The following is a 56,596-nucleotide window of genomic DNA, read 5'->3' on the forward strand; positions in this document are numbered from 1 at the left end:
AGCCCGGTCGAGATCGTGCTGAAGGAGATGCCGCCATTCGCCATCTGGTCAAAGAGCCCTACGACGCTGATCGCCGAGAGAAACTGCATCGCGCCCGGTGTCTCGATCATCCGACCATTGGTGATCTCCAGCGTGCCGTCATAGATCGGGCTGCCCGGGCGCGCCTCAAGCCGCAGGTCGAGCGCCCCGCCCTGCAGCGTGCGCAGCACGCCCGCATCGCGCAGGGCGGCCCCCGCATCGGCGCTGGTGACCTGGACCAGCTGGGTGTTGCGCGCCCCGCGGGTCAGGGTGACCTCCACCGGCGCGCCGCCATTGGCCCGCCCGGTCAGGCGCCCTCCGATCACATCCTCGGTCAGGATCCCGCCGCGCACCGATTGCAGACGCAGGGTGTCGGAGACGATGACGCTGTCGAGCTGGATCGGGATCTCGCTCGGGCGCGCGGCTCCTCCGCTGCCCGGACGGTTGGCCCCCTTGGGCAAGCCCCGCAGGTCCAGAACACCACCGGTCAGCGCCACAGCGGGCGGGACATCCGGCCCACGCCCGGTCAGCACGCCCTGGGCATCGAGCCACCCCCCGATCCGCACGCGATCGAGCGCGACCTGATCCACGCCCGCCCCGCCCGGGCGCAGGCTGATTGCGCCCTCGGCGAGAAAGCCCGGTGCGGCAAGCCGGAAGGCCTCCACTTTCGGCTCCGGTCCAAGTTGCAGGTCGACGCTCAGCGCGCCCTCCACAGCGGGCCGTTTCTGCCATCCGAGGGCATCGATGCGCACCCCCAGCCCCTGCATATCGGTCTCTAGCGCGAGGCGCGGGGCGCGCCCCGGGGCAAGGCTGAGCCGGTATTGCGCCTCGGTCTGCCCGGACAAGGTCCCGGGCGGCAGCCGCACGCCCAAGGCGCGCAGCCCCGCATCCGTGACCATCGCTGTGCCCGTGATCTCGGTCCCCTCCGCCCCCGGTGTGGCCAGTTGCCGAACGAGGCCAATATCGATCGGCACATCCTCCAACGCGCCCGCCCCGTTCAGGGTCACCGCGCCATCGGCGATGCGCACGACCACCTCGGACCCAGCAAAATCGCGATCCGGGGCGACCTCGTCGAAGACCACATCCGAGAGCCGCGCGGTCAGCGCCAGCGAGTTGAGATCCACCTTTTGCCCCTTGCGCAGGGGCACGCGCAGACGCCCCTCGGCCCGGGCCATCCCGCTCAGCTGGGCTGCGGGCAGGCGCACCTTGTCGAGCAACGAGATCGGGTGCCGGTCGAGCACATCGAAAGCGGCCGGAATACTGCCCGAGGCGCGCAGATGCAGATCCGCCGGCCCCCCGCGGATCCGTGTATCCGGGATCTGGAAGGTCGTGCCCGCCAGATCCACCGCGCCCTCGGCCTCCGTCTCCATCCGGCCGCCGCTGGCGGTGATGGTGAGCTGATGGTCGAAGATCACCCCATGGCCGCGCCCGGCCGTGACCGCCGGAAGATCCGGCAGGACCTGCACCTCGGCCCCCTCAAAGTCAAAGCTCGCCGCCAGTTTGGGCCGTTCGCTCTGGGTGAGACGCAGATGGGCGGTGATCGCCTCCAGCTGCCCAGCGGAGAGGTTCTTTCGCAGCCAGTTGCCCACCCGCACTGGCCGCCCCGTGGCGGGCCAGAACTCGAGCACCCGCTCCACCGGCAGCGCCGCACTGGCAAAGGCGAACTCGGCGGTGAACGGCGCCTCTGCAGGGAAGCGCGCCGCGCCATGGCCCGTCACCCGGGTGGCGCCGCCATTGTCGGAGACGAGGATCTGGCCCAGATCGACCTCCCGCGTCGCCCCCTGCCACCAGCCCGAGGTCAACAGGCGCTCAACCGCGACAGGCTCGGCCAGAAACGGATCCAGATCGCTCCAAAGATCGGTCAGATCGAGCGCGAAGACCGCGTTCGCGGGCCCTGCCTCCGCGGTCGGTCGCACCTCCAGATACCCGGCGCCGCGCGCGCGCAACCGGTCCGACACGAGCGACAGGTCGTCGAGCTGCACCCGCTCCTGCCCCGGCAGGTAGGTCCAGCGCGCCTCCACCCGCTCAAGCGTGGCCACCCCAAGCCGTTCGCCCAAATCGACCCGACCCGGCCCAAGCGCGAGATGCCCGGACAAAGCGCCCAGCTGGCCTTCGGGGCTCAGCTCCCCATCGAACCAGGCCGAGACCGCTCCGCCATAGGCCGCCAGCGCCGCGAGGTCGGGCAGTTGTTCCGCCAGAAGCGGCGCCGGCAAGGTGCGAACCACCAGGTCGAACCTGATCTCGGGCTGCGCGGCCCGGCTCTGCAGGGAAAGGCGCGCGCTGGCCCCCGCTTCGGGCAGATCAAAGGCTGCGGCGAGGTCAAGACCGCCCGCGCCAACCTCCAGCCGCGCGGTGCCATCGCTGAGGGTGATGGGCGCGCCAACCCCGGCGGCGGTGATATCGAGGGTCAGGCCCGACAGCGCCACCTCCCGCAGGGCACCGAGCGACGGCGATTGGAACACCTCCGAGATCTGCGCAACAAGGGATGGTAGCGAGATCGCCCGCGCCTCTGCCCCCTGAGCGGGCAAGGCGAGGCTCAGCAATCCGGTCTCATCCCGATTGAGACGGAGGCGCGCGCCCTCCAGCCAGATGCGTTCGGGCTGGATCTCGGCGCGCATGAGCGCGCGGCGGGCAAATGACATCTCAAGCTGCGGGAAGCTCACGGTCTCGCCGCTTTGCACCGCGCGCAGCGTGACGTCGCGCAGATGGATCCGAGGACGCCCGGCCTCGCTCAGCGAAAGCTCGATCGCGCCGAGATCCGCCTCGGCCACGCCCGACAGCAGGGCGTCGATCCGCGTCTCGACCTGCGCCACGAGTGCGGCGGGCACGGCCACACTGCCCCGTAGCGCCAAGGCCGCCAACCCGCCGAGCCCCGCCAGCAACACCGCCGCCGCCAGCAGCACCACAAGGCCCGAGCGGGCACGCCCCCGGCGGGGTCCCGTGCCCCGTCCCGGTTCGGGCGGGCTTGCTGCATCGCTTGGCTCTGTGCTCACCAGCGTGTCGTCCTCCGCGGTGTTCTTGGCTCGGGGCCTTTCTTTCCGGTCGTCGGCGGCTACCCTTGGGCGGAGTGTACAGCGAGGATACCATGATCGAAACAGGCCAAACCGCCCCTGACTTCACCCTGCCGCGAGATGGCGGCGAAACGCTCACCCTGTCGGCCCAAAAGCCGCAAAAAGTGGTGCTCTATTTCTACCCCAAGGATGACACGCCCGGCTGCACGAAGGAGGCGATCGGCTTTTCCGAACAGCTCGATGCCTTCACCGCTGCCGGGGCCACGGTGATCGGCGTGTCCAAAGATAGCGTGAAGAAGCACGACAAATTCCGCGACAAGCACAGCCTCACCGTGGCGCTGGTCAGCGATGAGGAGGGCACGGTCTGCGAGGATTGGGGCACCTGGGTCGAGAAGAAGATGTACGGCAAGACCTATATGGGGATCGAGCGCGCGACCTTCGTGATCGATGGGGAGGGCGTCGTGCGCAATATCTGGCGCAAGGTGAAGGTGCCCGGCCACGTGGAAGAGGTGCTTGAGGCCGTCAAGGCCCTGTGATCCAAGGGGCGGGTCCCCTCGCAACGGAGCGCTGCCAGATGACCCGCCCTGACCCACTGCCGCAAACCCTGGCCGCCTGCGCGGAGGCTGTTCTGTGCACCGCTGACGGGCGCGCCAAGACAGCCCTGAGCCGGGCCTGTGCCGAGGCCTGGTTCACCGCGCGCAGCAGCGACGCGCCCATGGATGTGGGCGAGGCGCAACCTCCGCTTCGCCCCGCAAGACCCGAAAAACCGGAACTTTTATCGCCACGCGATGTGCCTCGCCGCAAACCCGGCACGCTGGAAGGCCGGCAAGCGATCCTGCACGCGGTGGCGCATATCGAGCTGAATGCGGTGGATTTGCATTGGGACATCATCGCCCGGTTCACGGACACACCCATGCCGATCGGCTTCTATGATGACTGGGTCAAGGCGGCAGACGAGGAATCCAAGCATTTCAACCTGGTATCCGACTGCCTTGAAGCGACCGGCAGCTTTTACGGCGCCCTCGCGGCCCATGCGGGCATGTGGCGCGCCGCCGAGGACACGGCGGAGGATTTCATGGGGCGGCTTGCGGTGGTGCCCATGGTGCTCGAGGCGCGCGGTCTCGACGTCACGCCGGGCATGATCGAGATCTTCCGCAAGGCCAAGGATGATCAGGCGGTCGCGGCCCTGGAAGTGATCTATGGCGAGGAGGTCGGGCATGTGGCCTATGGCGCGAAATGGTTCCACTTCCTCTGCGGGCGCCACGATCTCGATCCCAAGGACGCCTTTCACCGCCTCGTACGCACCTATTTCCACGGCCCGCTCAAGCCGCCCTTCAACGAGGAAAAGCGCGCCGAGGCCGGTTTGCCGCCGGATTTCTACTGGCCCCTGACAGAGCCCGCCGAACAGCTTTCACAAAAAGATGAAAAATAGGGCGGAAATATCGGCGGAAATCTGCTCAAATCCAGCAAAACAAGGCGTTTGCGCGCCTAGCTGCCCGACTTCCTTGCATCTGCGACAATAGATGGCCTACCAGTACGTAAGCGCTGTTGCCCTATAGGGCGTTAACAAAGCGCACCAAGGTTGGGGAACTGGGGCATTGGCAGGACACACGCGTTTCTCGAAGCGTCTGGAGGGGATTTTCCCCGAAAAACGTCTCTTTCTGAAATCTGATGATGCGACGCGCTTCGTGCGCCTGTCCAGCGGCACGCAGGCGGCGATGGCCGTGGGCGGGGCTGCCCTTCTGACCTGGACGGCCTTTGCCTCGGCGATGGTGCTGATCACCAGCCTTGGTGCGGGCGAAGCCCGGGATCAGGCGGCGCGCGATCAACAGATGTACGCTGAGCGCCTGAACGCCCTGTCGCTGGAGCGGGATGCCCGCGCCGAGGAAGCTCGCGCCGCGCAGGAACGCTTCACCCTCGCCCTTGATCAGGTCAGCCGCATGCAGTCGCAGCTTCTGGCCTCCGAAGAGCGTCGGAGCGAGCTGGAAACCGGGGTGGCCGTTGTGCAATCCACCCTGCGCACCGCCATGGAAGAACGCGACGCGGCCCGGGCTGCCGAAGCCGAGGCAACCCGCGAGCTTGCCGCGCTGACCGGCACGGGCACAACCGAGGCCGCGCAGATGCGCGATCTGGAACAGACACTGGCCTTCCTGACCGATGCGCTGACCGGCACCGCCGCCGAGCGGGACGGACTGCAAGGCGCGCACGGCGCCGCGACTGCCGAGATCGAAGAGCTGCTTCTGTCGCAACAGCTGACGGCCGAGCGCAACAACCGAGTGTTTGAGCTCCTCGAGGATGCCGTCACCGTCTCGGTCGCGCCGCTCGAGCGGATGTTCGAAGAGGCTGGCGTCCCCGCGGACCGGATCCTTGAAGAGATCCGCCGCAACAGTTCGGGTCAGGGCGGTCCGCTCGTCCCCATGAGCTTCTCGACCCGCAGCCTGCCCCAGGATGAGCTGAGCTACCGCACGGAACAGATCCTCGCCGGACTCGACCGTCTGAACCTGCACCGCATGGCCGTGGACCAGCTGCCCTTCGCCATGCCGGTCAAATCCGCCTTCCGTTTCACCAGCCCCTTCGGCTATCGCCGGGACCCCAAGGGCGGCGGCACGCGAATGCACAAGGGCACGGATTTCGCGGCCTCTCTCGGCACGCCGATTTATTCGACCGCCGAGGGCGTCGTGGTCAAGGCGGGCTGGAACCGCGGCTTTGGCCGGATGGTGAAGATCCGCCATGCCTTCGGGTATGAAACAGTCTATGCGCACATGTCGAAACTGCGTGTAAAAGAAGGTCAACGGGTCTCGCGTGGTGAGCGGATCGGTGATATGGGAAGCACGGGCCGGTCTACCGGTGTGCACCTCCACTACGAGGTGCATCAGTCCGGCAAACCCGTTAATCCGATGAGCTTTATCAAGGCAGGCAAGAATGTTCTCTAAATCCCGAATCAACGAGCCCGGACCGAAGGCGGGGGACGCCGAAGGCGCAGACGCCGCCGCGGCCCCTGCCGCGCCGCGCGCCGCCATGTCCGACAGCAAGCCCGTTGCTTCGGCCAAGCCGAAACCGGCGCCGTCCATCCTGTCCTCGGACCTCAAGGTCGTGGGCAATCTGCGCACCTCTGGTGACATCCAGATCGAGGGCCAGGTCGAAGGTGACATCCACGCCCATTTGCTGACCGTGGGCGAAGGCGCCACCGTGAATGGCGAAGTTGTGGCCGATGATGTGATCGTGAATGGCCGCGTGATCGGTCGCGTGCGCGGCCTGAAGGTCCGTCTGACCTCCACCGCGCGGGTGGAAGGCGACATCATTCACAAGACCATCGCCATCGAGAGCGGCGCGCATTTCGAGGGCTCCGTGCAGCGGCAGGACGACCCGCTCGGCGGCGGCGGCAAGCAGAAAGCGCCCAAGCAGCCTCCGGCACAGAACGGCTAAGCGCCAAGCTGGGGCCGCAACGCCCTCAGTTCAGAATTCGGAGCCGCCGAAAGCATCGCTTTCGGCGGTTTCCTTTTGCCCCCTACCCGCACGGGCCGAGGGCGGTGTCATCCACGTTCTCTAAAAGTAGTGGTCCCGGAGACTGCCATCGAACCGGCCGCCCTTGAGGCAGCAGCGCTTGAAGCGCTTGCCCGAGCCGCAGGGACAGAGATCATTGCGCCCGAGCTTCTCCAGCAGTTCCACATCGCCCACGCAGCGTGCGCGTGCCGGTCTTGACCCGTGTTTCGGACGGGAAGGATTTACGCCGCTTGGACATCACCTCGAAAGGAGGGGTGATCTTCGGGGGTCATGCGTTTTGCCATGGGAGCCTCCATCATCTGCGGTTTGCGAGAGCGCGCGGGTATGCTGTTTTCCCCAGATTGTAAAGCCACGCTCGGGGGGTCAGCTTTCCGCCACCACATGGAGGCCGGTATCCACGAGCTCACCGATATAGGTGCGCGCCTCGACCGGATCGACGGTGACAATCGTGGGGCGGCAGGCGAGGGTCACGAGCCCGTGGACCGAGGCCCAAAGCTGCAAGAAGACCTGCCGGTGCCGGTTCGAGGTCACATCCCCCTCCCCCGCGCGGATCAGCATCTCAAGCAGCCCGGCCTGAAAGTCCTGCATCTTCTGATCGGGCTCCGCATGTGAACGATACTCAAAGAGCAGCCACCAGCGCTGTGGCTCGGTCAGGGCGAAGTCGAAATAGGCCTCTCCCAGGGCCACAAGCCGGGCCCGCTTGTCATCCGGGGCCGTGGCCACCGCCGTCTCAAGCTCTTGCGACAGGATCCCGGCCGCGTTTGAGATCACCGTGCGGAGCACCGCCTCCAGATCCCCGACTGCATTATAGAGCGAGCCGACCGACACCCCGATCTCTGCTGCAAGCCCCCGCGCGCTGAGCGCATCGCGCCCCTGTTCGAGGACGATGCGCTCGGCAATTTCGGTGGCCTTCTCGCGGATCTGGGCGAGGTTCTGGTCCCGTTTCGACATGGTGCGCTGCTCAGCCATGCCCGGGTAGTTGGGACAATCCCCCGCCCATGTCAAATCCTAGAACCGTGCCACACGATCCGGGGTCACGCGATAGACCGTCATCGCGAGATCGTGCCCCTCCATGAAGCGGGCCAGGGACCCGAAGGTGGTGGTCGCCACGCGGCTGCCATGGTCCTCGGTTGTCAGCGCGCCGGAGGCGATCGGCGCCATCGCCCGTTTGAGACCGCCGAGCGCGATCGGCTGCGGCTGGAAATAGGCGGAGATATTGGCCTTGATCTGCCCGATATCGCTGGTGTCATAGAGACTCGCCATCAGCACATCCAGCGTGTGCTCGGTGCAGTTCTGGAACTGGGTCGAGCGCGGATTGGCCAGCACGGCGTAGTCCGGATTATGGAGCCGCGCATAGGTCGGGCTGGTGATCGTGCCCAGCAGTTTCCGCTGCAATTCCGGCTCGGGGATGATCACCCCGGCATCGAGCCGATGGGCCCCGGCAAAGAAATCCGCCGGGCTGTCCTGGATCAGCTGGCTGCGCGTCGGATCATCGCCGAGCTGGTAGAGATTATAGACCCGGTAGCCGAGCCCCGTCGTGCCATCCGGCTCGGTGATCCGGGAGTAGACCCAGAACCCCACATGGGTGTAGCGCACCCCATCGGGCAGCGAGGACGGATCCCGTCCCATTCGCGCCACGATGGCCACATGGGCTCCGCGCGCCGCCAGATCCTGTTGCACCTCGTTGGAGAAGGCCGCGACTTGTGCCGCCGGCAGGCGCGGCGTCCCCGCCGCACTGCTGCCATCCGCGCCCGCGAGCGCGAGGGTCGGAAAGGCCGCGGCCAGCGCGAGCCAGAGCATCATAAAGAAACGTCCCATCTGGTCTCTCCCCTCTTTCAATTCAATCGAGGCTCGGCGGGCCGTTCGGCGCCGGGATCACCACGGGTTCGGCATAGGTGTCGAGCGTGCTGAGCTCGCTGCCGAGATCCAGCGCACTCTCCCCCACTTCCTCCAGGGCGGAGCCGGTCACGGCGATGGCACTGCCCACGGCGATGATCGGCACGGCGGTGACGCTGGCTGCTCCGCTGGCGACCGCGGCAGACCCGTGGCTGACCGCGTGGCCGCTATGGGCTGAGGCTTCGGCGGAGTGGCGTTCGCTGGCACCGGCATAGGCGGGCGCAACCGCAAGGGATGTGAGGGCGGCAAGGATCATGGCTTTGGTTCGCATCGTGTTTCTCCTCTTTCGTGAACACTGTTCACAAGAGATGCGTGTGACGCCCTTAGCCTTCAAGGCCCTTCGTGAACAATGTTCATGAAATCGATGCGGAAATCGAGGATCATCGCCCTAAGCCGCTGATTTTATGATATTTTACAGTCTTTGATGACCTCACGTCAGCTGAGACGACGTTGGTAACAAGCGTCAAGCGCCAGTGATCAGACGCTGGTAAAGATGCCAAGTGGCGTGACCCAGCAAGGGCAGCACGATCAGCAACCCGAAAAAGGCCGGGATCATCCCGATCACCAGCAGCGCCGCCACAAGTACCCCCCAGACCAGCATCACCTGCAGGTTCTCGGTCACGGCTGAGAAGGACGTGATCATTGCGGTGACGAAATCCACCTCCTTGTCCAGCAAGAGCGGCAGGCTCACCACCGTGATCGCATATAGGACAAAAGCCAGAACGCCGCCGACCGCCGAGCCTACGAGCAGCATCAGGAGGCCATTGGGCGTCAGAAACACCGCGAAGGAGGAGGTGATGTTCGTCATCACCGCGAGCCCCAAGAACAGGGCGAAGATCATATGGGCGAGGAAGTTCCAGAACAGAAAGAAGATCAGGATCACCGCCGCGATGGACGGCATCTGCCGGTTCTTTTCCGCGACCACGACACCCAGTACCGCGCCCCAATCCAGCGGCTCGCCGGTCTGCAGCCGCCGGCTCACCTCATAGAGCCCCACCGCCGCAAAGGGTCCGATCAGTGGAAAGCCCACGATGATCGGCAGCGTCGCCCAGCTCTTGCCCGTGGCGAGCAGGATATAGACCATGGCGATCCCGCCCAGCACATAGACCGCACTGAAAAAGAGGCCAAAGGCAGGCGCTTTCCTGAAATCCGCCCAACCAAGCGCGAGGCTCGCGCGCAGGTCGTCGCGCGTGATGGTCTGGACTTGGGGACGAAAGGCCGCCGGGGCATCGGCGCTTGTGTCTGACATGAAGGGTCCTCCTTCCCGAAAGCCTAGCAAGGGCCATTGCACGGGAAAAGAAGGCTTGCGCCAACCGCTCAGTTTTGCCGCGCATGGGCGCGCGGCAGCGGCCTTAGCCCTGGGCCTCGCTGCGGCTCTTGCCAGCGACCTGCAGCGCCAGGGTGGCGGCCATCAGCCCGTCCAGATCCCCATCGAGCACGCCCTGGGTATCCGAGGTCTCAAACCCCGTGCGCAGATCCTTCACCATCTGGTAGGGCTGCAGCACGTAGGAGCGGATCTGGTTGCCCCAGCCCGCGTCGCCCTTGCTCTCATGGGCTTCGTTGATGGCGGCGTTCCTGCGGTCCAACTCAAGCTGGTAGAGGCGCGACTTCAGGGCCTTCATGGCGATATCGCGGTTCTGGTGCTGGGACTTCTCGGAGCTGGTCACCACGATCCCCGTGGGGTTGTGGGTGATCCGCACTGCGGAGTCAGTCGTGTTCACGTGCTGCCCCCCGGCCCCGGAGGAGCGGTAGGTGTCGATCCGGATATCCGCCGGGTTCACCTCGATCTCGATATTGTCGTCCACTACCGGATAGACCCAGACCGAGCTGAAGGAGGTATGCCGCCGCGCAGCACTGTCATAGGGGCTGATCCGCACGAGGCGGTGGACGCCGGATTCCGATTTCAGCCAGCCATAGGCGTTGTGGCCGCTGATCTTGTAGGCCGCCGACTTAATGCCCGCCTCTTCACCCGCGCTCTCGGATTGCAGCTCGACCGTATAGCCCTTGGCCTCGGCCCAGCGCACATACATCCGCGCCAGCATGGACGCCCAGTCACAGCTCTCGGTGCCGCCCGCGCCCGAGTTGATCTCGAGGAAGGTGTCGTTGCTGTCCGCCTCGCCATCGAGCAGAGCCTCGATCTCTTTCTTCGCCGCGGTCTCGGTCAGGGCTTTCAGCGCGGCCTCGGCCTCGGCCACGACCTCGGCATCGTCTTCCATTTCGCCCAGCTCAATGAGCTCGATATTGTCGTCGAGATCCTGCCGGATCCCCTCATAGGTGCCGATCGCATCCACGAGCATCTGGCGGTCGCGCATAAGCTTCTGGGCCCGCGCCTGATCGTTCCACAGATCCGGGTCCTCGATCATCGCGTTGAACTCTTCAAGCCGATGGGGCGCGGTCTCATAGTCGAGCCGCTGCGCCAGAAGCTCCAGCGATTTGCGGATGGCCTCGACGGTGTTCTGTATCTCTGCGCGCATCGGTTCGGTCTTTCCCTTTTCGAGGGATAGGCCCTCGGACCCCGGGTGTAGAATAAGGGCCGCGGGCGGGCAAGGCCCGCGCCGGTTTTGCAGGGGCCGGGAGCGTTTGGGCTAGTAGAGACCGCCCGCCGTGACGGTGCTGACATTGGCCGTGCTGGGCACGACCGCCGTGCGTCCGGTGGAGGTCACGACCTCCTGCGCGTTGTCATCCTCGCCCGGATTGAACATGGGCAGATTGGCGCCCATGGCAAAGCCACCATCGAGGATCGCGCCGACGCCATAGAAGGGCTCTTCGCCTTCGCGGAAATACTCGGCGACCACATTCGCACCGCTCGCGTCATCCTCCAGCCGCCCGCCAGAGAAACGGTCGATTTTCACGAAGCGCCCGCCATCGGGGACCGTGAACCGCCCGCCACCATAGGAGGCGATGGCCGTCTGCATGAACTGGTTGAAGACCGGGCCACACATGCCGCCACCGGAGGCGCCGCGCCCGAGGGTGCGGGGGCGGTCATAGCCGATATAACAGCCCGCCACGATGTTCGAGGAAAAGCCCACGAACCAGACATCCTTGGCGTCATTGGTGGTGCCCGTCTTGCCCGCGATCGGCACCGGGAGGTTCACCGTACGGGCCGCCGTGCCGCGATCCACCACGCCGCGCATCATCGAGGTCAGCTGATAGGCGGTGATCGGGTCAATCACCTGGGTGCGGTTGGCCATGATCCGCGGCGCCGATCCCTCGGCAAGGTCATCGGCGTCGCAATCGAGGCACGACCTCTGGTCATGGCGGTAGACCGTCTTGCCCCAACGGTCCTGCACCCGGTCCACAAGGGTCGGCTCCACCCGCTCGCCGCCATTGGCGAACATGGCGTAGGCCGCAACCATGTTGAAGAGCGTGGTCTCCTGACTGCCCAGCGAGTTCGCGAGGTAAGGCTCCAGCGTGTCATAGACCCCGAAGCGCTCGGCATACTCGGCCACGGTCTCCATCCCGACTTCCTGGGCGAGACGCACGGTCATGAGGTTCCGCGACCGCTCGATCCCGGTGCGCAGGGGCGTGGGGCCATAGAATTTGTTGGACGCGTTCTTCGGACGCCAGATCGAGCCACCGGTGTCGATCTCGATCGGCGCATCAATGACGATCGTGGCGGGCGAATAGCCCGTGTCGAGTGCCGCGGCATAGACCAGCGGCTTGAAGCTCGACCCCGGCTGGCGCGTGGCCTGCGTGGCGCGGTTGAACACCGAGGACTGGTAGGAGAACCCGCCCTGCATGGCCAGCACCCGGCCCGTATTCACATCCATGGCCATGAAGCCGCCCTGCACCTCGGGGATCTGACGCAGGGACCAGGTATTGGCCTCATCGCCCGCGCGGACATGGATCACGTCCCCCACCTCGAGCAGGTCGCTCGCGCGGTTCGCGGTGCCGCCAAGGCTGCCATCTTCGCGGCGTGGGCGGGCCCAGCGCACATCCGTATTGGGCAGGATCTGGTCGCGCTCGGACGGCACGCCCTCGACACCCAGCAGAGCCCCGCTATCCCGGAACCCGCGCACGACGGCGGGGCGCCAGCCTTCGATATCGCGCGGCACACGCAGATCGGTCAGCGCCTCGGCCCAGTCGCCCCCGCTCGCGATGGCGGGATCGATCTGCTCGGTCGCGCCGCGATAGATGCCCCGGCTGCGGTCGTATTTCTCCAACCCGCTCTGCAGGGCGTTTGCAGCCTCCGATTGCAGGGTCGGATCCACGGTCGCCCGGATCGACAGACCACCGGTGAAGAACTCCTCTTCCCCGAACCGGCCCGAAAGCTGACGGCGGATCTCATCGGTGAAGTAGTCACGCTTGGGGAGCGCCCTGCGGAAGGATGCAAAATCACCGCTTTGCACTGTCTCCAACGGCGCATTGCGCGCAGCCTCATAGGCCGCATCGTCGAGATAGCCGTTCTCGTTCATCTCACGCAGCACGAAGTTCCGGCGCTCCACCGCGCGGTCCCGCGCCCGAACCGGATGATAGGTCGAGGGCGCCTTGGGCAGCGCCGCAAGATAGGCCGCCTCATGGGCCTCAAGCTCGGCCAGCGGTTTGTTGAAATAGGTCTGGGCCGCAGCGGCCACGCCAAAGCTGTTCTGACCGAGGAAGATCTCGTTCATGTAAAGCTCGAGGATGTCTTCCTTGCTCAGCGTCTCCTCGATGCGGGAGGACAGGATGAGCTCCTTGATCTTTCGCTCCGCCGACCGCTCCCCACCCAGAAGGAAGTTCTTCATGACCTGCTGGGTGATGGTCGAGGCGCCGCGCAGGGGCCCGCCCGTGGCCGCATCCACGGCCGCGGCAGCCATGCCGCGCGGATCATAGCCGCGGTGGGTGTAGAAATTCTTGTCCTCCGCCGAGATGAAGGCCTGCTTCACCAGATCGGGGATCTCATCGGCGGGGGCAAAAATCCGGCGCTCCCGGGCGAACTCGTCCATGAGCGCCCCCTCCCCCGAATAGATTCGGCTGATCGTCGGCGGGGCGTATTGCGCGAGCGCCTCCGTGTCCGGCAGATCGCGCCCATACATCCACAGAACCGCACCAATGCTGAGCGCGACGGCAAACAGTCCAAGAGTGAAGGTCGAGAAGAGGGCCCCAAAGAAGCCAGCAACAAAACGGATCACACGCGATCTCCTACGGAGGGTTACGCGCCCGGTATACGCGCAGCGGCGGCCACGGTCAAAATCCCTGCGCGTCACAGGGGGGCGGGTTTTCACAAAACGTCGTGACGTCAGAGGCAGATTTGAACCCGTTCCCGTGCCAATCTGCGCAGATCAGCGAGACTTTGCCGGAGACCAGCCATGGCGACGCCAGCAACGCCCCCTCTGCCGGGCGACATTCTGCCGACCTATCGGCGTGTGGCGGATCGGTTCGCCGTGCTGCGAACGACCGCGCTCTTTGAGCGCCCGATGCTGGACGCGTTGGAGCGGGCCACTCCCGGTCGCGACCTTCTGGATCTGGGCTGCGGGACAGGGCGCCCCTTGGCGCAGCATCTGCAGCGGCGCGGGTTTCGCCTGACCGGTGTGGATGGTGCCGCCCCGATGCTCACCCACTACCGACGGAATGTGCCGGGCGCGCGGACCTGTTGCCGCGACATGCGGGGCCTGGCCTTGCGCCAGCGCTTCCATGCGCTGCTGGCCTGGAACAGTTTCTTTCACCTCGACCCCACGGCCCAGAGCCGGATGTTTCCGGTCTTTGCCGCCCATCTGCGCCCTGGCGGCGTGCTGGTCTTCTCAAGCGGTCCGGCGCGCGGCGAAGCCTACGGTGCCGTGGATGGCGCGCCGGTCTATCACGCGAGCCATGACCCGCTCTGCTATCGCAGCATGCTAACCCGGGCGGGGTTTCGGGTGCTGATGTTTCGTCCTGAGGATCCGGCGCTGGATCGCCACAGCTGGTGGCTCTGCCGCCGCACCTGACCCTATTGCCGGACGAGATTGGCCTCGGCTGCGTCGGACACCGCCCAGGCATCAATGCCAAGCCGGATCCCTTCCGCTGCCAGCGCGCGCCATTCCGAGGACAGGAGCCGCGCCAGGTCATTGTCGTTGCTGAGAAAGCCAAGCTCCACGAGCACCGAGGGGATGTCTGGCGCGCGCAGCACCGAGAAATCTGCCGATTGCCTCGGGCGCTTGTGTAAATCGCCCACGGTCTCCGCAAGGGTCGTGACCAGGTTGTCCGCCAAGTTATTGGCCCGCGGCATGACCTCGAGCCGGGCGATATCCATCAGGGCCTCGGCCAGGGTGTCGTCCTGAGCCGTCAGATCCATCCCCGCCAGCAGGGAGGCCCGATCCATGCGCTCGGCCAGCTTGGCCGAGGCTTCGGTCGAGGCCACCTCCGACAGGGTGTAGACCGTGGCCCCCGACGCGCGTCCGGAAATCAGCGCATCCGCGTGGAGCGAGATGAAGAGGTCCGCAGAGGCGTCGCGCGCCACCCGCACCCGATCGGGTAGTGGGATGAACTCGTCCTCCGTGCGCGTGAGCAGCACCGTGTGACCGCTTTCCCGGATGATCGCCTCCTGCAACTCGCGGGCAAAGATCAGCATCAGATCCGCCTCGGACACCCCGTCCCGCTCGGCGCCGGGATCAAAGCCCCCATGGCCCGGGTCAAGCACGATGACCAGCGGACGGTCGCCAAGCTGCCGCTGTGGGGTCTGCGCCTCATCCGGGAGATCTCGCGGCTCTGGCCGCACCACGCCCAGATCGCCCTTCACTGCCGAGGCGGCAAAAGCCTCGGGCGAGACGGCCCCCAGCGTGATGTCCAGAAGCGCGGTGCCGATCCCTTCATCCACGCTCATCGCCGCGGTCTGCAGCCCCATGGGCGCGCTGAGAAGGAACTCCAGACGGGACCAGCCCGGTTGCGCGGGGCCGGCGATCACGCCACGCAGAGCTTCGGAGGTCAGATAGCTGCCCGGCTCGGCGCCGCTGAAATCCACCTCGCGGAACTCGACCACGATGCGATCCGGCTCCGAGCGCGCTTCGATCCGGTAGGGCACGGCCTGGGAGAGCCCGAGCGTGATTTCCAGGTTCTCTACGGTGCCGGAAATCTGTGACGTGGCTGGGTCCACCCGGGCCAGCGCCCGCAACTCCTGCGCCACGAGCGGGCCTGCCAAGAGCATGCATGTCAGCGCCGCGAGCAGACCTAGAGTCCACTCCCGTAGGATACGAATGCCGCCATGGTGGGGGCTGTGCCCGCGCATATTGTGCCTGCCAGTCTTTTTGCGGCTCAGTATAGGCAGTTCTGTCGGTGTCAGGAACCGTTCATCGGGGCCGCGCCCTCGGATGCAGCGAAAAACTCGGCCAGTCGGGCCATGCCTTCGGCGATATCCTCGGTCGACCGGGCATAGGAGATGCGAATCGTCCGATCTCCGCGATGGGGGTCGAAATCGAGCCCCGGGGTCAGCGCGACCCCTGCCCGCTCTAGGATCTCGGCGGCCAGCGCCCGACTGTCCCGGGTCAGATGGGCCACATCCGCATAGACGTAGAACGCCCCATCGGGCGGCGCGAAGGCGGTGAGCCCGGCCGCGGTCAGCCCATCGATCACAAGCGCGCGATTGGCCGCGTAGACGGCGCGGTTCGCCTCCAACTCGGCCTCTGCCTCGGGTTGAAGCGCACCAAGGGCGGCCACCTGCGCCGCATGGGGCGCGCAGATGAACATGTTCTGGGCCAGCCGCTCCATCACGCGCACCTGGGTCTCGGGCACCACCATCCAGCCGATCCGCCACCCGGTCATGGAGAAATACTTCGAGAAGGAATTGATCACGCAGACATCCTCCGAGACCTCCAGCGCCGAGACCGCCCGTGCCCCATAATGGAGCCCGTGATAGATCTCATCGGAGATGAAGGCCCGGCCCCGGGACTGGCACGCGTCGATCAGCGCAGCCAGATGCGCCCGGTCCAGCATCGTGCCCGTGGGATTGTTCGGCGAGGCGACAATCGCACCCTTGATATCCGCCTCGGCCAGCGCCTCCGGCGGCAGGCGGTGGCCCTGATCCGCATGGGTGGGCAGGCCCACCGGGGTCAGGGAGAGCGCCTTGAGGATCTGGCGATAGGAGGGATAGCCGGGCTCGGCCACGCCCACCCGGTCCCCCGCATCAAAAAGCGCGGTGAATGCCAGAAGGAACGCCGCCGAGGAACCGGCGGTCACCACCACCCGCTCCGGCGCGAGATCCACATCATACCAGCGGCCATAGAGCGCGGCGATCGCCGCACGCAGTTCCGGCAGGCCGAGCGCCACCGTGTAGCCCAACGCATCCTGCTCCAATGCCTGTGCCACGGCTTGGCGCGCGGACGCGGGCGCGGCGGTGCCGGGCTGGCCGACCTCCATATGGATGATGTCCCGCCCGGCAGCTTCGGCGCGGCGCGCCGCCTCCATCACATCCATCACGATGAACGGATCCACGTTCGAGCGGGTTGAGTTTTGCATGGGAGCCTCCATAGGGTGCAGGAGTGTGTCGCAATCCGATGGAGTAAGGTCAATGACAAGCCTCTGGCGCGCCCGTCTCGCGGGGATCCTGATGGCCCTGCTTGCGGCGGTGACGACCCTGCCCGCGAGCGCGGTGACCATCATCCGCGATGCGGAGATCGAACGCTCCCTTCGGGAGCTTGCGCGTCCGCTGATGGCCGCAGCAGGGGTGAACCCCGCGCAAGTGAACATCTGGGTGATCAATGACAGCAAACTGAATGCGTTTGTTGCCGATCCAAGAACAATGGTCCTGCATTCCGGGCTTTTGATGACGCTGGAGACCCCCGAACAGGTGCAAGCGGTCATCGCCCATGAGATCGCGCATATCTCCAACGGTCACATCTCGCGGCGGATGGCGAACTTCAAAGCCTCGAACCGCTTGGCACGTCTGGGCCTTGTTCTGGCAGCGGCGGCAGGGGCGGCCTCCGGCAATCCCGGGGTCGGTGCCGCGGTGGGGATCGGAACGGCGGAGTTCGCGCGCCGGGGCTTTTTCAGCCATACCCGCGCCGAGGAGGCCGCAGCCGATCAATCCTCTGCGCGGTTTCTCGCCAATGCGGGCATCTCCCCCGTGGCCATGGTCGAAGTGCTGGAGATCTTTCGCGGGCAAGAGACCCTCTCGACCAACCGGCAGGACCCCTATGTGCGCACGCACCCCCTGACCCGGGACCGGCTGCGCGCCGCGCAGGGCTATGCCGCCGCGTATAAGGTCAACAACCTGTCGCGCCAGTCCGAGGCCTATTGGTTTGCGCGGATGCAGGGCAAGCTCTCGGCCTTTCTGCGTAATCCGAATTGGACCCTGCGCCGGGTGAAGGACAGCGACACGTCCGAGATCGCGACCATGCGCCGGGCCATCGCCTATCACGAGAAACCGGATCCGACCCGGGCGGCCCGCGAAGTTGCAAAACTCGTGAAGATGCGGCCCAACGATCCCTACTATCAAGAACTCGAAGGTCAGATCGCTTTCGAAACCCGGCGCTATGGGGAGGCTGTGCGCGCCTATGAACGGGCCGTCTCCCTCGCCCCGCGGGAGCCTTTGATCCAGGCCCATCTCGGGCGCGCCCTTCTGGCGCAGAAGTCGGCGGCGAGTGACCGGCGCGCGCTCAAGATCCTGCAATCGGCCTATAGCCGGGATCCGGGCAATCCCTCGATGCTGCGGGATCTGGCCCAGGCCTATGCCCGCGCGGGGCAGAACGGCATGGCCTCGGTGACCACAGCCGAACGCTATGCCCTGTCGGGGCGGCTGCGGGATGCGGGGCTCCATGCGCGCCGGGCGCTGGGGCTTTTGCCCCAAGGCTCGCCGGGTTTTGCGCGGGCGCAAGACATTGCCCGCACTGCGGAGCGTGCCGCCAAGCGCTGAGCCTCAGCTCTTGGGCGACGGCTTGCCCAAATGCTTGCGCAGACGCGAGGGTGTGGACTTCTTCTTGTCCTTATAGGGGTTCGCATCGGACTGGCTGCGCAGGGTCAGCCGGATCGGTGTGCCCGGCATGTCAAAATCCTCCCGCAACCCATTGACGAGATAGCGATTATAGCTCTCGGGCATCTTGTCGGGATAGGAGCACATGACCACGAAGCCCGGGGGCCGGGTCTTTACTTGCGTCATATAACGCATGCGGATGCGGCGCCCGCCCGGTGCGGGGGGCGGATGGGCCTCCACCATGGCCGAGAGCCAGCGATTGAGCGCCGCCGTGGGCACCCGCCGGTTCCAGACCGCATGGGCGCGCAGGATCGCGTCGCGCAGCCGGTCCATCCCGCGCCCGGTCTTGGCTGACACGGTGATCAGAGGCGCGCCTTTGAGCTGCGGCAGCAGGCGGTTGAACGCCTCCTTCAGGTCCCGCAGCTTGGCCTGCTTGTCATCCTCGAGATCCCATTTGTTCACCGCGATCACCACGGCGCGGCCCTCGCGTTCGGCCAGATCGGCGATGCGCAGATCCTGCTGCTCGAACGGGATCCCCGCATCGAGCAGGACCACGACCACCTCGGCAAATTTTACCGCGCGCAGACCATCCGAGACGCTGAGCTTCTCGAGCTTTTCCTGCACCTTGGCCTTCTTGCGCATCCCCGCCGTGTCAAAGATCCGCACCGGGAGGCCGTCCCAGTCCAGCGCCAGCGAGATCGCGTCGCGGGTGATCCCCGCCTCGGGCCCGGTGAGCAGACGCTCCTCCCCCAGCAGCTGGTTGATCAGGGTGGATTTGCCGGCGTTCGGGCGACCGACCACGGCCACTTGAAGGGGCTTCGATACCGTGGGCACCCGGGGCGCATCTGCGCCCAGCTCCGCCTCTTCGGAACTCAGGCTGATATCGGTTTCCGGGTCCTCATCGCGGGACGCCTCGGCCTCTTCTTCGTAGGCGTCGATCAGGGGCATGAGCGCCCCCATCAGGTCGGCCATCCCCTCGCCATGCTCAGCACTGATCGCCAGCGGCTCGCCGAGCCCCAAGGCATAGGCCTCGATCAGCCCCGCTTCGGCGGCGCGGCCTTCGGCCTTGTTGGCGCCCAGCAGGACATGGGCATTGGCCTTGCGCAGGATATCGGCAAAGACCTCATCCGTCGGGGTCACGCCAACCCGCGCGTCGATCAGGAAAAGACAGGCATCGGCCATGCTCACCGCGCGTTCGGTCAGCCGGCGCATTCGCCCCTGCAGGCTGTCATCGGTGGCCTCTTCGAGCCCTGCCGTATCGATCACCGTGAAGCGCAGATCGCCGAGCCGTGCGGCCCCCTCGCGCAGATCCCGGGTGACCCCAGGCTGATCATCGACAAGCGCCAGACGCTTGCCCACCAGCCGGTTGAACAGCGTGGACTTGCCCACATTGGGGCGACCGACAATGGCCAGAGTGAAAGACATGGGCGCTCTCCAAGAGACACGGCGGGCGATGAGAAGCCCGGGCTTTATCGCGCGACCGCCGCCGCGGCAATGGAGATTCTGCGGAAATTCCGCATCCCGGACCCGGCACAGGGCCCGAGCCCCCTCAGCGATAGGCGCGCAGCTCGCCCGCGTCGGTCACGATATACATGGTCTGGTTCGCCACAACCGGAGCCACCGCCGCGCCATCGGGCATGGTGATCTGGCTGATCTGCTGACCCGAGCGTGGATCAAAGGCGCGCAATTGCCCGTCCCCGGACGCGATATAGAGCCGCCCCCCGGCCAGAACCGGGCCGTAATGGGCGAAGATCGCCTTGCGCCGCCGCTCCCGCTCATCGGTGTAGTAGGGAAGCTGCACCGCCCAGACGACTGTCCCCGTGGCCGCGTCCAGACGGATCAGCTCATTGCGGTCGGATACGAAGAAAAGCGCATTGCCCACGGGCCAGAGCGCATCGAACGCGCCCTCGCGGGCCGTCCATTTCCGGTCTCCGGTGATCGCGTCGAGGGCGGCGACCCGCCCTGCAGCATTACCCGCATAGATCGTGCGCCCCACCACGACCGGGTCGCTGTTGATGTCGGAAAAGCCCGTATAGGCGCTGCCGATCCGCGAGCCGGACACCGCACCGCCCCAGACCCGGACGCCGGATTGGCGGAGCGCGCCGCTGATCTCGGAAGACGGGAAAGGCAGGATGACCAAACGGTCGCTGATTGCGGGCGCTCCGCCGCCCACGATCCCGGTCGTCGAAGGCGCGCCCGGCAAGGTCCAGAGCACCCGGCCATTGCGCGTGTCAATCGCCCAGGCGACGCTGTCGCGGGTGACCACATAGGCGATGGTGCCCTCGACGGTCGCCGTTCCGCTGACCGGCGCGTCGAGCTTTTGCTCCCAACGCGGCGCGCCGGTGGCGACATCCAGCGCCGTGAGCGTGCCAAAGCCTGAGGAGGCATAGAGCGTATCCCCGGAGACCGCGACGCCGCCGCCCGCGCCTTCATCCGGGCGGTCCGTGGGCGGGGTCAGATCCCGCTGCCACAAGAGCGCGCCGCCAATGCTGAAGGCGGAAACGGTTGCAAGACTGTCGATGGTGAAGATCCGGCCATCGGAGACCACGGGCGGGCTCGCGATGCGGTTGCCCCGGCTATTGCCTTCGCCGATCTCGGCGGACCAGGCCAGTTGCAGCCCCGCGCCCAGCGCCGGATGGGGGATTGTATGGCGAACCGAGCCGTTGCGATGGGTCCAGCTCGTATTCGCCACAGGCCCCGGGATCGACAGCGCCACCTCGCGCGGCGTGCGGTCCTCCGCTTCCGGCGCTTCGGCCTCGGGATCCACGGAAGCCCGGATATCCAGCCGCTCACCGGGCAGGATCAGCTCCTCCTGCGCGCAGGAAGCCAGTGCCAGCGTGGCCGCGAAACAAAGCGCCGCGTTGCGGATCATGGGCTTATCCCTGCTCCGGCAGAAGCGAGGCGACATCGCCACCGAGCGCGACGATGAGCTGTGCGGCGCGCTGCTGCTGGGCGGTGCTGGCCCCTGCCGAGCGGATCACCTCCTGCAAGGTGCTGATCGCGGCCTCGGACGCGCCATCCTCGATCTCGAGAAGGGCGCGTTGCTCCAGCGCCAGAAGCCGGAACGGCCCCGCGCCAAGGGTCAGCGCGTCGAGCATCGCGCGGCGTTCGCTGCGCGACGGGCCATTCTCGCCCATCAGAACCAGCCGCAACCGCGCCAGATCCTTATAAAGGTCCGGGGTCTCCGGCCCGTTGATCAAGCCTTGCAGCGCGGCGATCGCCGTCTCCGGCTCGGTCACCGATTCCGCCGCCGTCAGCAGACCCAGAACCGTGGCCCCAGCCTCACCCGGTGAAATCTCTTCGAGCGCGAGCACACGGGTCTGTTCGCTGGACCCGTCCAGCGCCTGATAGAGCGCGTCGCCAAAAGCCTGCGCCTCGGACTGCACTTGCGCCTTGCGGTATTCGTTGAAGGCCGCACCGCCGACGATCAGGACAACAGCCACCACGCCGATCCAGCCATACTTGCGCAGCAGGCGGTTCATCCGGTCGCGCCGGACCTCTTCGGAGACTTCTTCGATAAAACTGTCGGGATTGCTCACGCGCTTGCCTCTTCCACCACGTCGCGTCCTCATACACCGTCCGAGCGCGCAAAGCCAAGCCCTGCAAGCCCTTGCCGATGGGCAATTCTGCGACGGTTTGGGACTTGAGCAAGAACCTGCGACAGCCTATTTCTGAACTGGATGGTTTAGTTCGACGTGATCGCGCCGTTTGGACAGCACTCTCAGGACGGGGAGGCACGGGGCGAGGTCGAGCACTCCGGAGGCTAGAATGAAACTGTTTTCGATCCTCACGGCACTTGTGGTCGTGGGTGCACTTTATGCTTTGGTGTTTGAGAGGGAGCGCGTCCTGACCTTTGCAGGGGTCGGGTCCGAGCCCGCGCCGATGAGCTCTTCCGAGGACGCGGAGATGGCTGCGCCCGCGCCGGCCGCCGAAGCTGCCGCGCCGGAGGCAAACGTCCGGCGCGTGTCGGTTGTCGCCCTGCCCTCGACGGCGCAAACCATTGACAGCGCTGTGATTCTGCGTGGCAGGACCGAAGCGTCGCGGCAGGTCGCGGTGTCCGCCGAAGTGTCGGGCAAGGTGATCTCCACCCCGCTGCGTCGTGGCGCGCAGGTCACCGAAGGGATGGCGCTCTGCGAGCTGGATCGCGGCACGATGGAAGTGTCCCTGGTCGAAGCGCGCGCCCGTCTGGTGGAAGCCGAGATCAATGCCCGCGCCGCCTCAGAGCTCGCCGATGGCGGTTTTGGCTCTGTGACACGGCGGGTGGCGGCTGAGGCAGCTCTGGAGGCGGCGCGCGCCGGGGTTGAGCGGGCCGAAGAATCTCTCGCCGACACGGTGATCAACGCGCCCTTCGATGGCGTCCTCGAGGAAGACACCGCCGAGCTTGGTGCCTATCTCGGGCCGAACAGCGCCTCCGGATCCCATTGCGCAACGATCCTGCAACTCGATCCGATCAAGATCGTGGGCTTTGTGCCGGAATTGCAGGTTTCCAAGATCGCGACCGGCGCCCCGGCGCAAGCCCGGCTCTCCGATGGGCGCGAGTTTGCCGGAACCGTGACCTTCCTTTCGCGCTCCGCCGAGGAGACGACGCGGACCTTCCGGGTGGAGATCGAGATCGCGAACCCGGATCTCAGCATCCGTGCGGGCCAGACCGCGGGTGTGGGCGTGGCCGCGGACGGGGCGATTGCCCATCTCCTGCCGGCCTCTTCGCTCACTCTGAACGATGAGGGTCGGCTGGGTGTGCGCCATGTGGTGCAAACCGATCAGGGTGCCGAAGCGGCCTTTGCCGAGGTGACCGTTGTGCGCGACACGATCGATGGTGTCTGGCTCAGCGGGCTGCCCGACGAAGTTCAGGTCATTGTGGTCGGTCAGGATTTCGTGACCGCGGGCACCGCGCTTGAGGTCACCCTGCGGGAGCCCGAAGCGTGACAGGTCTCGTCGATTGGGCCGCGTCCCGTGCGCGGATGGTGATTGCCTTTGTGGCCCTCTCGCTGCTCGCGGGGACGATGGCCTATATCGGCCTGCCCAAGGAAGGCGAGCCGGATATCGAGATCCCGGCGCTCTTTGTCTCGGTGCCCTTCCCGGGCATTTCGGCGGAGGATTCAGAGAAGCTGGTCGTGCAGGTCATGGAGACCGAGCTGAGCGATCTCGACGGGCTCGACCGGATGTCCTCCACCGCGTCGGACAATTATGCGGGCGTGGTGCTGGAGTTCGAGTTCGGCTGGGACAAGACCAAGATCATCGCCGATGTGCGCGACCGGATGAACACGGCGGAGGCCAAGTTCCCGGCGGGCTATGAGAAATACTCGATCAACGAGATCAACTTCAGCCAGTTCCCGATCATCGTTGTGAATCTTTCGGGCGCGCTGCCGGAACGCACATTGCTGCGCGTCGCCAATGACTTGCAGGACACGCTTGAAGGGCTTGAACCCGTACTCGAGGCGGGTCTTGCGGGCCATCGCGACGAGATGCTGGAGGTGGTGATCGATCCCCTGCGGCTCGAGAGCTACAACGTCACCGCCGGAGAGCTCCTGTCGGTTGTCCAAAACAACAACCAGTTGATCGCCGCCGGTGAGGTCGAGACCGAACAGGGTGCCTTTGCGGTCAAGATCCCCTCTGCCTTTGACGAGCAGACCGACGTGCTGTCGCTGCCGGTGAAGGTGAGCGGCGACCGGGTCGTCACACTAGGCGACATCGCCGATATCCGCCTGACCTTCGAGGATCGCACGGGCACCGCGCGCTATAATGGCGACGACACGGTGGCCCTGCAGGTGGTCAAGCGCAAAGGGTTCAACCTGATCGATACGGCGACGCTGGTGCGCGAAACCGTGGAGGCTGAGCGTCAGAGCTGGCCAAGCGAGTTGCAGGATGCGATCGAGATCAACGTTTCCATGGACCAGTCGCGGATCGTGGATTCCATGGTGCGGCAGCTCGAAGGCTCGGTCCTGACGGCGATTGCGCTGGTGATGATCGTGGTACTTGGCGCGCTCGGCACCCGGTCCGCCCTGCTGGTGGGGTTCGCGATCCCGACCTCGTTCCTTTTGTGCTTTGCGCTTCTCGCGGTGATGGGGATTACCGTCTCGAACATCGTGATGTTCGGCCTGATTCTGGCCGTGGGGATGCTGGTGGATGGGGCCATCGTGGTGGTGGAATACGCGGATCGGCGGATCAGCGAGGGCTCCGGCCCCATGGCCGCCTATACCGAGGCTGCCAAGCGGATGTTCTGGCCCATCGTCAGCTCCACCGCGACGACGCTCTGCGCTTTCCTGCCCATGCTCTTCTGGCCCGGGGTGGCCGGGCAGTTCATGGGGATGCTGCCAGTGACGCTGATCTTCGTACTGACGGCGAGCCTTGTGGTCGCGCTCATCTACCTGCCCGTGGTCGGCGGTGTCGCGGGCCGGATCAGCCGGACGCTGGACCGGATGGCCAAGGGTCTGATGGGGCTGCCCTGGCTTCTGCGGGCCGTGCTCGCGCTGGCCTCTGCCGGGTTCATGTACACCGCCATCCTGCAATTCCTGAACCCTGCCTATCTGCTGAGCGCGGATCCTGCGACCATGGGCTGGCAGGCCTATCTGCCTGGCGCATTGATGATGCTCGCGGCAGCGCTGTCGCTCTCGGTGACGCTCACCTCGATCCGTTTCAAGCGCAGCCGCCGGCGGGTGCGCGCAGGCTTCCGCCGGTCGCCCTTTGGCTGGTTCATCCGCTTCCTGACCGGCAATCCGATCATGCCGCTGGTCGCGATCGGAACCGTGGTGTTCCTCGTGATCACCACTTTCGGTGTGTTCCAGCAAAACAACCGCGGGGTCGAGTTCTTTGTCGCCTCCGAGCCCGAGCAGGCCATCGTCTATGTCCGTGCCCGGGGCAACCACTCGCTGGAAGAGAAAGACGCCCTGCTCCGTCAGGCCGAGGAAATCACCATCGCCACGCCGGGCATCGAGTCGGTCTTCGCCTTTGCCGGTGAAGGGGGGCTCAATCAGAACACCGGTGGCGCCGCGGCCCCGCTCGACACAGTCGGCACGATCCAGATCGAGCTTGCCCCATGGGAGGACCGCCAGGGCAGCGATTGGGCGGATGGCAATGACATCCTCAATGCGCTCGAGATCTCACTGAAGACCATTCCCGGCGTGCAGACCGAGATCCTGGAGATGAGCCAGGGTCCGGCGGGTGCCAAACCTGTGCATCTGCGCCTGACGGGCGATGATTTCGAGGCTCTGGCCGAGGCCACGGCCATCGTGCGCGCGGGGTTTGAGGCCACAGAGGGCCTGCGCGATGTGGAAGACACGCGCCCCCTGCCCGGCATCGACTGGCAGATCGACGTGGATGTGGCCGCTGCCGGGCGCTACGGCGCGGATGTGGCCACGGTGGGCGCGATGGTGCAGCTGGTCACGCGCGGGATCCTGCTCGACACCATGCGCGTGCCGAGCTCCGATGAAGAGATCGAGATCCGCGTGCGCCTGCCTGAGGAGCACCGGGTGCTCTCGACCCTCGACACCTTGCGCGTGCGCACGACGCAAGGCCTCGTGCCCCTGTCGAATTTCATCAGCCGCGCGCCGGTGCCGAAGCTGGGTCAGATCGACCGCGTCGACGGCCATCGCTACTATGACGTAAAGGCCGGGGTCCGCGCCGGGCTCCTGAACGACGACGGGGCAGTGATCAACGCCGCCGAGCGGATCGCACTGCTGACCACCTGGATGGAGACCGAGGTCGAGCTGCCCGAAGGCGTGAGTTGGGAATGGACCGGCGAGCAGGAGGACGAGGCCGAGAGCCAGGCCTTCCTGATGAATGCCTTTGCCGGGGCGCTGGGGCTCATGTTCATCATCCTGCTGGCGCAGTTCAACAGCTTCTACAACGCCTTCCTCGTTCTGCTCGCGGTGGTGCTGTCGACCACGGGTGTGCTGATCGGCATGATCGTGATGGAGCAGCCTTTCTCGGTCATCATGACCGGTACAGGGATCGTGGCCTTGGCCGGGATCGTGGTGAACAACAACATTGTGCTGATCGACACTTATCAGGAATACGCCCGCTATATGCCGCGGCTGGAGGCAATTGCCCGCACGGCACAGGTCCGTATCCGCCCGGTGCTGCTGACGACGATCACCACCATGGCCGGTCTCGCGCCGATGATGTTCGGGCTGAGCCTCGACTTCTTTGGCGGCGGCTACACGGTGGATAGCCCCACGGCCCTTTGGTGGAAGCAGCTGGCAACAGCGGTGGTCTTCGGCCTCGGCGTGGCGACGGTGCTGACCTTGGTGCTGACGCCGTCCCTGCTGGCGCTGCGGGTCTGGCTCACGGTCGGAGCCTATAGCTCCATCCGGCAGCTCCGCGCCCTGTCTCTGGGCAAGTCGAGCCGCGTGGCCCGCGACCTTGCCCTGAAGCGGGCCGCCCGCGCGGTGAAATCGCCTGAGCTCATCTGGATCGAGGATGACCAGCCGGAGGCCGATGACGCGACCACGGAGACCCGCGAAGAGCGGACCCTGGCTGAGCGGATCGTGGCCCATGCCCCTCGCGGCGAAGGGGAGGATGACCCCTCCCCGCCCGATGGTACGATCAAGCCGCCCCTGCGGGCAGCCGAGTAATCAACGGCTGATCAGAGCGGCTGTGCCTGCTCCACGAGGCGGGCGAAGAAGCTCGCCCCGATGGGGGCAATGCGGTCGTTGAAATCATAGGCCGGGTGGTGGAGCGTTGCGCTGCTGCCCTGTCCGATGAAGAGATAGGCCCCCGGCCGCGCCTGCAGCATATAGGCGAAATCCTCCGCCCCCATCTGCCGCGAGGACTGGGTGTCCACATTCTGAGGACCCGAGACCTCCTCGGCGGCACGCGCCGCCAGAACCACTCCCTCGGCCGCATTCACGGTCTGGGGGTAGCCGCGCTCATAGTCGAGCACCGCCTCCACGTCATAGCTTGCGGCCTGCCCTTCGACGATCTTGCCCATCCGTGCGATGACCATGGCCTGAACAACCGGATCGAAGCTGCGCACGGTGCCGCAGATATAGGCCGTATCGGGGATGACGTTATCGGCAGTCCCGGTGTGGATCTGCGTGATAGAGACCACCAGCTCGTCGGTGGCCATGTGGTTCCGGCTGACAATCGTCTGGATGGCCTGGGCGATCCCGAGCGTGGCCATGATCGGATCGGCAGTCTCATGGGGCATGGCCGCGTGCCCACCCCGCCCTTTGACATGGATGTGGAACGTATCCACCGCTGCCATGATCGGCCCGTCCTTGGTCAGGAAGTACCCCTCCGGCAGGCCCGGCGCATTGTGGAGCGCATAGACCTGGGTGATGTCGAACCGCTCCATCAGCCCTTCCTCGCACATCACCTCGGCGCCGCCGCCGCTTTCCTCCGCCGGTTGGAAAATCACCGCGACCGTGCCCGCGAAATTCCGGGTCTCGGCCAGATAGCGCGCCGCGCCGAGCAGCATGACCATATGCCCGTCATGGCCGCAGGCATGCATCACGCCCGGCACCTCCGAGGCGTAGTCGAGCCCGGTTTCCTCCTCGATCGGCAGCGCGTCCATATCCGCCCTGAGCCCAATCACCGGACCCGGCGCGCGCCCCTTGATCAGGGCCACGACACCGCTCGTGGCGATCTTGTCATGCACCTCGTCGACGCCGAAACTCCGCAGCCGCGCGATCACGTAGCGCGCCGTGCGATGACACTCGAAACCCAGCTCCGGGTGACGGTGAAGATTGCGTCGCCAGGCCGTCATATCCGGCCCATATTCCGCGATGCGATTGACAACCGCCATGTGCTGCTCTCCTTGTTATGGCGAGTATGTAACCTTCTTTGCCGACTGTAAAATGGAGGGCGCCATGGCACATCCCAGCCCCGGATCCCAGGCCCTGCCCCACGCCGAAAGCGACGCGCTCTGTTTTGATCCCGATGGCGGGTTGCCCCGCCTTTTGGAGATCATGCGGCGGCTCCGGGACCCCGAAACCGGCTGCCCCTGGGATGTGGAGCAAAGCTTCGAGACCATCGCGCCCTACACGATCGAAGAGGCCTATGAGGTCTCCGACGCCATCGACCGGCAGGACTGGGCCGAGTTAAAGGCAGAACTGGGCGATCTGCTTTTGCAGACGGTCTACCAGACCCAGATCGGGTCCGAGCAGGGGCTCTTCGATTTCCATGAGGTGGCCAACGGGATCGCGCAGAAAATGCTCGATCGGCACCCCCATGTGTTCGGGTCGGAAAGCAACGCGAAATCCGCCGAGCAGCAGACCCGGGATTGGGAGGTGCAAAAGGCCAAGGAGCGCGCCGCCAAGGCCGAGACCGGTGTGCTCGACGGCGTCGCCTTGGGCCTGCCAGCCCTGATGCGCGCGCTCAAGCTGCAGAAACGTGCGGGCCGCGTCGGGTTCGACTGGAATGACGTGGATCAGGTTCTCGCCAAGGTCGGGGAGGAAGCCCGCGAGCTGGCCGCAGCCCGCGAGACAGGCTCTCAACAGGAGCTGCACGAGGAGTTCGGCGATCTGCTCTTCGTGGCGGTCAATCTGGGGCGGCATCTGGATCTCGATCCGGAGCATGCGCTGCGTGACGCCAATGCCAAATTCACCCGCCGCTTCGCCCATATCGAAGCGCGTCTGGCCGCAGAGGGGCAGAGCCCGGCAGAGGCAAGCCTCGATGACATGGAGGCGCTCTGGCAGGAGGCGAAGGCCAAAGGGCTCTAGCTTACCCCGCTGCGCGCCCGGCCATGCTGGTGGCCGGATCCACGAGGCACCACATGCCTTCTGCACAGACCAAAACCGGTCCGTCGCAGTGAAATACGGTGTATTGGATCGCCTCGGCCGGGTGCAGCCTGCCGACGCTCAGCTCGGCACAGGTGATCATCTGCCCCGCGTCCCAGCACAGGGTTTGCGCCCCCGATAGCAACAGATCCGCATGGGGGATCCCGCCCGGTCCGCTGCCCTTGGGGATCCTCCGGGGCTGGGCTTCCGGACGCGCGGCAAGAAACTGTGCATCAAGCCCGATCCGGTCGATCCATTCGATCTGCGTGTATTGCCCGGATGGGGCCACTACCAGATCTCCCCGGCGCAGCAGCGCAGCGGGGACAGGCCCCAGATTGGTTTCAATCCGCACATCCGGGCCAAAGCCCGGCACGCTCCAGGGTTCGGACGCCCCCGATGCCCCTGCGCCGCCTGCCTCGGCAGGTCCTTTGAATTCCAAGATTTTTCCGGCGTCCCGCACGCGGTATCTCCCCTCTGGGGCAAGTGACGCCCTCCGAAGAGGGCGCCACCGGCTACTCAGATACTCGTTACTGCGCCCAAGGTCGGCCCCTGAGGCGTTACAGCTCCGTTAGACAGGAGAACTGCGGCACCAGCCGGGCGGGTCTTGGCCGAACTGTGACGATTTCATGGGGGAAGGGATGGGCCTTGCTGCTGTCGCGATGGGCATCTCACGGGGATCTGTGTTGGAAATGGGCAGATCGCGGCGCGGTTGTCCCCTCACATAGGACAGAGTTGCTCCGCCACGCCGGATTGCGCCCGACGCGCGGATCAATCGCCCCGGCATGGCGTGTTTTGCGTTGCCTTATTTGGGTTTCCGTAGGGGCAAAACACTGTTTCGCCGGGACATCGGCCCCCGGCGACCGGCCCCTCCTCAGAATCGTCTGGACAGGGTCCGGGCGAGTTGCCACCCTCCTCCGACCCATTAGGAGGCTCCCATGCAAGACGGTCCCAGCACGCCCCGCAAAATTATCATCGACACCGATCCCGGGCAGGACGATGCCGTCGCGATCCTGCTGGCGCTGGCCTCACCTGAAGAGATCAATGTGCTGGGCATCACCGCCGTCGCGGGAAATGTCCCGCTCGACCTGACGGCGAAGAATGCACGGATCGTCTGCGAGCTGGCAGGACGCCCGGATATCCCGGTTTTTGCAGGCTGCGATCGCCCCATCGCGCGGACATTGGTCACAGCCGAGCATGTCCATGGCAAGACCGGTCTCGACGGGCCGGTCCTGCCGGATCCGACCATGCCGCTCGCGGATCAACACGCCGTGGCCTTCCTGATCGAGACCTTGCGGCGGGAACCTGCGGGGACAGTCACGCTCTGCCCCCTTGGGCCGCTCACCAATATCGCCACGGCCTTCACCGAGGCCCCGGACATCATTCCGCGCGTGGCGGAGATCGTGCTCATGGGCGGGGCTTACTTCGAGGTGGGCAACATCACCCCGGCGGCGGAGTTCAACATCTATGTGGACCCGGAAGCGGCGAAGGCCGTTTTCGCGGCGGGTGCGCCCCTGGTGGTGATGCCGCTCGATGTGACCCACAAGGCCCTCACCACCGCGCCGCATATCGCGGGGTTCCGCGCCCTTGGCACACATGTGGGCGATATGGTCGCCGCCTGGACCGATTTCTTCGAGCGGTTCGACAAGGAGAAATACGGCTCCGAGGGCGCCCCGCTCCATGATCCTTGTGTGATCGCCTATCTGCTGCGGCCCGAGCTCTTCTCCGGGCGCCAGATCAATGTGGAGATCGAGGTCGACAGCCCCCTGACACGCGGCATGACCGTGGCCGATTGGTGGGGCGTGACCGAGCGCGCGCCCAACGCGCTCTTTATCGGCGATGTGGATGCGGACGGGTTCTTCGCCCTTCTGACCGAGCGGATCGGTCGCCTCTAGCTTTCCCGTCCCCGCCCGCCTACATCCCAGCCATGAGCATCCAGATCCCCTTCGAGGCGAATTACGCCGCCTTGCCCGACCGTTTTCATGCCCGCATGGCGCCCACACCCGTGGAGGCCCCGGCGCTGATCGCGGTGAACCACCGGCTGGCGCGGGAGCTTGGGCTGGACCCCGACGCGCTCGAAACCGCCGAAGGTGTGGCTATGCTCGCCGGGAATACGGTGGCCGAGGGCTCCTCGCCCCTGGCACAGGCCTATGCCGGGCATCAGTTCGGTGGGTTCAATCCGCAGCTTGGCGATGGGCGCGCGATCCTGCTGGGCGAGTTGCGCCATGCGGATGGGCATCTGCGCGATATCCAGCTCAAGGGCTCGGGCCCCACGCCCTTCTCGCGGCGCGGCGACGGGCGGGCCGCGCTCGGCCCGGTTCTGCGGGAATACATCCTCTCCGAGGCGATGCACGCGCTCGGCGTGCCCACGACCCGGGCGCTGGCCGCCGTGACCACGGGCGAGGCTGTCCTGCGGGAGCGTCCCATGCCCGGGGCGGTTTTCACCCGCGTCGCCTCCAGCCATCTGCGCGTGGGGACTTTCCAGTTCTTCGCCGCGCGCGGAGATCTCGAAGCGGTGGAGCAGCTCATCGCCTTTGCGCGCACCCGCCATGACCCGGAAGCCGAGACCGCGCTTGATCTGCTGAAGGGCGTGATCGCCCGGCAGGCGCGTCTGATCGCGCAATGGATGGGGCTCGGCTTCATCCATGGGGTGATGAACACGGACAACATGACCATCTCGGGTGAGACCATCGATTACGGCCCCTGCGCCTTTATGGAGGCCTATCACCCGGAGACAGTCTATTCCTCGATCGACCAGTTCGGACGTTATGCCTATGGCAAGCAGCCGGAGATCGCGGTCTGGAACCTCGCGCAGCTGGCCACGGCCATGCTGCCGCTGATCGATCCGGACAAGGACCGTGCGATTGATCTGGCGACCGAGGCGGTGCAGGGCTTTGCCGATCTCTATCAGGCGGCCTGGGCAGAGGTGTTCCGCGCCAAGCTCGGGCTGGTCTCGAACAAGCCCGGAGATGCCGCACTGGCCCATGACCTGCTCGGGCATATGGGCGGGGCGGGTGTCGATTTCACCCTCGCCTTCCGCGGCCTCGCCGAAGGGGTGGATGTGGTCCGCGCGCTCTATCCCGAGCCGGAGCGGTTCGATGGCTGGGCCATGGGCTGGCAAGCGCGACTGGCGGAGGATGACGGCCCTGCGGAGACCCTGACGGCGCGGCTCAAGGCGGCCAACCCGGCCTATATCCCGCGCAACCACCGGGTGGAGGAGGCGATCCAGGCCGGGCTCACCGGGGATTTCGCGCCGTTTCATGCGCTGAACGCCGTGCTGCAACACCCCTTCGACGACCAGCCCGAGAACGCGGCTTATCAGGCCCCCGCCCGGCCCGAGGAAGCCGTGCGCGAGACCTTCTGCGGGACCTGAGCCGGGTCAGTCCCGGATCGGCAGGGCGAAGGTCGATTTGATCTCTTCCATGGAAAGGAGCGCGGTCACGTTGTAGATCCGCACCTCCTGGATCAGGGCCTGATAAAACTGGTCATAGGCCCGGGCATTCTCGACCCGGACCTTGAGGATATAGTCGATATCCCCCGCGAGCCGGTGCGCCTCCAGCACCTCATCCCGATCCAGAAGCGCCTTGAGAAACCGCTGCTGCCAGTCGGCCTCATGCTCGGAAGTGCGGATCAGAACAAAGAAGCACGCCTCAAGGCCCAGAGCCTCCGGATCCAGCACCGCGGTTTGCTGTTTGATCACCCCAGCCTCGCGCAATTTGCGGATCCGGTTCCACACGGGCGTCTTGGAGGCGCCCACCTGGCGGGCGATTTCTTCGAGTGACTGGCTCGCATCGCGTTGCAACGCCTTGAGAATTTTCCGATCCGTCGCGTCCAGTGAAACCGACATCCTATGCGTCCTCGCATTTTAGAACTTTCTGACGCCTCTTGGCGGCATGGGAACCATTTATTCCTTATATTTTCCCTCGTCTAGCAATTTCACGGGAAAAATTTCTATATACAGCAGAGACAAACCCAGGGTGCGCCATGCAGCATTTTCCCATTTTCCTCGCGGTGGCCGGTCGCCGCATCGTCCTCGCCGGTGGCGGTGACGCCGCACTGGCCAAGCTGCGCCTGCTTCTGAAGACGGAAGCGCGGCTGACCGTGGTGGCTGCCGAGGCCGCCCCGGAAATCCAGGATTGGGCCGCCGAGGGGCGTCTGACCCTGATCGAGCGCGCGTTCGAGCCCGGGGACGGGATGTGCGCCAGCCTCGTCTATGCCGCCAGCGAAGAGCCTGAGGAAGACGCGCGCGTGCGCAAGCTCGCCCAGGCCGATGGTGCGCTCGTGAATATCGTCGACAATCTGGGCGACAGCCAGTTCATCACCCCGGCCATCGTGGATCGCGACCCGGTGACCATTGCCATCGGCACCGAGGGCGCGGCCCCGGTGCTTGCCCGCTCGATCAAGGCGGATCTGGAGGCCAAGCTCTCGCCCCTGCTTGGCATGCTCGCGCGGGTCGGCAAGTCTTTCCGTCCCAAGGCCGAGGCGCTGCCCATGGGCCGCGCGCGCCGGGATTTCTGGCGCGACTACTATTTCGGAGCAGGCCCGGCAGCCGCCGAGGCCGAGGGCGCGCAAGGGGCCAAGGCGGCTCTTGATCGCCTGCTTGAGCGGCATCTGAATACCGAGGCCCGCGCGGGCAGCGTGGCACTGGTAGGCGCAGGTCCCGGCGATCCGGAGCTGCTGACACTGAAGGCGCGCAAGGCCCTCGATGAGGCCGATGTGGTGATCTATGACCGGCTGGTCACGCCCGAGATCCTCGAGCTCGCGCGTCGCGAGGCTGTGCTGGTCTATGCGGGCAAGGAGGGCTTCGGCGCCTCCACCGCTCAGGCGGACATCAACGCGCTGATCGTGACCCATGCCAAGGCGGGCGCGCAGGTTGTGCGCCTGAAATCCGGCGACCCGGCGGTCTATGGCCGCCTCGATGAAGAGATCGAAGCGCTGGAAGCCGCGCAAATCCCCTGGCGGATTGTGCCCGGGATCACCACGGCCTCCGCGGCAGCGGCGGGTCTGGGTCAGAGCCTGACCAAGCGGGGGCGGAACTCGTCGTTGCGCTTCCTGACCGGCCATGACACCAAAGGATTTGCCGATCATGACTGGCGCGCACTGGCCGAGCCCGGGCAGGTTGCCGCGATCTATATGGCCAAGAAAGCCGCCCGCTTCCTGCAGGGGCGCCTCCTGATGCATGGCGCGGCTCCGGCTACGCCCGTCACCCTGATCGAGAATGTCAGCCGCGCCGACCAGCGCATCCATGCCACCGACCTCAACGCCCTCGGAGAGGTCGCTCAGCGGCTCTCCGGTCCGGCCATCCTGATGTACGGTCTCGCCCCGCGCGAGGCCCGTGCCGCCCTCACCGACCTGAAGGAATTTGCCTGATGCCCCGTGATTTCACCCCGAAAGTCATCACCGCCAATGATCTGCTCGAAGGCGATGTGATCTATCTGGCTTCGAATGACAGCTGGACCCGGCATCTGGACGAGGCCGAGGTGCTCGATGACGAAGCCCACGCCCAGATCCGACTGCTGGATGCTGAGGCCCAGGTTGACCGGGTGGTCGGCGTCTATCTCGCCGATGTGGCCGCCAGCCCCGAGGGCGCGAGCCCGGTGCATTTCCGCGAAGCGTTTCGCGCCAAGGGCCCGTCCAACTACCACCACGGCAAGCAGGAACTGCAGCGCCCCTGATCCCAGAGACAGCGCGCCCGCCCTCCCCCATGGGCGCAACCGGAGACAGCCAACATGTACAGCTATACCGATTTCGACGAAGCCTTCGTGCGCGAGCGCGCCGCCCAGTTCCGCGCTCAGGTCGAGCGCCGCATCGACGGGTCGCTGACCGAAGACGAGTTCAAGCCCCTGCGCCTGATGAATGGGCTCTACCTGCAGCTGCATGCCTATATGCTGCGCGTGGCGATCCCCTACGGCACGATCAACAGCCGCCAGATGCGCCAGCTCGCGATGATCGCGGATCGCTGGGATCGCGGTTACGGCCATTTCACGACACGCCAAAACATCCAGTATAACTGGCCGAAACTGCGCGATGTGCCGGATATGATCGACGCGCTGGCCGATGTGGGGATGCATGCGATCCAAACCTCGGGCAACACGATCCGCAACGTGACCGCGGACCATTTCGCCGGGGCCGCCGCCGATGAGGTCGCCGATCCGCGCCCCATCGCCGAGCTTCTGCGCCAGTGGTCCACGGACCATCCGGAATTCCAGTTCCTGCCGCGTAAGTTCAAGATCGCCGTGACCGGGGCCGAGGCCGACCGCGCGGTGATCAAGGCCCATGATATCGGCCTGCAGATCGTCGCGCAGGACGGAGAGATCGGCGTGAAGGTCATCGTCGGTGGCGGTCTTGGCCGAACCCCGATGATCGGCAAGGTGGTGCGGGAGTTCCTGCCCCTGGCCGATCTGCTGCCCTATGCCGAGGCGATCGTGCGGGTCTACAACCAGCTCGGCCGCCGGGACAACAAGTACAAGGCACGCATCAAAATCACCGTCCATGAGAATGGCATCGACACGATCCGCGATCTGGTCGAAGCGGAATTCGCGATCACCCGCGCAGCGTTCGGCGGTGCGGATCAGGAACTGCTGCGCGCCATCGCGCCACAATTCGCCGCCCCCGCGTTTGAGACCGGCTCCGTTGCCGCCTATGAGGCCGCCTATGACGCTGATCCGGTCTTCCGCTCCTGGGTGGATACGAACATCGCGGCGCACCGGGCCGAGGGCTATGCCATCGTGACGATCTCGCTCAAATCCCATGGAGCGACGCCCGGAGATGCGAGCTCGGATCAGATGCGTCTGATGGCGGATCTCGCCGAGGCTTACGGTCATGACGAGCTGCGCATCAGCCATGAGCAGAACGTCATCCTGCCCCATGTGCATCGCGCGGACCTTCCCAAGATCCATGCGGAGCTCAAGGCGGCTGGGCTGGCCACGGCCAATGTGGGCCTGATCTCGGACATCATCGCCTGCCCGGGCATGGATTACTGCGCGCTGGCGACAGCCCGCTCGATCCCGGTCGCGCAGCAGATCGCGACGCGGTTCGATGAGCTGAAGCTCGAGCATGATATCGGCGCGCTGAAGATCAAGATCTCGGGCTGCATCAATGCCTGCGGACACCACCATGTGGGCCATATCGGGATCCTTGGCCTCGACCGCGCGGGTGTCGAGAACTACCAGATCACTCTGGGTGGGGACGGAACCGAGACCGCAGCCATCGGCGAGCGCGCAGGCCCGGGCTTTGCCTATGACGAGATCGTGCCCGCCATCGAGCGCCTGATCTACGCCTATCTGGAAGTGCGGGACAGCGCCGAGGAGACCTTCCTCGAAGCCTATCGCCGTCTGGGGGCCGCGCCGTTCAAGGCTGCCCTCTACCCGGAGGCCGCGCGGAAAGATGCCGCTTGAGGCGCCTCTCCCCCCGGTGGGCGAGCGGGTCGCCCATCTGAACCAGAGCTACAAGCACCATTCTGCCACCTCGGTGGTCGAACGGGCGCTTGGGGATCCGACCGTCGGCCGGATCGCGCTGGTCAGTTCCTTTGGCGCGGAGTCCGTGGTGCTTTTGCACATGATCGCGAAGAAAGCGCCGAAGACCCCGGTGCTTTTCATCGATACGCAGATGCTCTTCCCCGAGACGCTTGCCTATCAGGAGGAGGTCGCGCGCAAGCTTGGCCTGCGCCGGATCGAGGTGGTGCGCGCGTCGGATGCGGCGCTGGCATCCGAGGATCCGGATGACCTTCTGCATACCCGCGATACGGATGCCTGCTGTGATCTGCGCAAGACCCGACCGCTGGAGGCGGCGCTGGACGGCTATGACGCCTGGATCACCGGACGGAAACGGTTTCAGGCAGGCTCCCGCGCGGCGCTCGAGTTCTTCGAGGCGGACGGCCCCGCTCGCATCAAGGTCAATCCGCTGGCCCATTGGGATCCGTCGGATGTTCAGGACTACATGATCAACAACCGCCTGCCGCGTCACCCTCTGGTGGCCAAGGGCTATCCCTCCATCGGCTGCGCGCCCTGCACCTCGCCGGTCAAGCCCGGCGAAGACCCGCGCGCGGGCCGCTGGCGGGACGCCGACAAGGAAGAATGCGGCATTCATTTCATCAACGGCAAGGTCGTGCGCGGCCCTCTGCCCAAAGGAGACGCGGCATGACCCAGACCGCCCCGACGATTGTCACCGATGCGGGCTTTGGCCCGGACACCTGGAATGGCGGCTTTACCCCGCTCGACGAGGCGCCCGCCAACGACGTGGTGAGCCTGGACCTGCCCAGCGACGCGGATGTCACGCCCCTGCTGACACGGCTCGACGGGATCGCGATGATCCGCATCGACTTCCCGAGCTTTGCCGATGGGCGCGGTTTCTCCCTGGCGCGGCGCCTGCGCAATGCGGGCTTTGCCGGGCGACTGCGGGCGCGGGGCCATGTGCTGGCCGACCAATACGCCATGGCGCGCCGCTCGGGCTTTGACGAGGTCGAGATCGACGAGACCCTCGCCACCCGCCAGCCCGAGGATCAGTGGCTGGCCCGTGCCGATTGGCAAAATCACAACTATCAGGCCCGCTTGCGCGCCTGATTGTCCTCTTTGCAGAGTGTCCAATTCCGTTTAACAGTGGGACCGAGGTGTCAACCTCAGTAGACAGCATGAATAAACCAACCGATGTGGCCCGTACCGTGACCGACGCAACTCCGATCAAAGTTCCCACGCTGCCCGACGCGCAGACTGTCACCGCCGTCGAGCATTATACCGACCGTCTCTTCTCCTTCCGCGTGACCCGGCCCCAGAGCCTGCGGTTCCGGTCCGGCGAGTTCGTGATGATCGGGTTGATGGGGGAGCCGGATCCCAAGACCGGCAAGCAGAAACCGCTCCTGCGGGCCTATTCCATCGCCTCCCCCTCCTGGGATGAGGAGCTGGAGTTCTACTCGATCAAGGTGCCCGATGGCCCGCTGACCTCGCGGCTGCAACACATCCAGCCCGGCGAGCAGATCATCCTGCGCCCCAAGCCCGTGGGCACCCTCGTCCATGACGCGCTGATCCCGGGCAAGCGGATCTGGTTCTTTGCCACAGGCACCGGGTTTGCCCCCTTCGCGAGCCTGCTGCGCGAGCCGCAGACCTATGAGGATTATGACGAGGTCATCATCACCCATACCTGCCGCGAGGCAGGCGAGCTGACCTATGGCCGCAACCTGATCGAGGCGCTCAAGGACGACGAGCTGCTCAATGAGGTGATTGGCGAGGGCTTCTGGAAGAAGATCAAATACTATCCGACCACCACCCGCGAAGAGAGCCCCAAGATGGGCCGGATCACCGACCTGATGAACTCCGGCGAGTGCTTTGAGGATCTGGAGGTTCCGGTGCTGAACCCCGAGACCGATCGGGCGATGATCTGCGGCAACCTCGCCTTCAACCTTGAGCTCAAGGCGATGCTGGAAAGCTACGGGCTCGAAGAAGGCGCCAATTCCAAGCCTGCCCATTACGTGGTCGAGAAAGCTTTCCTCGACTGAGACCATCCAGCTCAGACAAGACATGACCGCCCGCCGGACACCGGTGGGCGGTTTGCGTTTCGGGGTCGAATGCAACGGGGTCTTTGATCAGATGTCCTTGATGTTCAGGGACGTCTTCAGCCAGGTTGCGTACTCCGCCAACGCCTTCTCATCGCGAGAGCAATAGGTCCATTTCTGCTGCCGCTTCGCCTTGAGAAACCCGGCTCGTTTGAGCAGCTCGATATGGCGGCTCATGGTCGGCTGGCTCACCTGAAAATGCGCGGCAAGCAGCTGCACACAGACCCCGGTCTTCACCGGATCGGCAGAGTCTTGGTGAGAGAAATGGGCCGCCGGGTCATCGAGAAGCCGCAGCACCTCAATCCTCGTGTCATTGGCCAGAGCCTTGACTTGATCTTCGCGTATCGTCATATCAATTGTTATATAGCTCTTATGCTATTTGTCAAACTGTCGATAGAAGGATGTCCGATGCTGGAGCTGAAGGAACGGTTTATCTTTGACGGCCAGTCCGTGGCCTGGGGCGCCATGGGCGCGGGGGATCCCATTGTCCTGATCCATGGCTTCCCCTGGTCCTCTCAAGCCTGGCGCAACATCGCGCCCTGGCTGGCGATCTCGCACAAGGTCTATTATTTCGACATGCTCGGCACCGGGCAGTCGGAGAAGCGGCCGGACCAGAACGTGAAGGAATCCGTCCAGAGCAATCTACTGGCGGCGTTGATCGGCCACTGGGGCCTGCAAGCACCGCAGGTGATCGGGCATGATTTCGGCGGGCTCTGCGCTCTGCGCGGGCATTTCATCAATGGCCTCGCCTATCGAAAACTGCATCTGGTCAATTGCGTCGCAGTCCTGCCCTCGGGCTCGCCCTTCTATGCTCATGTGGCGCAATACGAGCCCGCCTTCTCCGGCCTGCCCGCCTATGCCCATGAGGCGCTCTTCCGCGCCTATATCCAGGCCGCGGCGCACCACCCGCTCCGAGAGGAAGCGATCCAGACCTATCTTGCCCCGTGGTCCGGGGCGGAAGGTCAAGCCGCCTTCTATCGTCAGATCGCGCAGGCGGATCGCAACAATATCGCCGAAGCGCAGGCGAAGTACCACGCGCCCGAGTTCGACGTGCATCTCACCTGGGGCATGCGCGATACCTTCATCCCGCCAGCCCAGGGCCGCGAGATCGAGGCGGCGCTTGGCGCCAAGAGCTTCACCCCCATCCCCGATGCCGCGCATCTTGTGCAGGAGGATGCACCCGCCGCCCTTCTGGGCGCGCTGCTCGCTCGGATCTGAGGGAGGGCGCCTCCCCCGCGCCACTCCTTCCGCGCAGCCTCCAATTTCCCACACCGCTTTGAGACCCAAAAGGGCGGGCCAACCCCCTTCCCTTTCTGAAGATCCGGCTTGATCGCAAGCGGCTTAGCGCTTACCTTCGCGCTCTCAATAGGTGAACGATACAAGGACCAAACCGATAGCCCGCAGACCCCATAACGCTCCGCCGCAACGTGACACTGGCCCCCGCGTGAACGGGCGCATCCGCGCCCCTGAAATCCGACTGATCGATGCTGACGGGGAGAATGTCGGCGTGGTCAGCCCCCGCGAGGCCATGCGGATGGCCGATGAGGCCGGTCTCGATCTGGTGGAGATCTCGCCCAATGCAAATCCCCCGGTCTGCAAGATCATGGATTTCGGCAAGTTCAAATACGAACAGCAGAAACGCGAGAGCGAAGCCCGCAAGAAGCAGAAGACGATCGAGGTCAAGGAAGTCAAATTCCGCCCGAACACCGATACGCATGACTATGAGGTCAAGATGCGCAACGTGTTCAAGTTCCTCGAGAATGGCGACAAGGTGAAGGTGACCCTGCGCTTCCGCGGACGCGAGATGGCACAGCAGAATCTGGGCCGCGAGCTGCTGGAACGGGTGGCCGAGGACACCAAGGAGACGGGCAAGGTCGAGAACATGCCCAAGATGGAAGGCCGTCAGATGGTCATGATGATCGGGCCCCTTTCCAAGTAAGGCCCGCTCCATCAATGCAAGAACGCCGCCCGATTGAGGCGGCGTTTTTTATGGGCGCAGGCTAGGATCACCCCACATCCGTGCGGCCCCTTCGGTCGAGCCGCAGGTTGGCGTAGAGCACATGGTTCCGCCAGCGCCCGGCAATCTGCAGATAGCTTTGGGCCACGCCCTCATATTTGAACCCGCATTTCTCAAGCGCCCCGCGCGAAGCGGTGTTCTCAGGCAGGCAAGCCGCCTCGATCCGGCTGAGATCCATTTCCTTCTGGGCGTAATGGGTCACCGCGGTGATCGCCTCGCGCATGAAGCCTTGCCGGGCATGGGGCGCACCGATCCAATAGCCGAGCGTCGCCGACTGGGCCGGGCCGCGTTTGACATTGTCGAGCGTGATCGCCCCGAGCAAGCGCTGCGTGCTTCGATCGATCAGGAACAGCGGATAGGCCGTCCCGCCCTTGATCGAGCGGTTGGCCCAATAGACCCGATTGGTGAAGGATTTCCGGCTGAGGTGGTCCGGCGACCAGGTCGGCTCCCACGGGGTGAGAAAGGCCCGGCTCGCATCGCGCAGGGCTGTCCAGTCCCGGAAATCGGCATGGACCGGCGGGCGGAGCGTCATGCGCTCTGTCTCGATCTTGACGGCCGGTCGTCGGAGCAGCATCAGGCGGCCAGTCGCTCCCGGATCGCATCGAGGGTCGGCGCGGCCTCGGCAGGACCATAGAGCGCCATGGCCGCCTCCCCTTTCTCGCAGAGCTCGGAGGCGTAATCCTTCACATCCCCGGTGGTGACCGCATCGATCCGCGCAATGGTCTCGTCAATGGGAGGCACGCGGTCCCAGATCCCCACCAGCCGGGCCAGACGCTCGGCCCGCGAGGACGGGCTTTCGAGCCCCATGAGCAGGCCTGCCTTCATCTGCGCCCGCGCGCGAGCGACCTCGTGGGTAGACATGTCCTCGGCAGCGCGCTGGATCTCGCGCAGAGTGATGTCCGACAGCTCTGCAATCTGCCCGCCGGAGGTGCCGGCATAAACGGTCATCATGCCCGTATCCGCATAGGCCCCGGCCTGGGCGAAGATCGAATAACACAGGCCCCGCTTCTCGCGGATCTCCTGAAAGAGGCGCGAGGACATGCCGCCGCCTAGGGCGGTCGCATGGACTTGCGCGGTATAGATCGACGGGTCGCGATAGCCCGGCCCCGGCAGGGCCATGGCGAAATGCACCTGCTCCAGCGGTTTGATGACGCGCGCCTCACCACAAGTGAAGGTCGCCGGCTGAGCCGCAGCGCGCTGCCCCTGACCCATATCACCAAAGAGCGCTTCGGCCTGTGCCACAAGCGCCGCGTGATCCACCGCGCCGGCAGCCGAGAGGATCATCGTCTCGGGCCGGTAATGCTCGCCTACGAAATCGTAGAAATCCTGCCGTTCAAAGGCCCGCACCCGGTCGGCGGGACCAAGGATCGTCCGACCCATGGGCTGGTCGGCAAAGGCCCGTTCTTGCAGCCAGTCAAAGACCACGTCATCGGGGGTGTCGAGCGCCTGCCCGATCTCCTGCAGGATCACGCCCCGCTCCACCTCGATCTCATTCGGGTCAAAGATCGGGTTGCGCAGGATATCGGCGATCACATCCACAGCCAGAGCCACATCCGGCTCCAGGATCCGGGCGTAATAGGCGGTCACCTCCCGCGAGGTATAGGCGTTGATATAGCCGCCCACATCCTCGATGGCTTCGGCGATGGCGAGGGTCGAGCGCTTCTCGGTGCCCTTGAACGCCATATGCTCGAGGAAATGGGCGATGCCGTTCTGCTCGATCCGCTCATGGCGCCCACCGGCCAGCACCCAGATCCCGACCGCGGCGGATTTCAGCCCGGGCATATGCTCGGAGACGATGCGAAATCCGTTGGACAGCGTGGTCAGCTGGGTGTCCGTGTCAGGCGTCTGGCTCATGTATCGATCCGCTCCCGGATGAGGGTCTGCAGCGCGGCCAGGTCGTTGGGAACCTCCGTGACCCGCTCGGACCGCTCATAGAGGGATTCCATGCGCGGCGGAAGGGGGGGATGCACACCCGTGGCTGCCTCGACCGCCGCCGGGAACTTCGCCGGATGGGCCGTGGCCAGGGTGACCATGGGCGTGGCGGGCGCGGCATGTTGCTCGGCCACATGGACGCCCACGGCGGAATGGGGGCAGAGCAGCTCGTTCATGGTCGTGCGCGCCCGGGTGATGGTGGCGGAGGTCTCCTCCTCCGAGGCGCGGCCCGAGGCGAATTCCTCACGCAGGCGAGAGAGCGCCCCCTGGGAGAGGGTGAAGCCACCGTCGGACCTCAACTCTTCCATGAGTTGGGCGATCGCCGCCCCGTCCCGGTCATAGATGTCAAAGAGGAGCCGCTCGAAGTTCGAGCTGACCTGGATATCCATGGAGGGGCTGATCGAGGGGATGACCTCATCGGTCTTGTAGGCCCCGGTGGTCAGGCAGCGATGCAGGATGTCGTTCTGGTTCGTGGCGATCACCAACTGCTCGATGGGCAGGCCCATGCGCTTGGCGATATAGCCTGCGAAGATATCCCCGAAATTACCCGTGGGCACGGTGAAGCTGATCTTGCGATCCGGTGCGCCGAGGCTCGTGGCCGCCGAGAAGTAGTAGACGACCTGCGCCAGCACCCGCGCCCAGTTGATCGAGTTCACGCCTGCCAGCCGCACGCCATCGCGGAAGTCGTGGTCGTTGAACATATCCTTGAGCCGCGCCTGACAATCATCAAAATGCCCGTGCAGGGCCAGGGCATGGACATTGTCCTCCACCGGCGTGGTCATCTGGCGGCGCTGCACCTCCGAGACCCGGCCATGGGGATAGAGGATGAAGACATCCACCGCCGGGATCCCCCGGAAAGCCTCAATCGCCGCCGAGCCCGTATCGCCGGAGGTCGCGCCCACGATGGTCACCCGGCTGCCCCGGCGCGACAGCTCGCGCTGGAAGAGCTGCCCGATGAGCTGCATCGCGAAATCCTTGAAGGCGAGCGTCGGGCCGTGGAAGAGCTCAAGAAGGAAATGGTTCGGCCCCAGTTGCTTGAGCGGCGCGCGCGCGTCATGGCCGAAGCCTGCATAGGCGGTGGCGATATCCGTGCGGAACTCGTCATCGGAGAAGCTGTCTCCGATGAAGGGGCGCATCACGCGAAAGGCGATCTCCTCGTAGGGAAGTCCGGCCATGGCGCGGATCTCGGCCTCGGTGAGCGTAGGCACGGTCTCGGGCACATAGAGCCCGCCATCGCTGGCGAGCCCCGCCAGCATCGCCTCGTGAAATGCCATCGCCGGGGCCTGCCCCCGGGTGGAGATATACCGCATGGTCGTGCCTTACTCAGCCTCAGGGCTGTCGCTATGTCGTTCTGAGCGCCTCATACGCCACAGGAAATAGAGAGTCATCCCGAACCAGACCGCAGCGAGCGAAAACCACGTCACCGCATATTCGAGATGGTCATTGGGGATCCCGCTGCTGTCCAGGGGATAGGGGGTCGCGAAGGGGTCGGGCTCCGAGGTGGCGCGCAGGATGAGCAGCACCGGCTCGGTGTTCAGCGCCGCGGCGAGCGCTGGGACATCCCGGGCAAACCAGGTGTTGTCGGCCAGATCCGGCTCCGGGGTGAACCCGTCCACCTCGTCGGGCCAGTGCAGGTTGCCCTGCAAGCGCGCCGTGGGGAAGTCCCGCTCCGCGTCCCGCCGGGCCACGGGCAGGAAGCCCCGATCCACCAGCACCCGGCGCTCCTCTTCGGTCTCAAAGACCGAAATCACCCGGTAGGCCGCGCCGATGCCCTTGGCGCTGGCCAGCACGTCGATCTCTTCGCCCGTATAGGTTCCGCGCAGCTCCACCGCGAGGAAGCGATCCGCCTCCGGGTCCGGCTGGTCCGGCAGGTCCGCGGGCAGATCCGCGATCCGCCCATCGATCTCGGCGAGAAACGCCTCCTTCTCGGCGAGCCGGTTCACCTGCCAATTGCCCAGACCCAGCAGGATCAGCGTGCCGATCACACCGAAGGCCAGTGGAATGGCTGTACGCAGCATCGGGTCCCTCCCCCCGGCCCGGCTCGCGCAGGGCCTCGCGCCAAAAGAGAAACGGCCGGGACAAGGCCCGGCCGCATCGACAATTCAGAGCCGGGTGTTAGCCGCCCCAGACATAAACCGCTGCAAAGAGGAACAGCCAGACCACGTCCACGAAGTGCCAGTACCAGGCCGCGGCCTCGAAGCCGATATGCTTCTCGGCGCTGAAATGGTCGCGGCGCACCCGCAGGTAGCAAACGAAGAGGAAGATGGTGCCAATGATCACATGCGCGCCATGGAAGCCCGTCGCCATGAAGAAGTTCGCACCATAGATGTTGCCGGAGAAGCCGAAGGCCGCGTGGCTGTACTCATAGGCCTGGAAGGCGGTGAAGATCACGCCAAGGCCGATGGCCAGCAGGAGGCCGGTCTTCATGTCCTGCTTGTTGTCCTCATGGACCAGCGCGTGGTGCGCCCAGGTCGCGGCCGCGCCGGAGCAAAGCAGGATCAGCGTGTTGATCAGCGGCAGGTGCCAGGGGTCGAAGGTCTCAATCCCCACCGGCGGCCAGACGCCGTCGATCGCCGGGCTCAGCCCCTCGGGGTGCATCGGGTAGAGCGCGTGCTTGAAGAAGCTCCAGAACCAGGCCGCGAAGAACATGACCTCGGACATGATGAAGAAGATGAAGCCATAGCGCAGGCCGATCCGCACCACCGGGGTGTGGTCGCCCGCATGGCTCTCGCGGACCACTTCGGTCCACCAGCCGAACATGGTGACCAGCACGGTCAGCAGGCCTGCGATGAACATGAAGGGCGGGCTGCCCTTCATCCAGAGCGTGGCCCCGAACAGCATGATGAAGCCGCCTACCGCGCCGACAAAAGGCCAGACCGAGGGGGGCAGAATGTGATAATCGTGATTTTTTTCATGTGCCATAGGGGGCTCTCCTCAGGCAGGTCAGTTATAGCTCGTACGCGCCGGTGCCGGGGCGGCGTCGGGCGTGATGGCGGCGGTGTCCTCCACCCGCTCGGGCAGATCGATCTGGTAGAACGTGTAAGACAGGGTGATGTGGCTGTTCGCGGCTGCCTCGTCATCCTCGATGATCTCGGGATCCACGAAGAAGGTGACCGGCATCAGCACGGTCTCGCCGGGCTGGAGCACCTGCTCCTCAAAGCAGAAGCAGTCGATCTTGGTGAAATACCCGCCCGCATTGAAGGGCGCCACGTTGTAGCTCGCGGATCCGGCCACGGGGACATCGGTCGGGTTATGGGCCTCGTAGAAGGCCAGACCGGTCTCGCCGATGCGGATCTCGACCTCATGCACGGTGGGCTTGAAGGTCCAGGGCATATCGCGCTCGAGCGAGGCGTCGAACTTGATCTTGATGGTCCGATCCAGGATCACGTCCGACCCGGTCTCGGCGGTGTTCGTGGTGCCGCCAAAGCCGGTGACGCGGCAGAACCAGTCGTAGAACGGCACCGCGGCCCAGGCCAGCGCGCCCATGGTGACAACGACACCGACCAGCTTGAGCGCGGTCTTGCCGTGGTTCGGCTGGGGGATCTGTGCGTCGCTCATTCGCCGCGATCCACCAGAGCCGGGCGCGCCACATGGTCGAACCCTTCGACCGGGCCGTCTTCGGTCACCTTGGCAACGGTCAGCCCAAACACGATGGTCGCAAAGCCCACAAGCAGGCCCGCCACCCCGAAATTCCGTCCCGCGCGCCGCTCATGCAGCTCGTGGTCTTTCCCGAATGACATGCCTTACCCTCCCATGGTCCAGAGCCCGCTGCGGGTGAGGATGCCCTCGACCAACAGTGCTCCGAAATGCAGTGCCAGATACAGAAGCGAGAATTTGAAGAACTTCTTCTCGGTCGCGTAGTTGTCCGCCTCGGCGGCGGTCTCGTCGCGACGCCAGATATCCACCGCGCCCTTGAGGAAGATCGCGTTCAGGATTACGGCGGTCGCCAGATAGAGCGGCCCGGCCACCGGGGTGAGCGCGAGGCCCAGCGCGACAGGGGCCAGCAGGATCGTGTAGACGAGGATGTGGGTCCGGGTGACCTTGCGGCCATGGGTGACCGTCAGCATCGGCACCCCCGCATCGTGGTAGTCGGCCTTCATGAACAGGGCCAGCGCCCAGAAATGGGGCGGCGTCCACATGAAGATCAGCGCGAACATCAGGACAGCTTCGAGGCTGATCGAGCCCGTCGCCGCGACCCAGCCGATCATCGGAGGAAAGGCGCCCGCCGCGCCACCAATCACGATGTTCTGCGGCGTGGAGCGCTTGAGCCACATGGAATAGACCACGGCATAGAAAAAGATGGTGAAGGCCAGCAGAGCCGCAGCCAGCAGGTTCGTGGCCAGCGCCAGCATCACCACCGACAGGCCGGACAAGCCGAGCCCCAGGGCCAGCGCCTCGCCCGCCTGCACCTTCCCGGCCGGGACCGGGCGGCGCGCGGTGCGCTTCATGATGACGTCGATATCCGCGTCCCACCACATGTTCAGCGCGCCCGAGGCCCCTGCCCCGATGGCAATGAAGAGGATCGCGCAAAAGCCGACGATCGGGTGGACCGAGACCGGCGCAATCAGCAGGCCGACCAGCGCGGTGAAGACCACGAGCGACATCACCCGGGGTTTCAGCAGCGCGAAATAGTCTCCGAAACTGCCTTCGCCGCTCAGGGGGGCGGATCTGTCAAAGCTGGCGTCACTCATGGGTTCGAGTCATCCACTGGCATGTCGTCATGGACCGGCAGAGCCGGAGGACCGGGACGCCAGGCGCCCCGGGGCAAAGGATCAGCGCGATGCGTAATCCACGGTGCGCGGCGTGCCGTCATACTCGGCAATCGCGGTGTCGAGCCACTGGGCATAGGCCTCTTTGCTGACCACTTTCACGGTGATCGGCATATAGGCGTGGTCCTTGCCGCAAAGCTCGGAGCACTGGCCGAAATAGATGCCCTCTTTCTCGGCGGAGAACCACAGCTCGGCCAGACGTCCGGGGACGCCATCCTGCTTCACGCCGAAGGCCGGGATGGTCCAGGAATGGATCACGTCGGCCGCGGTCACCTGGATCACGACGGTGGTGTCCACGGGGACAACCACGGCGGTGTCGGTGGCCAGCAGGTACTGCTCATCCGAGTAGCCGTATTCCGCAAGCGCGGTGCGATCCAGCATGAAGCTTTCGAAACCGAAATCATGCTCGGGATACTCATAGCCCCAGTACCACTGGTAGCCGGTTGCCTTGATGGTCACCTCCGCTTCCGGGATCTCCTGCTGCTTGAACAGCACCGGCAGCGAGAACGCCCCGATGAAGACCAGAATCAGGATCGGAACGACTGTCCAGGTCACCTCGATCGGGGTGTTGTGGCTGAAGCGGGCCGGGGTCGGGTTCGCCTTGGCGTTGTGACGGATGATCGTCCAGGCGATCAGCGCGGTCACGAAGAGCACGATCACGGTGATCAGGACGAGCAGCAGCCCGTCGAGCCATTGCAGCTCGCGTGCCAGCTCGGTCGCGGCGGGCTGAAAGCCGACCCCGCCGGGCAGCGGCTGGCCGATAATCTCCATGCCTTCGCGGTTATCTGCCAGGGCGGGCGCGCCAATTGCGGTCATTGCAGCCGCCAGAACGCCGGTCATCCGGGTCATGTTTGCCATTGGTCGTTTCCTGTCTTGTCGCGGCCGATGCCGCTCCTGTTGTCTGGTCGATGCGCCTCAGCGCGCCAGCATGAAGAGCAGCTGCTCTGGTATGCCGTTGTGTCCTGCATCCGTGTGAACCATATATGAATGGCCCAGACAAGAACCTGCCCTGCGTTCTCCTGTCGCGATTTGACATGGATCAAGGAAATCCTCCGATGGCTGACACTGCATTTCGTCCTTTCGACACCGCGCTGGACCGCGAGATTGCGCTCTCGATCCTGCGGGAGGCCGTTGCAGGGGCCGATGACGGCGAATTGTTCCTCGAACGGCGGCGCTCCGAATCCCTGCTCTTAGACGATGGTCGTATAAAGACAGCCAATTACGACGCCTCCGAGGGGTTCGGCTTGCGCGCGGTGCGCGGCGAGACGGCGGGCTATGCCCATTCCACCGAGCTGTCAGAGCAAGCCTTGCGCCGGGCTGCAACCACCGCGCGACTGGCCGTGGGCGATGGCGGCGGCGTGATGGCCGCCCCGCCCCAGGCCACCAACCAAAAGCTCTATACGGACGAGAACCCGATGGACGGCGCGGCCTTCGGGGTCAAGATCGACACCCTGCGGGAGATCGATGCCTTTGCCCGGGCGCTGGATCCGCGGGTGGTGCAGGTCTCCGCCTCGCTCGCCGCCTCGATCCAGGAGGTCGAGATCCTGCGCCCCGAGGGACATTGGGTCCGCGATGTGCGCCCCATGACCCGGCTCAACATCTCGGTCATCGTCGAGCAGGATGGCCGCCGCGAGAGCGGCTCTGCGGGCGGTGGCGGGCGCTACGGGCTGACCAGCCTGATGAGCGCGGATCACTGGCAGGACACGGCGCGCGAAGCGTTGCGGGTGGCCGTGGTGAACCTCTCGGCGGAGCCTGCACCCGCGGGCGTGATGGATGTGGTGCTGGGGCCGGGCTGGCCTGGGATCCTGCTGCACGAGGCCGTGGGCCATGGGCTCGAAGGCGATTTCAACCGCAAGGAAAGTTCGGCCTTTGCCGGGCTGATGGGACAGCGCGTGGCCGCCCCCGGCGTCACCGTGCTCGATGACGGGACGATCCCGGACCGGCGTGGCTCACTCACGGTGGACGACGAGGGCACGCCCTCGGGCAAGACGGTCCTGATCGAGGACGGGATCCTCGTGGGCTATATGCAGGACCGCCAGAACGCACGCCTGATGGGCGTATCGCCCACCGGAAACGGGCGCCGCGAGAGCTACGCCCATATCCCCATGCCGCGCATGACCAACACCTATATGCTCGGCGGCGACGCGGCCCCGGCGGATATCGTGGCCGACCTCAAGGACGGGATCTATGCGGTGGGCTTTGGCGGCGGGCAGGTGGATATCACCAGCGGCAAATTTGTCTTCTCCTGCACCGAGGCCTACCGGGTCCGGAACGGCCAGGTGGGCGAGCCGGTCAAGGGCGCGACCCTGATTGGCGACGGTCCCACGGCCATGAAACATGTGCGCGGGATCGGCAACGACATGGCGCTCGATCCGGGCATGGGCAATTGCGGCAAGGCGGGCCAATGGGTGCCCGTGGGGGTGGGTCAGCCGACCCTGATGATCGGCGGATTGACCGTCGGAGGCTCCGCCACCTGAGCCAAAAAATCGCGGCAAAAAAGATCTGGGCGAAAAAGTGACTTTCAAAGCAGATTTTTGGAAAGTTTTTACTCAACGTTAAGATTCGTAAGGGCAATCTGGCTCCAGATCAGGCGGATGCCGGGTGCCTTGTGTCTCTGTCGACCCACCCACCCTCGCACCACCTCAGACTTGGGGCGCAGGCAACCCCTCCCGGCATTCGTCTGATCCAGTCTTCCCGTGAAACAGGCGTCGGGCAGACCTTCTGCCAAGAGGACGCTTGAGCCATGGCCAAGGATATCGCGCCGGACATTCCCGTCCGCACAGACTACGCCGCCCCCGCTTCTGTCGAAGATGCTCTGGACTGGTTGCAATTGCTGCGCAGTCCCCGGATCGGCCCCGTGACCTTTCACAAGCTGCTGTCTGAACATGGCTCTGCCCGCGCGGCGATGGAAGCTTTGCCGGAGGTGACGGCCTCCGCCGGATTGAAGGATTACCAGCTGATCCCCCGCGACCGGGCGGAGAAGGAATATGCCGCTGGACGCAAGAAGGGCGCGCGGCTCGCAGCCTTCGGTGGCACGCTCTACTCCCCCATTCTGGCCGAGATTGATGATGCGCCCCCCTTGCTGTGGTGTCTGGGCAATCTCGACTTCCTCAAGGCGCCGAGCCTCGCACTTGTGGGCGCCCGCAACGCCTCGGCTCTGGGCATGCGCCTGGCACGATCGCTCACCAAGGGGGTCGCGGCGGAGGGGTTGGTTACGGTCTCCGGCCTCGCCCGGGGCATCGACACAGCGGTTCACGACTCCTCACTCGAGACGGGCACGATCGCCGTTGTGGCCGGCGGTGTTGATGTCATTTACCCCCAAGAAAACCTCAAGCTTTACAAGCAGATCGCCGAGAGCGGGCTGATCCTTTCGGAGCAACCCATGGGGATGCAGCCGCAAGCCCGACACTTCCCGCGTCGCAACCGCCTGATCTCGGGCCTGGCCCGCGCGGTGGTCGTGGTGGAGGCGGCGGTCAAGTCCGGCAGCCTGCTCACGGCACGGGATGCGGCAGACCAGGGGCGCGAGGTGATGGCCGCCCCCGGGCACCCGTTCGATGCGCGGGCGGCGGGGTGCAACCAGCTTCTGCGCGATGGCGCGACGCTTGTGCGCAATGCCGATGACATCCTTCAGGCCCTGCCACCCAGCATTGCCGAGCCGGAATTGCCCCTGGCCCCCGAACCCATGGCCCCGATGACGCTCAAGACGCCGCCCATGGATGAGCTGCGCGGCCGGATTCTCGCCCATCTCGGGGCCGCCCCCCTGCCCGAGGACCAGGTGATCCGCGCGCTAGGATTGCCCGCCGCACCGGTGAATGCCGCCCTTGTCGAGCTGGAGATGGCCGGCACGATCACCCGCGCCCCCGGGGGCTTTCTGAGCCTGCGCGGCTGAACCCGCCGGGCTGTGCTTTCGCGGCAGCGGACCGCCCATGCGACCGTTGCGCAACCCGCCCGGCATTGACATTCAACGGCAAGCCTCCACATCTTGCGCGCAACCGCCCAGACCGAATTTTCAGGAAATCGCATGCCCGTTGTCGTCGTCGAGTCGCCCGCCAAGGCCAAGACAATCAACAAATATCTCGGGAACGACTACACCGTTCTGGCCTCTTATGGGCATGTGCGCGATCTGCCGCCCAAGGACGGATCGGTGGATACCGAGCACGGGTTCGAGATGCTCTGGGAGGTCGCCAGCGACAGCAAGAAACACGTCAAGGCAATCGCCGATGCGCTCAAGGATGACGACACGCTGATCCTCGCAACCGACCCCGATCGCGAGGGCGAGGCGATCAGCTGGCACCTGCAGGAAGCGCTCACCAAGCGCAAGGCGATCAAGAAGAGCACCGATGTCAGCCGCGTGGTCTTCAACGCCATCACAAAGACCGCCGTGACCGAGGCAATGAAGGCCCCGCGCGACGTGGATATGGAGCTGGTCGAGGCCTATCTCGCCCGCCGCGCGCTCGATTACCTCGTGGGGTTCAACCTCTCGCCCGTGCTCTGGCGCAAACTGCCGGGTGCGAAATCCGCGGGCCGGGTCCAGTCGGTCTGCCTGCGCCTGATCGTCGAGCGCGAGATGGAGATCGAAGTCTTCGATCCCAAGGAATATTGGTCCGTCCGCGCCGTGTTCGAAACACCGCGCGGCCAGGCCTATGAGGCAAGGCTGACCTCCCTCGGGGGCAAGAAGCTCGACCGGTTCGATCTGGCCACGGCTGAGGCCGCTGAGCTGGCGGTGCAAGCGGTGACCTCCCGCAGCCTCAGCGTCACGTCGGTCGAGGCCAAGCCGGGCACCCGGAACCCCTCCGCCCCCTTCATGACATCGACATTGCAGCAAGAGGCGAGCCGCAAGTTCGGCTTCGGCGCGCGGCAGACCATGTCCACGGCCCAGCGGCTCTATGAGGCGGGCTACATTACCTACATGCGGACCGACGGGATCGACATGGCCCCGGAGGCCGTGACCGATGCCCGCGACACGATCAAGACCCGCTACGGGGCCGAGTACCTGCCCGGCAGCCCGCGGATCTACAAGAACAAGGCCAAGAACGCTCAGGAAGCGCATGAGTGCATCCGCCCCACGGAGATGGGCCGCGCGCCCGACGACCTCAAGGTCACCGAGCCGGATCAGCGCAAGCTCTATGACCTGATCTGGAAGCGGACGCTTGCGAGCCAGATGGCCGCGGCCAAGCTGGAGCGCACCACGGTGGAGATCGGCGCGCCCGATGGCCAGGTTGAGCTGCGCGCGACCGGTCAGGTCGTGGTCTTTGATGGCTTCATGAAGATCTATACCGAGGGTCGCGACGACGAGAGCACCAGCGATGATGACAAGCGCCTGCCGCAGATCTCGCAGGGGGATGCCGCGCCGCTCCATGCGGGTGGGCTCAACGCGGTTTTCGCCAAAGCGGGCGAGAGCAGCAGCGAGGTGATCGAGACCGCAGCCCCCGCAGGCGGCATGCAGCGCAATGCGGGCGGCCTTCTGTCGGAGAACGGCGCGGTCTTCGGGCAGCAGCATTTCACCCAGCCCCCGCCCCGCTACACCGAAGCGACCCTGGTCAAGCGGATGGAGGAGCTCGGGATCGGGCGCCCGTCCACCTATGCCTCCATCGTGACGACGATCCAGGACCGAGGCTATGTCATCAAGGACAAGAACCGGCTGCGACCCGAGGACAAAGGCCGGCTCGTCACGGTCTTTCTGACCAACTATTTCCGCAAGTATATCGGCTACGATTTCACGGCGGATCTGGAAAACCAGCTCGACGAGGTCTCCGCCGGGGACCGCAACTACAAGGACGTGCTCGACCGGTTCTGGCGCGATTTCTCGGCGGCCATTGCCGAGACCGCCGAGCTGCGCATCACCGATGTGCTCGAGAAGATCAACGAAGTCCTGGCCCCCCACCTCTTCCCGCCGCGCGAGGATGGCAGCCCGCCCCGACAATGCCCGAATTGCGGCATGGGACAGCTCTCCATGCGAACGGCGCGCTCCGGCGGGGCGTTTATCGGCTGCTCGAACTATCCTGAATGCCGCTATACGCGCCCCTTCGGCCCGCCGGGCATGGAAGAGGCCAGCTCGATCCCGCCCGAAGGCAAGCTTCTGGGCGAGGATGGCGGCGACGAGATCCGCGTCTTCAAGGGGCGCTTCGGACCTTATGTCCAGCGCGGCGCCGTGACCGAAGAGAACAAGAAGCCCCCGCGCCAGTCGATCCCCAAGGATTGGGCACCGGAGGAGCTGGAGCTGGAGCGGGCGGTGATGCTGCTCTCCCTGCCACGGCAGATCGGGTTGCACCCGGAGGATGGCGTACCGGTCTGGGCCAATATCGGGCGCTATGGGCCCTACCTCAAACACGCGGACAGCACGTCCAACCGGGGCGGAACCAATGCCAATCTCGAAGGGATCGACGAGGTCTGGACCGTGGGCATGAACCGCGCGGTGCAGCTTCTGGCCGAGAAGGTCGCCTCGCGCGGTGGCCGTGGCGCCGCCGCCAAACCCCTGCGGGAGCTGGGCGAGCATCCCGAGGCAGGCGGCCCGGTCAACATCATGAAGGGCAAATACGGGCCTTATGTGAAATGGGAGAAGGTCAACGCGACCATCCCTGACACGATCGAACCCGATGATGTCACCATGGAAAAGGCGGTCGAGCTGATCGCGGAGCGTCTGGCCAAGTCCGGCAAGAAGGCTCCGGCCAAGAAAAAGACCACCAAGAAGCCCGCGGCCAAGAAGAAAACGACCACGAAAAAGGCGTCTGCGAAATAGAGGGCAAGGCTCTGGCCTGCCCGTCAGTCGCAACAGACAGAATCCCCGATTCTGCCGGTCCGTTTGATTGACACTGCTGCTCTGCAGCGGCAGAACATGGGCAAGTTTTTCGAAGGATGCACCAATGCAGAAAATTTACGGGTCGGCCGCCGAAGCGCTCGATGGGCTCCTGTCTGACAACATGCTGATCGCGGCAGGGGGATTTGGCCTCTGCGGGATCCCCGAACTTCTGATTGCGGCGGTCCGCGATAGCGGCATCAAGGGTCTGACCATCGCCAGCAACAATGCCGGTGTGGACGAGTTCGGGCTGGGCCTTCTGCTGCAGACCAAGCAGGTCGCCAAGATGATGTCCTCCTATGTGGGGGAAAACGACCTCTTCATGCAGCAATACCTGTCCGGCGAGCTCGAGATCGAGTTCAACCCGCAAGGCACCCTGGCCGAGCGGATGCGGGCCGGTGGCTGCGGGATCCCGGGCTTTTACACCAAGACCGGCGTGGGCACCGTGATTGCCGAGGGCAAAGAGCACAAAGACTTCAACGGCGAGACCTACATCATGGAAGAAGGCATCTTTGCCGACCTCTCCATCGTGAAGGCCTGGAAAGCCGATGAGACGGGAAATCTGGTCTTTCGCAAGACTGCGCGCAATTTCAACCCACCCGCCGCAATGTGTGGTAAGGTCTGCGTCGTCGAGGTTGAGGAAATTGTGCCGACCGGTACGCTCGATCCGGATTCGATCCATCTTCCGGGCATTTACGTGCACCGTCTGATCCAGGGCGAGCACGAAAAGCGGATCGAACAACGGACAACGCGCGCCGCCTAAGGGGGGTAAACATGAAGCCACGCACACTGGGAACTGTTCTGGACGACCGCGAGGCCCTGGCGGGGTTTTCGCGTGCGCGTGTGGCCATGGTGCTGACGAATCCCAATATCCATGACAACCCGATCGTTTACGTGAACGACGCGTTCGAGCGGGTGACCGGGTATTCCCGCACTGCGGCCATCGGACGGAACTGCCGGTTCCTGCAAGGCAGCATGACCGATGAGGCCGATGTGGCCAAACTGCGCCGCGCCATCGAACGCGAGGAGGATGTCACGGTTGATATCCTCAACTACCGCGCCAGTGGCGAGCCGTTTCTGAACCGGCTGATCATCGCGCCGGTGAAGTCCGAGGACGGGCATTGCCACTATTTCATCGGCATCCAGAAGGCGATGTCGGACCGGGATATCGACAGCTCGACCCTGAGCATCGAGAAACAGCTCAACGCGGTGCAGCGCCGGGTGCGTCAGGATCTGTCGATGTTGATCGACATCATCCGCGACCAGTCCAACAAGATGGCCTCGGAAGAGGGTTTTGCCGCCCTGGCCCGCCGGATCGAATGCCTGCAGCTTCTCTACGAAGAGATGCGGCTCTCGGATCGCGATGCCTATAAGGAAGGCATCAGCATGGGCAGCTTCCTGACCCGTGTGGCCAACGCGATTGCCCATTCCGACGGGCGGCCGGGCGTTGCATTCTCCATCGATGTGGGCCGGTTCGAGGCCACGCTCGAGACCGCGACGCGCACCGGGCTGATCGTCTCCGAGGTTCTGACCAACGCGTTCCAGCATGCCTTTGTCGGGCTGGATGCGGGTACCGTCCGGATGGAAGTCATCGCCCTGACCGAAGGCGGGTTCCGCGTGGTGGTCTCCGATGACGGCATCGGCATTCCCAGCGATCTTCCGATCCCCAGCACCCAAACCCTCGGCGGGCGTATCGCCACCGAACTAATTGATAGTCTCGAAGGCACGCTGACCTATGTCCGCGGGGCCGCCGGGACCGTTGTGATTATTGACGTGCCCGCGGGCGCGTGACGACTAGAAAAGGATAGGCCGACGATGGCATGGGACCGCAACCAAATGGCGGCGCGCGCTGCGCAGGAGCTGCAGGACGGAATGTATGTGAACCTCGGGATCGGCATTCCGACCCTGGTGTCCAACTACATCCCCGAAGGCGTCACTGTCACCCTGCAGTCGGAAAACGGGATGCTCGGCATGGGCCCCTTCCCCGTTGAGGGCGAAGAAGATGCCGACCTGATCAACGCAGGTAAGCAGACCATCACCGAGCTGCCGCAGACCGCCTATTTCGACAGCGCCCAGAGCTTTGGCATGATCCGTGGCGGCAAAATCGCCATGGCCATCCTTGGCGCCATGGAAGTGGCCGAGAACGGCGATCTGGCGAACTGGATGATCCCGGGCAAGCTCATCAAGGGCATGGGCGGCGCGATGGATCTCGTGGCCGGTGTCGGTCGCGTAGTGGTCGTGATGGATCACACCAACAAGCGCGGTGAGACGAAGCTTCTGAAGGAATGCACCCTGCCCCTGACCGGCAAGGGCGTGGTCGACCGGATCATCACCAATCTGGGTGTGCTCGATGTGGTCGATGGCGGCCTCACGATCGTGGAATGCGCCGAGGGCGTGACCGAGGACGAGCTGCGCGCCGCGACAGACGCGACCCTCGTCTGAGCGCGTGTCCGACGGTGTGATCACCAAGGAACTGGACGGCTCCAAAGGGCGCTATGTGCTGCGCCGCGATGGGGCCGAGGCGGAGGTCAC

52 protein-coding genes (2 of these 52 cut by a window edge) are annotated in these 56,596 nt (G+C 65.2%); 26 read left to right on the forward strand and 26 right to left on the reverse strand.

From position 1 onward, the window contains the following. On the reverse strand, positions 1 to 3,011 hold the 5' portion of the coding sequence (locus ACP153_RS00870) for a DUF3971 domain-containing protein (RefSeq protein ID WP_424969076.1). The gene continues 313 nt to the left of window position 1, outside the view; only the first 3,011 of its 3,324 coding nucleotides appear in the window; it begins with the start codon at positions 3,009 to 3,011; its stop codon lies beyond the left edge, outside the window. 92 nt (positions 3,012 to 3,103) lie between these two features. Between ACP153_RS00870 and bcp the strand changes: the two genes are divergently transcribed. From bcp to ACP153_RS00890, 4 genes are all read left to right on the forward strand, one after another. Further along, positions 3,104 to 3,565, forward strand: coding sequence for a thioredoxin-dependent thiol peroxidase (gene bcp, locus ACP153_RS00875; protein WP_424969077.1), 462 nt, complete (start codon positions 3,104 to 3,106; stop codon positions 3,563 to 3,565). Between the two features lie 38 nt (positions 3,566 to 3,603). Then, a complete protein-coding gene (locus tag ACP153_RS00880) occupies positions 3,604 to 4,461 on the forward strand; it encodes a ferritin-like domain-containing protein (RefSeq protein ID WP_424969078.1) in 858 nt (285 codons plus the stop codon). Between the two features lie 166 nt (positions 4,462 to 4,627). After that, entirely contained in the window at positions 4,628 to 5,962 is a 1,335-nt protein-coding gene (locus tag ACP153_RS00885) for a DUF5930 domain-containing protein (RefSeq protein WP_424969079.1), read from the forward strand. After that, the gene (locus tag ACP153_RS00890) at positions 5,952 to 6,455 is read left to right on the forward strand and encodes a bactofilin family protein (RefSeq protein ID WP_424969080.1); all 504 of its coding nucleotides are present in this window, start codon (positions 5,952 to 5,954) and stop codon (positions 6,453 to 6,455) included. Before ACP153_RS00885 ends, ACP153_RS00890 begins: the two co-directional genes overlap by 11 nt. 120 nt (positions 6,456 to 6,575) lie before the next feature. On the opposite strand, the gene ACP153_RS00895 is transcribed toward ACP153_RS00890, so the two are convergent. The 7 genes from ACP153_RS00895 to ACP153_RS00925 all read right to left on the reverse strand — a co-directional run bounded on the left by ACP153_RS00895 (position 6,576) and on the right by ACP153_RS00925 (position 13,540). Next, positions 6,576 to 6,707, reverse strand: coding sequence for an SEC-C metal-binding domain-containing protein (locus tag ACP153_RS00895; protein WP_424969081.1), 132 nt, complete (start codon positions 6,705 to 6,707; stop codon positions 6,576 to 6,578). Between the two features lie 189 nt (positions 6,708 to 6,896). Beyond that, positions 6,897 to 7,502: a TetR/AcrR family transcriptional regulator gene (locus ACP153_RS00900; RefSeq protein ID WP_424969082.1), complete on the reverse strand. Its 606-nt coding sequence runs from the start codon at positions 7,500 to 7,502 to the stop codon at positions 6,897 to 6,899. Between the two features lie 39 nt (positions 7,503 to 7,541). Beyond that, positions 7,542 to 8,351, reverse strand: coding sequence for a DUF2145 domain-containing protein (locus tag ACP153_RS00905; RefSeq protein ID WP_424969083.1), 810 nt, complete (start codon positions 8,349 to 8,351; stop codon positions 7,542 to 7,544). Between the two features lie 22 nt (positions 8,352 to 8,373). Next, the gene (locus ACP153_RS00910) at positions 8,374 to 8,700 is read right to left on the reverse strand and encodes a hypothetical protein (protein ID WP_424969084.1); all 327 of its coding nucleotides are present in this window, start codon (positions 8,698 to 8,700) and stop codon (positions 8,374 to 8,376) included. Between the two features lie 192 nt (positions 8,701 to 8,892). After that, positions 8,893 to 9,678: a DUF2189 domain-containing protein gene (locus ACP153_RS00915; protein WP_424969085.1), complete on the reverse strand. Its 786-nt coding sequence runs from the start codon at positions 9,676 to 9,678 to the stop codon at positions 8,893 to 8,895. A 103-nt stretch (positions 9,679 to 9,781) separates the two neighbouring features. Next, positions 9,782 to 10,903 (reverse strand): peptide chain release factor 2, encoded by a 1,122-nt coding sequence (gene prfB / locus ACP153_RS00920; RefSeq protein ID WP_424969086.1) that lies wholly within the window; start codon positions 10,901 to 10,903, stop codon positions 9,782 to 9,784. A gap of 111 nt (positions 10,904 to 11,014) precedes the next feature. Continuing rightward, the gene (locus ACP153_RS00925; protein ID WP_424969087.1) at positions 11,015 to 13,540 is read right to left on the reverse strand and encodes a penicillin-binding protein 1A; all 2,526 of its coding nucleotides are present in this window, start codon (positions 13,538 to 13,540) and stop codon (positions 11,015 to 11,017) included. A 177-nt stretch (positions 13,541 to 13,717) separates the two neighbouring features. Here ACP153_RS00925 and ACP153_RS00930 point away from each other — a divergent pair, with 177 nt between their 5' ends. Beyond that, a complete protein-coding gene (locus tag ACP153_RS00930) occupies positions 13,718 to 14,332 on the forward strand; it encodes a class I SAM-dependent DNA methyltransferase (protein ID WP_424969088.1) in 615 nt (204 codons plus the stop codon). 2 nt (positions 14,333 to 14,334) lie between these two features. Here ACP153_RS00930 and ACP153_RS00935 read toward each other — a convergent pair whose 3' ends face one another. Together ACP153_RS00935 and ACP153_RS00940 are read right to left on the reverse strand one after the other, a co-directional pair. After that, on the reverse strand, positions 14,335 to 15,528 hold the full coding sequence (locus ACP153_RS00935) for an N-acetylmuramoyl-L-alanine amidase (RefSeq protein WP_424969089.1): 1,194 nt from the start codon (positions 15,526 to 15,528) through the stop codon (positions 14,335 to 14,337). 131 nt (positions 15,529 to 15,659) lie between these two features. Further along, positions 15,660 to 16,835, reverse strand: coding sequence for a pyridoxal phosphate-dependent aminotransferase (locus ACP153_RS00940; RefSeq protein ID WP_424969090.1), 1,176 nt, complete (start codon positions 16,833 to 16,835; stop codon positions 15,660 to 15,662). Between the two features lie 52 nt (positions 16,836 to 16,887). Here ACP153_RS00940 and ACP153_RS00945 point away from each other — a divergent pair, with 52 nt between their 5' ends. Next, on the forward strand, positions 16,888 to 18,231 hold the full coding sequence (locus tag ACP153_RS00945; protein WP_424969091.1) for a M48 family metalloprotease: 1,344 nt from the start codon (positions 16,888 to 16,890) through the stop codon (positions 18,229 to 18,231). A 3-nt stretch (positions 18,232 to 18,234) separates the two neighbouring features. On the opposite strand, the gene der is transcribed toward ACP153_RS00945, so the two are convergent. The 3 genes from der to ACP153_RS00960 form a co-directional block, all read right to left on the reverse strand. Then, the gene (gene der / locus ACP153_RS00950; protein WP_424969092.1) at positions 18,235 to 19,713 is read right to left on the reverse strand and encodes a ribosome biogenesis GTPase Der; all 1,479 of its coding nucleotides are present in this window, start codon (positions 19,711 to 19,713) and stop codon (positions 18,235 to 18,237) included. Positions 19,714 to 19,837: 124 nt separating this feature from the next. Further along, positions 19,838 to 21,160 (reverse strand): PQQ-binding-like beta-propeller repeat protein, encoded by a 1,323-nt coding sequence (locus ACP153_RS00955; RefSeq protein ID WP_424969093.1) that lies wholly within the window; start codon positions 21,158 to 21,160, stop codon positions 19,838 to 19,840. Between the two features lie 4 nt (positions 21,161 to 21,164). Continuing rightward, entirely contained in the window at positions 21,165 to 21,827 is a 663-nt protein-coding gene (locus ACP153_RS00960; RefSeq protein WP_424969094.1) for a hypothetical protein, read from the reverse strand. Between the two features lie 229 nt (positions 21,828 to 22,056). On the opposite strand from ACP153_RS00960, the gene ACP153_RS00965 reads away from it, so the two are divergent. Both ACP153_RS00965 and ACP153_RS00970 read left to right on the forward strand, forming a co-directional pair. Beyond that, the gene (locus ACP153_RS00965; protein WP_424969095.1) at positions 22,057 to 23,214 is read left to right on the forward strand and encodes an efflux RND transporter periplasmic adaptor subunit; all 1,158 of its coding nucleotides are present in this window, start codon (positions 22,057 to 22,059) and stop codon (positions 23,212 to 23,214) included. Continuing rightward, the gene (locus ACP153_RS00970) at positions 23,211 to 26,861 is read left to right on the forward strand and encodes an efflux RND transporter permease subunit (RefSeq protein ID WP_424969096.1); all 3,651 of its coding nucleotides are present in this window, start codon (positions 23,211 to 23,213) and stop codon (positions 26,859 to 26,861) included. Before ACP153_RS00965 ends, ACP153_RS00970 begins: the two co-directional genes overlap by 4 nt. An 11-nt stretch (positions 26,862 to 26,872) precedes the next feature. Here the strand turns inward: ACP153_RS00970 and ACP153_RS00975 are convergent, their stop codons facing one another. Next, entirely contained in the window at positions 26,873 to 28,033 is a 1,161-nt protein-coding gene (locus tag ACP153_RS00975; protein ID WP_424969097.1) for a M20 aminoacylase family protein, read from the reverse strand. A gap of 64 nt (positions 28,034 to 28,097) precedes the next feature. Between ACP153_RS00975 and mazG the strand changes: the two genes are divergently transcribed. Then, positions 28,098 to 28,949 (forward strand): nucleoside triphosphate pyrophosphohydrolase, encoded by an 852-nt coding sequence (gene mazG / locus ACP153_RS00980; protein ID WP_424969098.1) that lies wholly within the window; start codon positions 28,098 to 28,100, stop codon positions 28,947 to 28,949. 1 nt (position 28,950) lies between these two features. Here the strand turns inward: mazG and ACP153_RS00985 are convergent, their stop codons facing one another. Continuing rightward, positions 28,951 to 29,445, reverse strand: a complete 495-nt coding sequence (locus tag ACP153_RS00985) for a Hint domain-containing protein (RefSeq protein ID WP_424969099.1) — start codon at positions 29,443 to 29,445, stop codon at positions 28,951 to 28,953. 496 nt (positions 29,446 to 29,941) lie between these two features. Between ACP153_RS00985 and ACP153_RS00990 the strand changes: the two genes are divergently transcribed. Together ACP153_RS00990 and ACP153_RS00995 are read left to right on the forward strand one after the other, a co-directional pair. Continuing rightward, positions 29,942 to 30,898, forward strand: coding sequence for a nucleoside hydrolase (locus ACP153_RS00990; protein WP_424969100.1), 957 nt, complete (start codon positions 29,942 to 29,944; stop codon positions 30,896 to 30,898). Between the two features lie 32 nt (positions 30,899 to 30,930). Beyond that, on the forward strand, positions 30,931 to 32,376 hold the full coding sequence (locus ACP153_RS00995; protein WP_424969101.1) for a protein adenylyltransferase SelO: 1,446 nt from the start codon (positions 30,931 to 30,933) through the stop codon (positions 32,374 to 32,376). Positions 32,377 to 32,382: 6 nt separating this feature from the next. On the opposite strand, the gene ACP153_RS01000 is transcribed toward ACP153_RS00995, so the two are convergent. Further along, entirely contained in the window at positions 32,383 to 32,850 is a 468-nt protein-coding gene (locus ACP153_RS01000; protein ID WP_424969102.1) for an Lrp/AsnC family transcriptional regulator, read from the reverse strand. A gap of 137 nt (positions 32,851 to 32,987) precedes the next feature. Between ACP153_RS01000 and cysG the strand changes: the two genes are divergently transcribed. From cysG to ACP153_RS01030, 6 genes are all read left to right on the forward strand, one after another. After that, on the forward strand, positions 32,988 to 34,373 hold the full coding sequence (gene cysG / locus ACP153_RS01005; protein WP_424969103.1) for a siroheme synthase CysG: 1,386 nt from the start codon (positions 32,988 to 32,990) through the stop codon (positions 34,371 to 34,373). Continuing rightward, the gene (locus ACP153_RS01010) at positions 34,373 to 34,678 is read left to right on the forward strand and encodes a DUF2849 domain-containing protein (protein WP_424969104.1); all 306 of its coding nucleotides are present in this window, start codon (positions 34,373 to 34,375) and stop codon (positions 34,676 to 34,678) included. Before cysG ends, ACP153_RS01010 begins: the two co-directional genes overlap by 1 nt. A gap of 54 nt (positions 34,679 to 34,732) precedes the next feature. Next, positions 34,733 to 36,400 carry a nitrite/sulfite reductase gene (locus ACP153_RS01015; RefSeq protein WP_424969105.1) on the forward strand — a complete coding sequence of 556 codons (1,668 nt, stop codon included), beginning with the start codon at positions 34,733 to 34,735 and terminating at the stop codon, positions 36,398 to 36,400. Then, positions 36,390 to 37,145 (forward strand): phosphoadenylyl-sulfate reductase, encoded by a 756-nt coding sequence (locus ACP153_RS01020; RefSeq protein ID WP_424969106.1) that lies wholly within the window; start codon positions 36,390 to 36,392, stop codon positions 37,143 to 37,145. Before ACP153_RS01015 ends, ACP153_RS01020 begins: the two co-directional genes overlap by 11 nt. Then, on the forward strand, positions 37,142 to 37,564 hold the full coding sequence (locus tag ACP153_RS01025; RefSeq protein WP_424969107.1) for a DUF934 domain-containing protein: 423 nt from the start codon (positions 37,142 to 37,144) through the stop codon (positions 37,562 to 37,564). The genes ACP153_RS01020 and ACP153_RS01025 overlap by 4 nt, the downstream gene beginning before the upstream one ends. A gap of 68 nt (positions 37,565 to 37,632) precedes the next feature. Beyond that, positions 37,633 to 38,493 carry a ferredoxin--NADP reductase gene (locus ACP153_RS01030; RefSeq protein WP_424969108.1) on the forward strand — a complete coding sequence of 287 codons (861 nt, stop codon included), beginning with the start codon at positions 37,633 to 37,635 and terminating at the stop codon, positions 38,491 to 38,493. Between the two features lie 87 nt (positions 38,494 to 38,580). Here ACP153_RS01030 and ACP153_RS01035 read toward each other — a convergent pair whose 3' ends face one another. Next, positions 38,581 to 38,901 carry an ArsR/SmtB family transcription factor gene (locus tag ACP153_RS01035; RefSeq protein WP_424969109.1) on the reverse strand — a complete coding sequence of 107 codons (321 nt, stop codon included), beginning with the start codon at positions 38,899 to 38,901 and terminating at the stop codon, positions 38,581 to 38,583. Between the two features lie 57 nt (positions 38,902 to 38,958). Here ACP153_RS01035 and ACP153_RS01040 point away from each other — a divergent pair, with 57 nt between their 5' ends. Together ACP153_RS01040 and infC are read left to right on the forward strand one after the other, a co-directional pair. Further along, complete coding sequence (locus tag ACP153_RS01040) at positions 38,959 to 39,768, forward strand: alpha/beta fold hydrolase (RefSeq protein WP_424969110.1); 810 nt, start codon at positions 38,959 to 38,961, stop codon at positions 39,766 to 39,768. A 175-nt stretch (positions 39,769 to 39,943) separates the two neighbouring features. Then, positions 39,944 to 40,489 carry a translation initiation factor IF-3 gene (infC, locus tag ACP153_RS01045; protein WP_424969991.1) on the forward strand — a complete coding sequence of 182 codons (546 nt, stop codon included), beginning with the start codon at positions 39,944 to 39,946 and terminating at the stop codon, positions 40,487 to 40,489. 67 nt (positions 40,490 to 40,556) lie between these two features. On the opposite strand, the gene ACP153_RS01050 is transcribed toward infC, so the two are convergent. From ACP153_RS01050 to coxB, 9 genes are all read right to left on the reverse strand, one after another. Beyond that, positions 40,557 to 41,141: a GNAT family N-acetyltransferase gene (locus tag ACP153_RS01050; protein ID WP_424969111.1), complete on the reverse strand. Its 585-nt coding sequence runs from the start codon at positions 41,139 to 41,141 to the stop codon at positions 40,557 to 40,559. Next, on the reverse strand, positions 41,141 to 42,421 hold the full coding sequence (locus tag ACP153_RS01055) for a M16 family metallopeptidase (RefSeq protein ID WP_424969112.1): 1,281 nt from the start codon (positions 42,419 to 42,421) through the stop codon (positions 41,141 to 41,143). The genes ACP153_RS01050 and ACP153_RS01055 overlap by 1 nt, the downstream gene beginning before the upstream one ends. Further along, on the reverse strand, positions 42,418 to 43,809 hold the full coding sequence (gene thrC, locus ACP153_RS01060) for a threonine synthase (protein WP_424969113.1): 1,392 nt from the start codon (positions 43,807 to 43,809) through the stop codon (positions 42,418 to 42,420). Before thrC ends, ACP153_RS01055 begins: the two co-directional genes overlap by 4 nt. Before the next feature lie 9 nt (positions 43,810 to 43,818). Beyond that, entirely contained in the window at positions 43,819 to 44,517 is a 699-nt protein-coding gene (locus ACP153_RS01065) for an SURF1 family protein (protein WP_424969114.1), read from the reverse strand. Positions 44,518 to 44,614: 97 nt separating this feature from the next. Next, the gene (locus ACP153_RS01070) at positions 44,615 to 45,421 is read right to left on the reverse strand and encodes a cytochrome c oxidase subunit 3 (protein WP_424969115.1); all 807 of its coding nucleotides are present in this window, start codon (positions 45,419 to 45,421) and stop codon (positions 44,615 to 44,617) included. Positions 45,422 to 45,442: 21 nt separating this feature from the next. Continuing rightward, positions 45,443 to 46,057, reverse strand: a complete 615-nt coding sequence (locus ACP153_RS01075; protein ID WP_424969116.1) for a cytochrome c oxidase assembly protein — start codon at positions 46,055 to 46,057, stop codon at positions 45,443 to 45,445. Further along, the gene (locus ACP153_RS01080; RefSeq protein WP_424969117.1) at positions 46,054 to 46,239 is read right to left on the reverse strand and encodes a hypothetical protein; all 186 of its coding nucleotides are present in this window, start codon (positions 46,237 to 46,239) and stop codon (positions 46,054 to 46,056) included. Before ACP153_RS01080 ends, ACP153_RS01075 begins: the two co-directional genes overlap by 4 nt. Before the next feature lie 3 nt (positions 46,240 to 46,242). Beyond that, on the reverse strand, positions 46,243 to 47,190 hold the full coding sequence (gene cyoE / locus ACP153_RS01085) for a heme o synthase (RefSeq protein WP_424969118.1): 948 nt from the start codon (positions 47,188 to 47,190) through the stop codon (positions 46,243 to 46,245). Between the two features lie 81 nt (positions 47,191 to 47,271). Continuing rightward, a complete protein-coding gene (gene coxB, locus ACP153_RS01090; protein WP_424969992.1) occupies positions 47,272 to 48,117 on the reverse strand; it encodes a cytochrome c oxidase subunit II in 846 nt (281 codons plus the stop codon). A 206-nt stretch (positions 48,118 to 48,323) separates the two neighbouring features. Here coxB and tldD point away from each other — a divergent pair, with 206 nt between their 5' ends. From tldD to ACP153_RS01125, 7 genes are all read left to right on the forward strand, one after another. Further along, on the forward strand, positions 48,324 to 49,745 hold the full coding sequence (gene tldD / locus ACP153_RS01095; protein WP_424969119.1) for a metalloprotease TldD: 1,422 nt from the start codon (positions 48,324 to 48,326) through the stop codon (positions 49,743 to 49,745). Positions 49,746 to 50,011: 266 nt separating this feature from the next. Next, entirely contained in the window at positions 50,012 to 51,157 is a 1,146-nt protein-coding gene (dprA, locus tag ACP153_RS01100; protein WP_424969120.1) for a DNA-processing protein DprA, read from the forward strand. 132 nt (positions 51,158 to 51,289) lie between these two features. Beyond that, positions 51,290 to 54,007, forward strand: coding sequence for a type I DNA topoisomerase (topA, locus tag ACP153_RS01105; protein WP_424969121.1), 2,718 nt, complete (start codon positions 51,290 to 51,292; stop codon positions 54,005 to 54,007). Positions 54,008 to 54,131: 124 nt separating this feature from the next. Then, positions 54,132 to 54,827, forward strand: a complete 696-nt coding sequence (locus ACP153_RS01110) for a CoA transferase subunit A (RefSeq protein WP_424965410.1) — start codon at positions 54,132 to 54,134, stop codon at positions 54,825 to 54,827. 11 nt (positions 54,828 to 54,838) lie between these two features. After that, positions 54,839 to 55,855 carry a PAS domain-containing protein gene (locus ACP153_RS01115; protein WP_424969122.1) on the forward strand — a complete coding sequence of 339 codons (1,017 nt, stop codon included), beginning with the start codon at positions 54,839 to 54,841 and terminating at the stop codon, positions 55,853 to 55,855. Between the two features lie 24 nt (positions 55,856 to 55,879). Further along, positions 55,880 to 56,506: a 3-oxoacid CoA-transferase subunit B gene (locus tag ACP153_RS01120; RefSeq protein WP_424969123.1), complete on the forward strand. Its 627-nt coding sequence runs from the start codon at positions 55,880 to 55,882 to the stop codon at positions 56,504 to 56,506. Between the two features lie 4 nt (positions 56,507 to 56,510). Then, positions 56,511 to 56,596, forward strand: partial view of a GNAT family N-acetyltransferase gene (locus tag ACP153_RS01125; protein ID WP_424969124.1) — the start only. The gene runs 205 nt beyond the window's last position; only the first 86 of its 291 coding nucleotides appear in the window; the start codon lies at positions 56,511 to 56,513; the stop codon falls past the right edge of the window.

The sequence above is a fragment of the Dinoroseobacter sp. S76 genome, assembly GCF_049801095.1.
Classification (GTDB): Bacteria; Pseudomonadota; Alphaproteobacteria; order Rhodobacterales; family Rhodobacteraceae; genus Dinoroseobacter.

What these genes read in the sequence shown, in the direction of transcription:
- ACP153_RS00900 (WP_424969082.1), bottom strand. Translation starts at nt 7,502, where the DNA reads ATGGCTGAGCAGCGCACCATGTCGAAACGGGACCAGAACCTCGCCCAG.
- ACP153_RS01070 (WP_424969115.1), bottom strand. Translation starts at nt 45,421, where the DNA reads ATGGCACATGAAAAAAATCACGATTATCACATTCTGCCCCCCTCGGTC.
- tldD (WP_424969119.1), top strand. Translation starts at nt 48,324, where the DNA reads ATGGCTGACACTGCATTTCGTCCTTTCGACACCGCGCTGGACCGCGAG.
- ACP153_RS01010 (WP_424969104.1), top strand. Translation starts at nt 34,373, where the DNA reads ATGCCCCGTGATTTCACCCCGAAAGTCATCACCGCCAATGATCTGCTC.
- ACP153_RS01050 (WP_424969111.1), bottom strand. Translation starts at nt 41,141, where the DNA reads ATGCTGCTCCGACGACCGGCCGTCAAGATCGAGACAGAGCGCATGACG.
- ACP153_RS00945 (WP_424969091.1), top strand. Translation starts at nt 16,888, where the DNA reads ATGACAAGCCTCTGGCGCGCCCGTCTCGCGGGGATCCTGATGGCCCTG.
- mazG (WP_424969098.1), top strand. Translation starts at nt 28,098, where the DNA reads ATGGCACATCCCAGCCCCGGATCCCAGGCCCTGCCCCACGCCGAAAGC.
- ACP153_RS00975 (WP_424969097.1), bottom strand. Translation starts at nt 28,033, where the DNA reads ATGGCGGTTGTCAATCGCATCGCGGAATATGGGCCGGATATGACGGCC.
- ACP153_RS01000 (WP_424969102.1), bottom strand. Translation starts at nt 32,850, where the DNA reads ATGTCGGTTTCACTGGACGCGACGGATCGGAAAATTCTCAAGGCGTTG.
- ACP153_RS01110 (WP_424965410.1), top strand. Translation starts at nt 54,132, where the DNA reads ATGCAGAAAATTTACGGGTCGGCCGCCGAAGCGCTCGATGGGCTCCTG.
- cysG (WP_424969103.1), top strand. Translation starts at nt 32,988, where the DNA reads ATGCAGCATTTTCCCATTTTCCTCGCGGTGGCCGGTCGCCGCATCGTC.
- ACP153_RS00930 (WP_424969088.1), top strand. Translation starts at nt 13,718, where the DNA reads ATGGCGACGCCAGCAACGCCCCCTCTGCCGGGCGACATTCTGCCGACC.
- ACP153_RS01020 (WP_424969106.1), top strand. Translation starts at nt 36,390, where the DNA reads ATGCCGCTTGAGGCGCCTCTCCCCCCGGTGGGCGAGCGGGTCGCCCAT.
- ACP153_RS01055 (WP_424969112.1), bottom strand. Translation starts at nt 42,421, where the DNA reads ATGAGCCAGACGCCTGACACGGACACCCAGCTGACCACGCTGTCCAAC.
- ACP153_RS00940 (WP_424969090.1), bottom strand. Translation starts at nt 16,835, where the DNA reads ATGCAAAACTCAACCCGCTCGAACGTGGATCCGTTCATCGTGATGGAT.
- coxB (WP_424969992.1), bottom strand. Translation starts at nt 48,117, where the DNA reads ATGACCCGGATGACCGGCGTTCTGGCGGCTGCAATGACCGCAATTGGC.
- ACP153_RS00905 (WP_424969083.1), bottom strand. Translation starts at nt 8,351, where the DNA reads ATGGGACGTTTCTTTATGATGCTCTGGCTCGCGCTGGCCGCGGCCTTT.
- ACP153_RS01075 (WP_424969116.1), bottom strand. Translation starts at nt 46,057, where the DNA reads ATGAGCGACGCACAGATCCCCCAGCCGAACCACGGCAAGACCGCGCTC.
- prfB (WP_424969086.1), bottom strand. Translation starts at nt 10,903, where the DNA reads ATGCGCGCAGAGATACAGAACACCGTCGAGGCCATCCGCAAATCGCTG.
- ACP153_RS01025 (WP_424969107.1), top strand. Translation starts at nt 37,142, where the DNA reads ATGACCCAGACCGCCCCGACGATTGTCACCGATGCGGGCTTTGGCCCG.
- ACP153_RS01115 (WP_424969122.1), top strand. Translation starts at nt 54,839, where the DNA reads ATGAAGCCACGCACACTGGGAACTGTTCTGGACGACCGCGAGGCCCTG.
- ACP153_RS00955 (WP_424969093.1), bottom strand. Translation starts at nt 21,160, where the DNA reads ATGATCCGCAACGCGGCGCTTTGTTTCGCGGCCACGCTGGCACTGGCT.
- bcp (WP_424969077.1), top strand. Translation starts at nt 3,104, where the DNA reads ATGATCGAAACAGGCCAAACCGCCCCTGACTTCACCCTGCCGCGAGAT.
- ACP153_RS00935 (WP_424969089.1), bottom strand. Translation starts at nt 15,528, where the DNA reads ATGCTCTTGGCAGGCCCGCTCGTGGCGCAGGAGTTGCGGGCGCTGGCC.
- ACP153_RS01030 (WP_424969108.1), top strand. Translation starts at nt 37,633, where the DNA reads ATGAATAAACCAACCGATGTGGCCCGTACCGTGACCGACGCAACTCCG.
- ACP153_RS00990 (WP_424969100.1), top strand. Translation starts at nt 29,942, where the DNA reads ATGCAAGACGGTCCCAGCACGCCCCGCAAAATTATCATCGACACCGAT.
- ACP153_RS00890 (WP_424969080.1), top strand. Translation starts at nt 5,952, where the DNA reads ATGTTCTCTAAATCCCGAATCAACGAGCCCGGACCGAAGGCGGGGGAC.
- ACP153_RS00965 (WP_424969095.1), top strand. Translation starts at nt 22,057, where the DNA reads ATGAAACTGTTTTCGATCCTCACGGCACTTGTGGTCGTGGGTGCACTT.
- ACP153_RS00910 (WP_424969084.1), bottom strand. Translation starts at nt 8,700, where the DNA reads ATGCGAACCAAAGCCATGATCCTTGCCGCCCTCACATCCCTTGCGGTT.
- ACP153_RS01080 (WP_424969117.1), bottom strand. Translation starts at nt 46,239, where the DNA reads ATGTCATTCGGGAAAGACCACGAGCTGCATGAGCGGCGCGCGGGACGG.
- ACP153_RS01040 (WP_424969110.1), top strand. Translation starts at nt 38,959, where the DNA reads ATGCTGGAGCTGAAGGAACGGTTTATCTTTGACGGCCAGTCCGTGGCC.
- ACP153_RS00995 (WP_424969101.1), top strand. Translation starts at nt 30,931, where the DNA reads ATGAGCATCCAGATCCCCTTCGAGGCGAATTACGCCGCCTTGCCCGAC.
- ACP153_RS01065 (WP_424969114.1), bottom strand. Translation starts at nt 44,517, where the DNA reads ATGCTGCGTACAGCCATTCCACTGGCCTTCGGTGTGATCGGCACGCTG.
- topA (WP_424969121.1), top strand. Translation starts at nt 51,290, where the DNA reads ATGCCCGTTGTCGTCGTCGAGTCGCCCGCCAAGGCCAAGACAATCAAC.
- dprA (WP_424969120.1), top strand. Translation starts at nt 50,012, where the DNA reads ATGGCCAAGGATATCGCGCCGGACATTCCCGTCCGCACAGACTACGCC.
- ACP153_RS01015 (WP_424969105.1), top strand. Translation starts at nt 34,733, where the DNA reads ATGTACAGCTATACCGATTTCGACGAAGCCTTCGTGCGCGAGCGCGCC.
- cyoE (WP_424969118.1), bottom strand. Translation starts at nt 47,190, where the DNA reads ATGAGTGACGCCAGCTTTGACAGATCCGCCCCCCTGAGCGGCGAAGGC.
- ACP153_RS00915 (WP_424969085.1), bottom strand. Translation starts at nt 9,678, where the DNA reads ATGTCAGACACAAGCGCCGATGCCCCGGCGGCCTTTCGTCCCCAAGTC.
- ACP153_RS01035 (WP_424969109.1), bottom strand. Translation starts at nt 38,901, where the DNA reads ATGACGATACGCGAAGATCAAGTCAAGGCTCTGGCCAATGACACGAGG.
- ACP153_RS01120 (WP_424969123.1), top strand. Translation starts at nt 55,880, where the DNA reads ATGGCATGGGACCGCAACCAAATGGCGGCGCGCGCTGCGCAGGAGCTG.
- ACP153_RS00880 (WP_424969078.1), top strand. Translation starts at nt 3,604, where the DNA reads ATGACCCGCCCTGACCCACTGCCGCAAACCCTGGCCGCCTGCGCGGAG.
- thrC (WP_424969113.1), bottom strand. Translation starts at nt 43,809, where the DNA reads ATGCGGTATATCTCCACCCGGGGGCAGGCCCCGGCGATGGCATTTCAC.
- der (WP_424969092.1), bottom strand. Translation starts at nt 19,713, where the DNA reads ATGTCTTTCACTCTGGCCATTGTCGGTCGCCCCAATGTGGGCAAGTCC.